Source organism: Stenotrophomonas sp., from assembly GCF_032099025.1.
In the GTDB taxonomy this organism is placed as follows: domain Bacteria; phylum Pseudomonadota; class Gammaproteobacteria; order Xanthomonadales; family Xanthomonadaceae; genus Stenotrophomonas.
Genome location: NZ_DAMCID010000019.1, coordinates 1 through 57,671, shown reverse-complemented (window position 1 = coordinate 57,671; position 57,671 = coordinate 1). Strand labels below are relative to the sequence as shown.

The following is a 57,671-nucleotide window of genomic DNA, read 5'->3' as shown; positions in this document are numbered from 1 at the left end:
CCGCGCACCGCCGCTTCGGCACCACCGCGTTGTTGCCCACCCTGATCAGCGACGACGTGCAGGTGATGCGCACGGCCATCGAGGCCACCCGCGTGGCGATCGGGCAGGGCGTGCCGGGCGTCATCGGCATCCACCTGGAAGGGCCCTACATCGCGCCCGCGCGGAAGGGCACGCACGACGCCAACAAGTTCCGCGTGCCCGATGCCGACGAGATCGCGATGGCGGCCTCGCTCGACAACGGCGTGACCCTGCTGACCCTGGCACCGGAACGGGTGCCACTGGACAGCATCCGCGCGCTGGTCGAGCGCGGCGTGATCGTGGCCGCCGGGCATACCGCGGCCACCTATGAAGAAGCACGCGCCGGGCTGGATGCCGGCATCCGTGGCTTCACCCATCTGTACAACGCGATGTCGCCGCTGACCGGCCGCGAGCCGGGCGCCGTGGGCGCCGCACTGGAAGACCGGGACAGCTGGATCGGCATCATCGCCGACGGCGTGCACGTGCATCCGGCCAGCCTGCGCGTGGCGCTGGCCGCCAAGCCGCGCGGCAAGGTCATGCTGGTGACCGATGCCATGCCGCCGGTGGGCGCGGACAGCCCCAGCTACGAACTGTATGGCGAAGTGATCACCGCCGTTGACGGGGTGGTGCGCAATGCCGCCGGTTCGCTGGCCGGCTCCGCGCTGGACATGGCCACCGCCGTGCGCAATGCGGTGCAGCTGCTGGGCCTGCCGCTGGACGAAGCGGCGCGCATGGCCGCGCGCTACCCGGCGCAGTTCCTCAACGTGGACGACCGCCTGGGCGAGATCGCGGAAGGGTACCAGGCCGACCTGGTGCTGCTGGACGACGCGCTGCAGGTCCGCAGCACCTGGATTGCCGGACAGCGCGAGGACGCATGACTACGTCCCTGTCGACGCGCATGGGCTCCATCGACGCCCTGCGCGGGCTCACCGTGGCCGCCATGCTGCTGGTCAACAATCCTGGCGACTGGAGCCATGTCTACGCGCCGCTGCTGCACGCGGAGTGGCACGGCTTTACCCCGACCGACCTGATCTTCCCGCTGTTCCTGTTCATTGCGGGTGTCTCGATGGCCTTCAGCCTGGCACCGCGCGCCGGCGATCCCACGGCGCGCCCGGTATTGAGCCGCACGCTGCTGCAGCGCGCGCTGCGCATCCTCATCGCCGGCGCATTGCTGCACGTATTGGCCTGGTGGCTGTTCGAGCTGCCGGCCTACAGGCTGTGGGGCGTGCTGCAGCGGATCGCGCTGTGCGTGGCGGTGGTGGGCCTGCTGGCCATCCACACGCGGCCGCGTACGCAGTGGCTGGTACTGGGCAGCCTGCTGCTGGGCTATGCGGCGCTGCTGCTCGGGGCCGATACGCTGGCGCCGTGGCACAACCCGGTGAGCCGGGTGGATACCGCGTTGTTCGCGCCGTTCCTGTACAAGTACGACGCCGTGACCCGGCTCGGCCATGATCCCGAAGGCCTGCTCAGCAGCGCCGGTGCCATCGCCACCACGCTGCTCGGGCTGATCGCCGGCCGCTGGCTGCGCGCGGGCCGCCTGGGCGCGCTCGGCGGACTGGGGCTGGTCCTGCTGGGCGGTGGTCTGCTGCTGGCGCCGGTGCTGCCGTTCAACAAGAACCTGTGGACACCCAGCTACGTGCTGTGGAGCGGCGGGTTGTCCATCGCCGCACTGCTGCTGGCGCACCTGCTGGTGGACCGCCTGCACTGGCCGGCCCTCGGGCGTCGCTTCGGGGTCAATGCCATTGCGGCGTATCTGGGCTCGTCGGTGATGGCGCTGGTGTTGATCGCCAGCGGTGCCTGGGCGGCCTGGTACGCGTTCCTCGCCTCGTTGCTGCCAGGCACGCCGCCGCTTGCCTCGCTGCTGTGTGCGGTGGGCTTCGTGCTGGTGTGGTGGGGTGTGGCCTGGGTGCTCGATCGCCGCCGCATCTACCTGAAAATTTGACCCGGCCGTCACGAGAGCGGAGAGAAAGTAGCGGCGCCGGCCCTACGGGGGGAACCAAAGGTCCGTTGCAGTACCCCACCTCACTCGATGAAAGGAAGGGTGTATGCAACACCATGCCTCCGTGCCCGCCCGCAATGGGTTGGCGTCTGCTGTAGCACGCTGCCTCGGCGTTGGCTGGCGTGGCGCTTTGGGTACCCTGCTGGTGGGTGTTGCGGTGCCGGCCTGGGCTGGCTGTGACACCCCGGCGCCCACCGCCGGACAGACCGTTACCTGCACCAGTGCCGCGCCGAACCCTGATGCGACTCCGATCGTCAGCCAGACGGGTGCTGCGAACATCACCATCACCCTGCAGAACGGCGCGCAGCTGGCGTTGACCAGCGGCGCGGCGATCGCGCTGGATGGCGGAGGTGGTCATCAGATCAACAACAGCGGCAGCATCGTCAACAGCGGCGGCTTCGCGATCCTCAGCAATGCCGGCACCACGCTGGTCAACCGCGGCGTCATCACCGGCAGCAGTGGCGCGATCTTGCTTGGCGCCGATGCCGACCGCGTGGACATGCTGGCCGGAAGCATCACCGGCGGCGTGCTCCAGGGTGCGGGGGCCGACACCTTGACGGTCCGTGACGGGGTGATCGACCGCATCGACCAGGGTGACGGCGAAGACCGCTTCGAAATCAGTGGCGGCACCGTCTCTGGTGAAGTCAACCAGAGCCGCGATCCCGATACGTTTGTGATGACGGGGGGCACGATCGGCTCGCTGGTGCAGGGCGACGGCTACGACAGCTTCCGCATGACCGCCGGTCACATTGTCGCTGGCTTCGACGATGGCGACTCCGCTGAAATGTCCGGCGGCCGCATCGGTCGGGTCAACATGAAGCTGGATGACAACGTCTTCCTGATGTCCGGCGGGAGCATCGATGCCAATCTTGTTACCGGACTGGGCAAGGACCGCGTGGAGCTTGCCGCGGGCGACATCGGCGGCAACATCAGCGTCAGCGGCGGCGATGACATCGTCAAAATCAGCGGTGGCACGGTCGGCGGCAGCGTACTGCTCAGCGTCGGCAATGACCGTCTCGAATGGAGTGGCGGCGGCGTGCTGCGCGGACCCGTGGAATTCGGGGAAGGCAACGACACGGCCAGCCTGGCCAACCTGACCCCGACCCAGCTGGGGGCGCTGCCGTCGTTCGATGCCGGTGCAGGCAACGATCGCCTGGACCTGGGCAACGTAAAAACCGGTGGCGTGGGGCGGTTCAGCGGCTGGGAGCAGGTAAGCGCCACCGGCGCCACCGAGCTGACAATGGACGGCACCCTCACCTTGGGTGACGCAGCGAGCGGCACCGGCAGCCTGTCCATCGACGCCAGCAGCGCGCTGCTGGCCGGTGCCGGCAATGGGCGCGTGGCGCCGTTCAACGCCGGCCAGCGCGTCACCGTCAGCAACGCCGGGCGTATCGACCTGAGCAGCGGTACGAGCACGCCAGGTGACAGCTTCACCATCGTTGGCGATTACGTCGGCAACGGTGGAGTGCTGCAGCTGCAGACGGTGCTGGGGGCAGATGCGTCGGCGTCGGACCGCCTGGTGATCGCCGGTGGCAGTGCCACCGGGAGCACGGTGATGAACATCCTCAACGTGGGCGGGACCGGCGCCAGCACCGTGGTCGATGGCATCCTGCTGGTGCAGGCGCTGGACGGGGCCACGACCAGCCCCACCGCCTTCGCGCTCGGTGGCTCGGTATCGGCCGGCGCCTACGACTACTACCTCTTCAAGGGGGGGGTGAGCGCAGGCACGGGTGAGAGCTGGTACCTGCGTTCCACCCTTGTTCCCGGTCCAGTACCCGCCCCGGTGGCGGTGGTGTCACCAGGTGAACCGTCTCCACCGGCCAACCCGCTGCTCGTACCGCCTACGCCGAATGCGCGGCCGTCGCCACTAGCCGTCGTGCCGATCTATCGCTTGGAAACCCCCCCGTATGCGGTCGTACCGCCGCTCGTGCGCGAAGCGAGCCTGGCCAGCCTGGGGACCTTCCACGAGCGACAGGGTGAACAGCGCCTGCTGCGCGGCGAGGGCGGTTTCCGCGCGGCGTGGGGTCGCATGATCGGCCAGAGCCACGAGCAGCAGTGGGCCGGCGATGCGCAGCCCGGCTTCGACGGCGATTTCGTCGGTGTGCAGGCCGGCGCCGATCTGTATGCCCATGCAGGGGACACCCGCGACCAGGTTGGCGTGTTCGTGGGCCGTACCCGCGCACGCGGCAACGTCACCGGCTTTGCGCTCGGCTGGGAGAATGTCGCAGCGGGTCGTGCCCGCCTGGACGACAAGCACGCCGGCCTGTACTGGACGCGCGTGGGTGCGGCGAACGGCTACCTGGACGCGGTGGTGATGCAGAGCCGCTACGACGGCGACAGCGTCTCCAGCCGGGGGCTTGGCGTGGATATGAAGGGCACTGGAACCACGGCGTCACTGGAAATCGGCAGGCCCCTGCTGCGCTTGGGCCAGTCACATTGGTGGCTGGAACCGCAGCTGCAGGTCATCTGGCAACGCGCCCGCATGGACGACAGCGCAGATGCGGTAGCCACCTTGCGGATCGACAGCGACAACGCGTGGACAGGCCGCGCGGGACTGCGCGTGGCGGGCGACTACGCGCTGGCCGACACCGGTTGGCAGCCTTACTTCAAGCTCAATTACTGGCAGGCGCTCAGCGGCGAAGACCGCGTCGACATCGGCGGTGACCCGCTGGTGAGCCAGCAGGCGTACCGAGCGCTGGAAGTCGGCGTTGGCGTCGTGGCGCGCTTCAATGCCAACGTCAGCGCGTTCGCGGTGGCCGACTACACCCGTGACCTGGAAAGCAGCCAGCAGAAGGAACGCAAAGTGGTGGAGGGCAACATCGGGCTGCGGTTCGACTTCTAGCGCAGCGGCCGTTGTGCACGCGGCTGCGCCTGCACAACGGGTCGACCGCTACGTGTCCGCAGCGGTAAGGTCGCATCCCGATCGACTGCCGCGGAAGGGTCACCGTTCGGTTGTTTTGGCCCCCCCCTACCGGCGGGCATCCGCGATTGCCTTGATCCTTGCCCGGGCCAGCGCATCGCCGATGGCGGGGCCTTTCAGGTGGGTCAGGTCCAGGTCGCGTGCCTGCACCGCCAGTGCGGCCTGGTGCAGGCGCTTGAGCGTTTCGCCCTGCGGGTAGGGACGGTCCTGGAAACCGAGGCGGCCGCGTGCATCCGCCTCGCAGCACAGCGCGATACGGGCGATGCGTTCTGGACGCCTGAATCCATCGAAGCGGCCCAGCAGCTCCAGCACCGTGGCGTCGCGCAGTTCATCGATGCGGTGCACGTTGAGATGATCGCGGCACACGGCCTCGGCCAGCTGGCGGTGTTCCAGCGGTACCTTCAGACGCTCGCACAACTTCAGCAACGGTTCGATGCCGCGCTGTTCGTGCATGAGGTGGCGCGGCCACTCCTCGCGCGGGGTGAGGCCCTTGCCCAGGTCGTGGGTGAGCGCGGCGAAGCCGACCAGGTCGTCGCCCGGTGCGAGCCGGGCGGCCATGTCGCTGACCATCTCCTGATGCACGCCGGTGTCCACTTCCGGATGGAACTCGGCGCGTTGCGGCACGCCGTACAGCGCCTCCAGCTCCGGCAACACGGCACCGAGCGCGCCGGCGTCGTGCAGCGTGCGCAGGAACGCCGATGGCTGCGCCGACGCCAGCACGCGGCGCAGTTCCTGCCACACCCGTTCGGGCACCAGCGCATCCAGTTCGCCGCTCTCGGCGATCTGCCGCATGAGCTGCAGTGTCTCCGGTGCCACGGTAAACCCCAGCGGTGCGAAGCGGGCCATGAAGCGCGCCGCACGCAGCACCCGCAGGGGATCTTCAACGAACGCCGGACCGACATGGCGCAGCACGCGCTGTTCGATGTCGCGCACGCCTTGGTACGGATCCACCAGCGTGCCGGTGGCCTCGTCGCAGGCGATGGCATTGATGGTGAAGTCGCGGCGCTGCAGGTCTTCTTCCAGCGTCACCGAGGGATCGGCATCCACCACGAAGCCGCGGTAGCCGCGCCCGGATTTGCGTTCGGTGCGCGCCAGTGCGTATTCCTCACCCGTGTCCGGGTGCAGGAACACCGGAAAGTCCTTGCCCACGGCCTTGTAACCCAGCGCTTCCATTTCCGGCTGGGTCGCACCGACCACCACCCAGTCATGGTCGCCGGGAGGACGCTGCAGCAGGCGGTCGCGCACGGCGCCGCCAACGAGATAGGTCTTCATGGGCGCAATGATGCCATGGCCGGGGTGTTCCGGCCGGCTGCGCAAGACGGGGCAGAGCCGACTGGGTAGAGCCGACTGGGTAGAGCCGACTGTTAGTCGGCTGCCGTTCGCGCGGCAACGCGGGTGCGCTCCGCGCTTAGCTGACTAACAGTCAGCTCTACCCAGTCGGCACAGTCAGCTCTACCAGCGCGCGACGGGATAGAGCCGACTGTTAGTCGGCTGCCGTTCGCGCGGCAACGCCGCTGCGCTGTGCGCTCAGCTGACTAACAGTCAGCTCTACCCAGTCGGCACAGTCAGCTCTACCAGCGCGCGACGGGATAGAGCCGACTGTTAGTCGGCTGCCGTTCGCGCGGCAACGCCGCTGCGCTGTGCGCTCAGCTGACTAACAGTCAGCTCTACCCAGTCGGCGCAACCCGGCCGGCGCAACCCAGTCAGCGCAACCCAGTCAGCGCAACCCACTCAGCCATACACGATCGGCGATGGTCAATCGCCGCCCTTGTCCGCATCCGTCGGGCAGGTGAAGGACTTCCGCTTCGCCTGCAGCCGGCCGTTCATACGGTCGGTCACCGGCAGCGCGTTGCCGTTCAAGCGCCAGTCGTAGATCACGCTGAAGGCCAGCACGCGCGCCACGTATTCGCGGGTTTCCTTGTAGCTGATGGTCTCGATCCAGATGTCCGGATCGAAGCCCGGCCGCTGCGACTGCCAGCGCGCGGTGGGTGTCGGGCCGGCGTTGTAGGCGGCGATGGTCACGTAGGGCAGGCCGCCGTACTTGTTCATCAGCTGGCGCAGGTACGCGGTGCCGATGGCGATGTTGGTGTCGGCGTCATACAGGCTGGCCGCACCGCCATAGTTGCTCAGCCCCACCGACTTGGCCACGCTCGCACCGGTGGCCGGCAGCACCTGCATCAGGCCCATCGCATTGGCGGGCGAACGCGCCTTCGGGTTGAAGATGCTCTCGGCGCGGATCTCCGCCGCCACCCAGGCCGGGTCGATGGCATTGCGTGCCGACTCACGTCGGATCGCGTCGTCGTGGTGCAGCGGGAACCGCAGGCCGTACAGGCGCTGCTCGTCCGGGGTCTTGCCCAGCGAGAACACCGCACGGTCGAACCAGCCATTGTCGCGCGCCACTTCCACCGCGATGCGGCGCTGGGTGGTATCGAAGCGGCTCAGCGCGTCGTTCCATTCCGCCACCGCCCAACCGGCGCGTTCGATCTTGAACAGTTCCATTGCACGCACGATGGCCGGGTCACGCGCAACGGCGGCCTGCGCCTGCTTGCTGTCGTTGGGCTCCCACGGGCACAGCGTGTACGTGCTCTGGCCGAGCTGATCGGCCGCCAGGAAGCCATGGAAGGTGGCTGCGCGCGCTGCCTCGCGGTACAGCGGCTGCGCCTCGGCGCGCTTGCCGGTCTTCTCCAGCATGCGGGCCTCGAAGTAGCGCCAGCGCGAATCGCTGCGCTGGGTCGGGCCCATCTTGCGGATCGCGGCCAGCGCGGCAGGCCAGTCGCCGCGTGACAGCGCCTCGCGCGCGCGCCATTCGTGCAGGCGTTCGTCATAGGCCGAATCGGGCACCGCATTGAGGCGGCGCGTGGAATCCGGGCCGTACGAGGCCACGGTCCACAGCGCGATCTGGTAGCGCACGTCGGCCTGCTGGGCCGCCGTGAGCTGCAGCGCGCTGGCGTACTGCGGCAACTGCTGTTCGGTGGCGCCCGGGTCGGCCTTGGCCAGCTTGGCCAACCCGTCGGTGGCGATGCGCCGGCTGCGGTCGTTGCGCGGCCAGTTCAAGGCGCTGGCATTGGGCGTGTCGACGAACGCCGCATAGGTGTTGGCCAAGGCAAGGTCGGCGGCCGGCAACCCGCGCGCGGCGCTGCGCATCACCGCCGGCTGCTGCGCATCGGCGGCGGCGTCGATGCGCGCCCAGCGTAGTTCCGCACTCAGCCCGCCCTTGGCGTCCAGCACAGCAAACACCGGATCGCAGGCATCGGGCAACGACTTGCCGGTGCTGCGCCAGATGGCCTGCGCATCGCTGACCCACTGCGCGTCGGCCTTGCCGGTGGCCTGGCGGGCGTTGAGCTGGGCGCAGCGCAGGCCGACGTTGTCGGTGGGGACCCAGTTGCCCAGCAGGGTGGGCCAGTCCTGGCGGCGCGCCACGGCGGGCAGCCACACGCTGCGGAAGCTGCTGGCCACGGCCTGGCCGTTGTAGCGGGCAAGGAAGTCCTGGGCCTGCGCGTTGCTGACCGTATCAATGTTTCGGCGCAGGTTGGCGTACTCCAGCCAGCCATACAGCGGGTGCTTGCCCAGCGCCGCGGCCTGGCCGGGATCGAACTGGCCGCGCTCGGCGTTCTCGATGGCGGCCTTCAACTGCGCGCGCTGTGCGTCCAGGCTCTGGGCGCCGGTGTCGGCCACCACGCCGGTGCAGGCGAGCAGGGTGGCGGAACTGAGGATGAGCAGGGGAAGTCGTTTCATGCCGAAAGGATAGCGGGCACGGGTGAACGCCGGTGAGGGCAAGCCGACTCGATCATGAACGGATCCCGTCGCCCCCCTGAACAGGGTGCCGGCACCGGCGTAATGTCGAAGACGCCGGCCCTGCGGCCGGCCCCCAACAGGCCGTGCCGGCCGCTGGCCGGCTCCTCAGGATTCCATCCAGAAGGACCCACACCATGGCATTCAGTGCAGCAGGCAACGCCGGACCACTGGCCGACATCAACGTGACCCCGTTGGTGGATGTGATGCTGGTGCTGTTGATCATCTTCATCGTGACCGCCCCGATGGTATCCATGCCCATCCCGGTCAATCTTCCGCAACGAACCACCGTTGTCCCGCCAGACGAACCGCCACCGCCGATCGAGTTGCGCGTGGACGCCAGCAACCAGGTCAGCTGGAACGGTCAGGTGGTTGCGGTGGCTTCGCTGCAGCAGCGCATGCAGGACGCCGCCCAGGCCAACACCGGCAACGTGCCGGAGCTGCGCATCGCCACCGACCCGAACGCCGAATACGACGTGATGGCCAAGGTGCTGGCCGCAGCCAACAACGCGCACCTGGAGAAGGTCGCGTTCGTGCAGCCGTAAACGAACGGCGGCCCGGCCGGGGGAGTCCCCCGGCCGTAGAGCCACGCCCTGCGTGGCTGTTTTTCGCCGGGGGAATCGCGCCGGGCCGTAGATCCACGCCCTGCGTGGCTGTTTTTCGCCGGACACCTCGCCAGCCACGCAGGGCGTGGCGCTACGCGGCGACCGCAAGATCTGACGGACGTTCCTTCCGTTTGTCGGCTGAATACGCCGCCGAATGTCGTTTCCGTTAAGCGCGCGTGAAATCGACGATTTCATCACGCCTTCATCTTTACAGGTTGTTTACAAAGGAGACGCTGCCGCGTTTCAAGGGGGAGACAAGGCAGTCCCAGCTAGCATTCCTTTGGAGAGAGAGCGAATGAACAACCTGCATTACCGCCCCTTGGCGGCTGCCGTAGCGCTGTGCCTGTTATCTGTCCCCGCGCTTGCCAGCGCCCAGGAGACTCCCCGCGGCACCACCGAACTCGACCGGGTCGAAGTGACCGGCACCCGCATCAAGCGGGCCGAGGTCGAAGGCCAAGTGCCGATCCAGACCCTGACCCGCAGCGAGATCGAACGCACCGGCCTGAACTCCATCGGCGAGGTGCTGCAGCAGCTCACCGGCTCCGGTTCGGCCCTCAACGCCAAATTCAATTCTTCCGGCAACTTCGGCTTCCCGCCCGACGGCAGCGGTGTGGGTGCCGGTTCGGCCCAGGTCGACCTGCGCCACCTCGGCGCCAAGCGCGTACTGGTACTGGTCGATGGCATCCGTTGGGTCAACGAGTCCTCCGCCTCCGGCGTGGGCGCGGCCACCGACCTCAACACCATTCCGCTGGCCATCGTCGAGCGCATCGAAGTGCTCGAAGACGGCGCGTCGTCACTGTACGGTTCGGACGCCATCGCCGGCGTGGTCAACATCATCACCCGCCGCGAATTCGATGGCGGCCAGGTCACCGTGAACTACGGTGAGTACAGCAAGGGCGACGGCACGCAGAAGAGCGTGGACCTGGCGTGGGGCACCAGCGGTGACCGCTACAGCCTGTTCCTCGGTGCGAGCTGGACCAAGCAGGATCCGGTGTATGCGAACACGCGCGAACAGTCGCGCTACCCGGTGCCGGGAACCGGGCTGTCATTCGGCAGCTCGGCCACGCCGACCGGCCGCTTCATGTTCACCGATCCCAATACCGGCATCGCCTACAACATCACGCCCAACAACGGCGCGACCGATCCCACCTTCAACGGCGTCGGCGGCTGCGCGCGTACGGACGACTACCACTGCTTCACCACGGCGGACCGCTTCAATTTCGCCGAATACAACCTGCTGCTGACCCCGTCCGAGCGCAAGGGCATCTTCGGCCAGTTCCGCTTCGACATCACCGACAACGTGCAGTGGTACATCAAGGCGCTGGGCAACCGTCGCGAGTCGACCAACCAGGCCGGGCCCGAGCCGCTGTTCTTCGGACCCGATGGTGCCACCGGCAATCCGCTGGCCGACAACATCGTCATCTCCGCACTCAACCCATACAACCCGTTCGGCTTTGACCTGGATTCGTCGAGCAACCTGAGCATGATCGGCCGCCGTCCGGTGGAAGGTGGGCCGCGCATCTTCGAGCAGGAAGTGAACACCACGTACTTCGCCACCGGTCTGGTGGGCCTGTTCCAGGCCGCCGACCGCAGCTGGTCGTGGGACGTCAACGGCATGTACAGCAAGAACAAGGCCGAGCAGACCAACTACGGCAGCTACAACATCTACAACGCCAACATCGCGCTGGGCGATCCGGCGATCTGCGCCGCCACCCCCGGCTGCGTGCCGCTGAACATCTTCGGTGGGCCCGGCACCATCACCCGGCCAATGCTGGACTGGATCCAGCCGGTGGTGCACGACCGCAGCCAGAACGAACTGACCCTGTTCACCGCCAACCTGAGCAGTGACCTGTTCACGCTGCCGGCCGGCCCGGTGTCGTTCGCCACCGGTTACGAGTACCGCAAGTATGAAGGCGAGTACCAGCCGGACCCGATCACGGTGCGCGGGCATTACAACGGCGTACCGTCGCTGCCGACCTCCGGTTCGTATGACGTCAACGAGGCCTACCTGGAACTGGCCATTCCGATCTTCGCCAAGAGCGCGCTCGGCGATCGGTTGGACCTGAGCCTGGCGGGACGCTATTCGGACTACTCCACCTTCGGTGGCGAGTTCACGCCCAAGTACGGCCTGCGCTGGCAGGTGACCGACGACTTCGTGCTGCGCACCAGCTATGCCGAAGGCTTCCGTGCCCCGTCCATCGGTGAACTGTACGGCTCGGCGGCGCGCGCCGACCTGCAGCTGTTCGATCCGTGCTCGGTGGGCCTGGGCGGTACGCCGCCGCGCGGCAATGCGGCCAACTGCGCCACGCTGGGCGTGCCGACCGGCTTCCAGCAGGCCAACTCGCAGATCTCGGTGACCACCGGCGGCAACGACCAGCTGGATCCGGAAACCTCGCGCAGCTTCAGCGCCGGCTTCGTATGGAGCCCGTGGTTCGGCAACAACGCCGCGTGGTCCGAGCGCTTCGACGTGGAGGTGACCTTCTACCGCCACAACATCGAAGGCGCCATCCAGGCCATCGACGCCCAGACCCAGCTCGACCTGTGCGTGGACACGCTGGACGCGCTGTACTGCGACGGCATCACCCGTGCCTCCACCGGTGCGGTCAGCGGCTTCAACAACCGCCTGACCAACCTGGGCTCGATCAAGACCGATGGCTGGGACGTGGACCTGTTCTGGACGCTGCCGCAGAGTGACATCGGCCAGTTCAAGCTTGGCTGGCAGAACACCTTCGTCGGCCGTTACGAGGCACTGGGTGCCGCAGGCCAGCGCCAGCCGCAGGAGCCCGGGGTGGAAGTGGTCAACAGCTCCATTCCCGAGTGGACCAGCAACGCCACCCTGGGCTGGAACCTGGCCAACTGGAATGCATCGTGGACAGTGCGGCACATCTCCGAGCTGACCGAGCAGTGCGGTGACGCGTCCAGCTTCCCGGTGTGCAGTGACCAGGCGGCCGGCACCAACAAGCTCGCTGCCGTCACCTACCACGACTTCCAGGTGGGCTATAAATTCGACTGGATGAAGGGCCTGCAGCTCAGCGCCGGCTTGAACAATGCGTTCGACAAGGATCCGCCGATCTGCCTGTCGTGCTCGTTGAACGGCTACGACGCGTCCACCTACGACATCCCGCGTGGGCGCTACTGGTACATGCGCGCGGACCTGCGTTTCTGATCCGCCGGTAGCGGCCGTGCACGAGGGCACCTTCGGGTGCCCTCATTGCATCCGGTCCTACCTTGGCATCATGGAGTCCATGACCTTGTCGATGCTGAAGCTGGCGGCGCGTGCGCGCGGTGGGAAGGTCTTGAAGCTTTCCATCCATTTGGCCAGCGCAGGCGGCGCGATGTAGAGCAGGAAGTTCTGCTCCAGGAACCAGTCGTTGTACTTGAAGCTCTCCTCGCCGCGTTCGAATGGATCGGCGCGCAGGTCGAAGAATTTGGGGATGCGCATCTGCGCGAGCGGCTCGCGCCAGCTTTCCAGCCCGCTGGCGCGCTGTTCGGAGAACACCACCTTCCAGCGGCCCAGGCGCACGGCCATGCACTCGCCATCGTCGCTCCAGTAGATGAAGGCCTCGCGCGGTGGCGTGTCGGTGGTGCCGGACAGGTACGGCAGCACGTTCACCCCGTCCAGGTGCACCCTGTAGGTCCTGCCCCCCATCTCGTAGCCCTGCTTCACCTTGTCCACCAGCGCCGGCTCGCCATTGGCGGCGGCGAACGTAGGGATGAAGTCCTGCAGCGAGGCGATGTCGTTGATCACCCGTCCCGGCGCGATCACGCCCGGCCAGCGCATCACGCACGGCACCCGCCAGCCACCCTCCCAGTTGGTGTCCTTCTCGCCGCGGAACGGCGTGGCACCGCCATCGGGCCAGGTACAGACCTCCGCGCCGTTGTCGGTGGTGAACACCACGATGGTGTTCTCCGCGATCTTCAGCTGGTCCAGTTTGTCCAGCAGCTGGCCCACGTAGCCGTCCAGTTCGACCATGCCGTCGGGATACACGCCCAGCCCGGTCTTGCCCTCGGATTCGGGCTTGAGGTGGGTGAACACATGCATGCGCGTGGGGTTGAAGTAGCAGAACCAGGGTTGTCCGGCGGCCGTCTTGCGGTCGATGAAATCCAGGGCGGAGGCGAGGAACTCCTCATCCACCGTTTCCATCCGCTTGCGGGTGAGCGGGCCGGTGTTTTCGATGACCTGCGCGCCGACCGTGCCGAACTGCGGGTCGTCGGTGTCGTCGGCGGTATCGGTGGCGGTGCACTTGAGCACGCCGCGCGGCCCGAAGCGTTTGCGGAACGCCGGGTCCTTGGGGTAGTTCGGGTACTCGGGTTCTTCTTCGGCATTGAGGTGGTAAAGGTTGCCGAAGAACTCGTCCATGCCGTGCACGGTGGGCAGGTGCTCGTTGCGGTCGCCCAGATGGTTCTTGCCGAACTGCCCGGTGGCGTAGCCGAAATGCTTCAGGAACTGGCCCACGGACGGGTCTTCGAAGCTCAGGCCAAGGGTGGCGCCCGGCATGCCCACCTTGGTCAGGCCGGTGCGGATGGGCGACTGGCCGGTGATGAAGGCCGCGCGCCCGGCGGTGCAGCTCTGCTGGCCGTAGAAGTCGGTGAAGTTGGCCCCTTCGCGCGCGATGCGGTCGATGTGCGGCGTGCGGTAGCCCATGATGCCGTTGTTGTTGCAGCTGATGTTGAACCAGCCGATGTCATCGGCCATGACGAACAGGATGTTCGGTGTGGAGGAGGTCATCGTTGCGTCCTCTGCCCGGGTGTGACCTGAAGGGTAGGTCCGGGGCAGGGGGCCGGCATCCGAAGTTCTGCTGCGCGGGCATCGGTAAGACTACTGAGGGGGCGGGGGCGGGGGCGGGTGAAGGTGAATGGGTGTCGTGGGCACCCGTGGCGTTGCCATCGTGGTTGCGGGCATCATGGCCGCCAGCCGGGCAGCGACCGGCGTTACCTTTCCGGCTTCGTCATGAACCTGCATACCTGGTGGATCTTCGCCGTTACCGTGTTCGTCCTGTGCGGCACACCCGGGCCAAACATGCTGCATGTGATGACCCGCAGCGTGCGCGTGGGCTTCCGCCGCAGCATCGCGGCGATGGCCGGCTGCCTGACCGCGCTGGTGCTGGCGCTGGCGATTTCCGCCGCCGGGCTGGGCGCGGTGCTGAAGGCCTCGCCGGTGGTGTTCGACGTGCTGCGCTATGCCGGCGTTGCGTACCTGGTCTACCTGGGCATCAAGGCTTGGCGCGGCGGCGATGCGCCGCTGGACGTGGGCAGTGCCGAGGGCGTGGTGACGCCCACCTTGCGCCGCGTGCTGTTCCGCGATGGCTTCATCATCGGCATCAGCAACCCCAAGCTGCTGCTGTTCGCGTCGGCGTTCCTGCCGCAGTTCGTCGATCTTTCCCGGCCGCAGCTGCCGCAGTTCGTGGTGCTGGTGGCCACCTTCGCGCTGATGGAGGTGTTCTGGTACGCGGTGTACGCCGCCGGCGGCCACGGCCTGGCCGGCTACCTGTCGCGGCCGGGACTGCGCAAGGTGTTCGACCGGGTGGTGGGCACGATCTTCATCGGGTTCGGCGTGTTGCTGCTGCGCGCGCGCGTGTAAAGGCGCTAGCGCGCATCGTGGTTGCTCGACGCAGCAGTGGGCGCCGCCTCCAGGTCCCCTTGCCGGGCTGCCGGGACGAAATGGATCTGCTGCAGGTAGTTGCTGCCTGCATTGAGCTTTGGATACTGACGTGCGTCCAGCACGTTGCTGGATCGCGTTGACCCGGGCGACTCCTCATAGGCGATCGCGTAGTGCGCGGCATCAAAGAATGCTCTGATGTGAAACCTGACCGCTTCCGAGCGGTGCTCGCTGCACACGACAACAAGTTGGATGAGGTCCAGTTGGTCGTTATCCCGGAACAGGTCAAGTGCGAAGATGTTGCTGCGGGTGGAGACGCCGTGGAAGACGTGCGTGTGACCTACGAAGGTGGGGACGCCGCTGAAGTAATCGTCGTACAGCCGCCTGACATCAATCTGCAGCCCGAGCGTGGCAATTACCGCGTCCAGCGATGGATGGGCGACGTAATCGTCATCGCCCTCTCCAAAATAGAGCACGAGGTCGGTCATGGAGACGCACAGGCAGAAAGTGTTGGGCTTGGGGTAAGACATGGCCGCATCCTACCCTTGATTCGTGGGGGCCGAGAAGGGCGTGGTACGTGTGCACCGCGGTGCCCTGGAACGCAGAAAGCCGGGCATTGCCCGGCTTTCTGGTGTTGGTGCGTGTTGCCGGGCAGAGCCCGGCGCCATGTCAGGGCGTGCGGTCGGTCAGAACTGCCAGGTGAAGGTGATCGAGCCGTTTCGGCCGTCGCCAAATGCGCCGTAGCCGTAGATCTGCGAGTAGTAGGTCTTGTCCAGAAGATTGTTCAGATTGACCTGAACACTGAACTGCGGCGCGAGGCGGTACCGGACGAAGGCGCTGACAAGCGCGTAAGCATCCTGCTCGACGCGGCCGTAGACCGGGTCGCTGGCGTAGATGCGGTTCTGCCAGTTCACGCCGCCGCCGAAGGTGAGATCGGTAAGGGTTTGCGGTGTGTAGCTCGTATAGGCCTTGATCGACGTCTGCGGCAGCTGGGAGTTGATGTCGCTGCCATCGGCCTCCTTGGCCACGTAGCGCGACGCGCCGAGGGTGGCGTTCCAGCCCGGGGACAGCTCGCCATTGAGCTCGAACTCGAAGCCACGGCTGACGGTGCCGCGTGCGGCCTCGTACGCGAACTCGCCGGGGCGGCCGAGGATCGGCTCGTTGGTGATCTGGGCCACGTTGTCCTGCTCGATGCGGAATACCGAGAGCGACGCGTTCAAACGGTCTTCAAACCACGCCCCCTTTACGCCCACTTCGTAGCTCTTGCCATCCACCGGATCCAGGTAGCGGTCGTTGCGATCACGGGCGGTCTGCGGCTGGAAGATCTCGGTGTAGCTGGCGTAGGTGGACCAAGTGTCGTTGAGGTCGAAGACCAGGCCGGCGTACGGCGTGGTGACCTTGTGCGCACGATCGGCGCCTTCGTCTTCGCTCTTCCAGTCGGTGTAGCGCGCGCCGATGATCAGCTTCAGCGCATCGGCCAGCGACAGTCGGGTCGCGGCGTAGCCGGCCTTCTGGGTGATGGTGCCGCGGCTGAATTCCTGCATCGGTGCCCAGACCGGTTCCGGGAAATCACCGGTCCAGCCCAGGTAGCTCGGCATCGGGCCGGGGAAATCAAACGCACCGTTGTTGATGAAGTCGCGCTGGTTGTAGCTCAGGCCAGCCATGAACTGGTGCTCGCGGCCGAACAGCTGGAACGGACCATCCACGTAGCCGTCCACTGCATCGACATTGCGCTCGGTCTGGTAGTAGCCCGAGTAGGGCACCACGCCGGCACCGCTGGTCTTGTCGAACCCGTAGATCGTGAAGTACGGGTAGAACAGCTTGTCGTCCGAGTCGGTCTTGTCATGCGACGCGCCGATCTTGAACTTCCAGCCATTGGCGAAGCCATGCTCGAGCGTTGCGAAGGCACGCTTCGTGGTCGTGTCCCAGTAGGTCCAGTTGGTGGCCGGATTGAAGGACTCGTCGTAGCTGGTACGGCTGCCGTCGGAATAGAACATCGGGAAGCCGCCCCAGGTCACGCCCGTGGCGCGCTTTTGCTGATAGTCGTACCCCACGCTAAGCTGGGTGTCCGGGGTCAGGTCGGCATCGATCACCGCGTAGCCCAGCGTCTTGCGCTGGTTGTAGCGGTCCATCTGCGCATCGGTGTCGAGGTAGCTGCCGATCACGCGCGCGCGCACCGAACCGCTGGCATTGAGCGGGGTGGTCACGTCCACGGTGCTGCGGGTGCGGCCCCAGCTGCCCACGTTGACCGAGACGCTGCCGGTGAGTTCGGCGCTGTCGGCGTGCTTGCGGATCAGGTTGACCGAGGCCGACGGATTGCCCGCGCCGGTGAGCAGGCCGGTGGCGCCACGCACCACTTCCACGCGGTCGTACAGGGCCAGGTCCAGGCCGGAATCGCCGTAGCTCCAGTTCTGCACCATGGTGGTGGGCAGGCCGTCGAACTGGTAGTTGTCGATATAGAAGCCGCGCGCATAGAACTCGGTGCGCTCGCTGTCGGACTGGGTGCTGGTGACGCCGGTGGTGTTGGCCAGCACGTCGATGATGTCGTCGAGGTTCTGGTCCTCGATGCGCTGGTGGCTGATGATGCTTACCGACTGCGGAATCTCGCGCGGGGCCAGGTCGAAGCGGGTGCCGGCGGAGGTGCGGCGGACCGAATAGCCTTCCGCGCGCTCGCCCTTGACCACGATCTTGTCCAGGGTGGTGGCGTCGACGGCGGCGTCCTGGGCGAAGGCGGGCGCGGCGGCGAGGGTGGCCAGCGCGATCAGCAGCGCCTGCGACAGGCGGCCGTGCGGCAAGGTGCGGGACAGCACAGCGGAAGTACGGGTCATCAGCGTTTCCTGGGCGGCGGCGCGCACCAGGCGACGATCCTCGGATGCCGGGCGCTGCGGACAAAGTGGGGGCAGTACGCGGCTGGCGGGTGCCGTAAAAGTCGGCACGGGCGTTGGCAACTGATCGCCGCTGCGCCTCCCTGGCGCGAACGGGATCTCATTATGGTAATGCGAATCAGTCCTATCCGCAATGTCTACCGGTCGCAAGTGGCCGGGTGCGTCATGGCCGAGCCTTGACCTACCCGCGCTTAACGTCAGCGGGCCTACGGTTGGCACACCCGGGCTGTGGCCCGATCCCAGGAAACGGTGATGATCGCCAAGAACACCCTGTGCCTCTGGTATGACGGCACCGCCGAAGAAGCGTCGGCCTTCTACGCCGCCACCTTCCCCGACAGTGCGGTGCAGGCCGTGCACCGCGCGCCCTCCGACTTTCCCGGCGGCAGCAAGGGCGATGTGCTCACCGTGGAATTCACCGTGGTGGGCATTCCCTGTATCGGGCTGAACGGCGGGCCGGCGTTCAAGCACAGCGAGGCGTTCTCCTTCCAGATCGCCACCGACGACCAGGCCGAAACCGACCGGCTGTGGGATGCCATCGTCGGCAACGGTGGCCAGGAGAGCGACTGCGGCTGGTGCAAGGACAAGTGGGGGCTGTCGTGGCAGATCACCCCGCGGGTGCTGACCGAGGCGTTCAACAGCAACGACCCAGCGGTGGCCAAACGCGCCTTCGAGGCGATGATGACCATGCGCAAAATCGACGTGGCGAAGATCGAGGCGGCGGTACGGGGATAACGACACACGCATGTCCCCGTGGCGACGCGCCACGTGCGCCCCACGTGGTCCCAGACGCCGCTTGGGACACGCATGGCGTGTCGCTACGGGTATCCTCGCGCGATGTCTCCTTCACGCCTCTCCTCGCTGTTCCCCGTCCTGGCCGTGCTCGGCTCGGTCACTTCGCTTGCCGTGGGCACCTCGTTCGCCAAGGATCTGTTCCCGGTGATCGGCGCGCAGGGCACCAGCGCGCTGCGCGTGGGCTTTTCGGCGCTGGTGCTGCTGGCCGTGTTCCGGCCGTGGCGCTGGACCACCACGCGGGCCGATGCCGGTGCGATCTTCCGCTACGGCATCACGCTGGGGGTGATGAACCTGCTGTTCTACATGGCGCTGCGCACGATCCCGTTCGGCATTGCGGTGGCGATCGAATTCTGCGGTCCGTTGGCGGTGGCGATGTGGTCATCGCGCCGTCCCATCGACTTTGTCTGGGTGGGATGTGCAGCGGCCGGGTTGCTGTTGCTGCTGCCGCTGGGGCACGGCGAGCCGCTGGATCTGGTGGGCGTGCTGTACGCGCTGGGTGCGGCAGTGTGCTGGGCGATGTACATCATTTTCGGCAAGCGCGCCGGGCACCTGCCGGCCGGGCATACGGTATCGCTGGGGATGTGCGCGGCGGCACTTGTTGTAGTGCCGGTGGGCGTGGCGCATGCGGGGGGGGCGCTGCTGGACCCGGCGATCCTGTTGTTCGGGCTGGGGGTGGCGGTGGTGTCCAGCGCGATCCCGATGTCGCTGGAGATGGCGGCGTTGAAGCGGCTGCCGAAGGAAACGTTCGGGATCCTGATCAGCATGGAACCGGCGGTGGCCGCGCTGCTGGCGATGGGGCTGCTGGCCGAGCACCTGACCCCGCTGCAGTGGGGCGCGATCGGGTGCACGGTGATTGCGTCGGTGGGGAGCACGGTGACGGCGAAGCGGCGTGCGCCGGTGGTGCCGGAGCCGACTGGGTAGAGCCGACTGTTAGTCGGCTGTTCGCGCGAAGCGCGAAGATCTGCTGTCACTGCCGTTAGAGCAGCCGACTAACAGTCGGCTCTACCCGGTCGGTTCAACCCAGCGGATCCCCCTGCGCCTTATCTACACGCGCCGCACCGGCGCATCCCCCGCGACGTAGTACGTCGCTTCGCTGCGCGGCAACGGCGCGCGCCCGCGGATGCGGTCGGCGATCTTCTCGGCGATCATGATCGTGGTGGCGTTGAGGTTGCCGGTGATGATGCGCGGCATGATCGAGGCGTCCACCACGCGCAGGTTCTGCATGCCGTGCACGCGGCCCTGGCCGTCCACCACGCTCATCGCATCGCTCCCCATCGCACACGAACAGGAGGGGTGGTAAGCCGTCTCCGCCCGGGCGCGCACGAACGCGTCCAGTTCCGCGTCGGTGCGGCAGTCGGCGCTCGGGCTGATTTCGCGCCCGCGGTATTCGTCCAGCGCAGGCTGGGCGATGATCTCCCGCGTGATCCGGATGGCATCGCGGAACTCCTGCCAGTCCTGGTCGGTGGACTGGTAGTTGAACAGGATCGACGGATGCGCATGCGGGTCCAGCGAACGTGCGTGCACCCGGCCGCGGCTGGGCGTGCGCATCGAACCCACATGTGCCTGGAAGCCATGTTCCTTCACCGCGTTGGTGCCGTTGTAATTGATCGCCACCGGCAGGAAGTGGTACTGGATGTTGGGCCACGCGAAGTCGTCGCGGGTGCGGATGAAGCCGCCGGCCTCGAACTGGTTGCTGGCACCGACGCCGGTACCGGCGAACAGCCATTCCGCGCCGATCGCCGGCTGGTTCCACCACTGCAGCGCCGGGTACAGCGACACCGGCTTGGTGCAGGCGTACTGCATGTACACCTCCAGGTGGTCCTGCAGGTTCTCGCCCACGCCGGGCAGGTCGTGCACCAGCGGCACGCCCAGGGCGGCCAACAGCGCCGGGGCGCCCACGCCGGAGCGCTGCAGGATCTGCGGCGATGCAATGGCGCCGGCGCACAGCAGCACCTCACGGCGTGCCTCGGCGTCGATGGGCGTCGCGCTGTTGCCTGTCAGGTAACGCACGCCCACCGCGCGCTTGCCGGCGAACAGGATGCGGTCGGTGGTGGCGTGGGTGACGATCTTCAGCCCCGGCCGGCCCTTGGCCATGTCCAGGTAACCGCGGGCGGTGCTGGAGCGGCGGCCGCGCGGGGTCACGGTGCGGTCCATCGGGCCGAAGCCTTCCTGCTGGTAGCCGTTGAGGTCGTCGGTGCGCGGGTAACCGGCCTGCACGCCGGCCTCGACCATGGCGTGGAAGAGCACGTTGTTGTCGTTCTTCGGGGTGGCCACGCTGACCGGGCCGTCGCCGCCGTGATAATCGTTGGGCCCGATGTCGCGCGTCTCGGCCTTGCGGAAGTACGGCAGCACATCGAGGTAGCTCCAGTCCTCCAGGCCATCGAACGTGGCCCACTGGTCGAAGTCCAGCGCGTTGCCGCGGATGTAGCACATGCCGTTGATCAGCGAGGAGCCGCCCAGGCCCTTGCCGCGCCCACACTCCATGCGCCGGTTGTCCATGTGCGGTTCCGGCTCGGTCTCATAGGCCCAGTTGTAGCGCCGGCCCTGCAGCGGGTAGGCCAGCGCCGCAGGCATCTGGGTGCGGAAGTCGAGCCGGTAGTCCGGCCCGCCGGCCTCCAGCAGCAGCACGCTGACGCCGGCGTCCTCGGTCAGGCGCGCGGCCAGTGTGTTGCCGGCCGAGCCGGCGCCGATGATGATGTAGTCGTACTCGCGCTTCATTGCGGGGTCTCCTGGTCAGGCCGGTTCAGAACACCGATGCGTAGCGGTCCAGCTCGATCTGGATGGACTTGGTGCGGGTGTAGGCGCGCAGCGTGGCAAGTCCGTTTTCGCGGCCCACACCGGACTGCTTGTAGCCACCCACCGGCATCGTCGCCGGCGACTCGCCCCAGCAGTTGACCCAGCAGATGCCGGCCTCCAGCTGGTGGATCAGGCGGTGCGCACGGCTGAGGTCGCGGGTCACCACGCCGGCGGCCAGGCCATACTCGGTCGCGTTCGCACGCTGCACCGCCTCGGCTTCGTCTTCATACGACAGCAGGCTGAGCACCGGCCCGAAGATCTCCTCGCGCACGATGCGCATGTCGTCGCGGCAGTCGCTGAAGATGGTCGGCGCCACGTAGCAGCCCTTGCCCAGTGCACCGTCGCCCAGGCGCGTGCCGCCGCAGACCAGCCGCGCGCCCTCGGTCTTGCCGCTGTCGATATGCTCCAGCACCCGGCGCATGTGCGCGGCGCTGACCAGCGGGCCGAAGTTGGTGTCCTCATCAAGCGGGTCGCCGATGCGGATGCGCGCCACGCGCTCGCTCAGCGCCTGCTCGACGTCCGCGAGCAGCCTGTGCGGGACGAATACGCGGGTGCCGTTGGTGCAGACCTGGCCGGCGCTGTAGAAGTTGGCCATCATCGCCACGTCGGCGGCCAGCCCGATGTCGGCGTCGGCACAGATGATCAGCGGCGACTTGCCGCCCAGCTCCATGGTGACCTCCTTGAGCGTGGAACTGGAGGCGCTGGCCATCACCTTGCGGCCGGTGCTGGTGCCACCGGTGAACGAGATCTTCTCGATGCCGGGGTGCTCGGTCAGCGCCGTTCCCACGCCTGCGCCGTCGCCGGGCAGCACGTTGAACACGCCATCGGGCAGGCCAGCCTCGGTGAAGAGCTCGGCCAGCTTCAGCGCCGTGAGCGGGGTGACTTCACTGGGCTTGAAGATCATCGCGTTGCCGGCGGCCAACGCGGGTGCGGCCTTCCACAGCGCGATCTGGATCGGGTAGTTCCACGCACCGATCGCACCCACCACGCCCAATGGCTCCTGCCGCGTGTAGAAGAAGCTGCCCTCGCGCAGCGGCACCTGGCTGCCTTCCAGCCCGTGCATCACCCCGGCGTAGTACTCCAGCACGTCGGCGCCGGTGACGATGTCCACCGTGCGCGTCTCGCTGAGCGGCTTGCCGGTGTTGAGGGTTTCCAGTTCGGCCAGCGCATCGTTGCGCTCGCGCAGCAGCGCCACCGCGCGCAGCAGGATGCGCGAGCGCTCCACCGTGGTCAGCGCGGCCCACACTTTCTGGCCGGCCTGGGCGGCTTCCACCGCGGCGTCGAGATCGTCGCTGTTGGCGCTGTGCACCTTGGCCAGCACCTCGCCGGTGGCCGGGTTGACCACCTCGAAGGTGCGGTTGCCCTGCGAGGGAACGTAGCGGCCGCCGATGTACAGCAGCTGGTCGGGAAGGGAGGACATGTCGATGACTCCTGTTGCGTCGGGAGACCAGCGGGTTCAACGGGTCAGATGCAGGAACTGCAGGTGGCGCTCGTACTGGTCGATGATGTCGTTGATGATCTGCTGGCGGCTGTAGCCGACCAGCTCGTAATCCTGCCCACCTTCATAGAGGTGGACCTCGGCGCGGTAGTAGCGCTGGTTGCGGAAGCGCTGCGCGGCGAAGGAGGGAGTGAGGTAGCCGCGCATCACCACCTGGTAGCGGAAGACCTGCTGTTCGCCGTGGTCCACCATCAGCTCCATCTGTCCCGGCTCGAAGTGGGTGTGCACGTCCAGGCCCTGTTCGCGCAGCTGCGTGGCCACCGCCTCGATCGCTGGGCGCACGTCGGTGTCCATGAAGCGGTACACCTCGTCGCGGACCGGGAAGTGCACGGCCTGGGTGATGCGCTGGCGCCAGCCGCGCTGGTGGCGCGACTGCCCGGCCAGCGGAACGGGCGAGTACTGCGACGCCTTCCTGCGTTGCGACTCCTCGCCCAGCGCTCGGGTCAGGCCCCACATCATCAGCAGCAACACCACCGAGAACGGCAAGGAGGCCAGCACCACGGCGGACTTCAGCGCGTCCATGCTGCCGGCGAGCAGCAGCCCCGCGGTAACCAGCGCGGTCATCACGCCCCAGAACACGCGCAGCCAGCGCGGGCCATCGTCCTCGGGCGCGCCGCCATGCGAGGACAGCGTTGAAAGCACCACGGTGCCGGAGTCGGCGGAGGTGACGAAGAAGATGAAGCTGACGATCACGGTGACGGTGATCAGCGTGCGGCTCCAGGGATAGCCGTCCAGCAGTGCGTACAGCACGGTGGGCGGGTTATCCACGGCCATCTGCGCCAGGTGTCCCTGGCCGTGGTGCAGGACCTGGTCCAGTGCGCTGTTGCCGAAGATCGACAGCCACGCCAGGGTGAAGCCGAGCGGGATCAGCAGCACGCCGAGCACGAACTCGCGAATGGTGCGGCCACGCGAGATGCGCGCGATGAACAGCCCCACGAACGGTGCCCAGCCGATCCACCAGGCCCAGTAGAACACCGTCCAGTTGCCCAGCCAGTCGGCACGGCCGCCGTAGGCGTACACGTCGAAACTCTTGCCGACCACGTTGCCCAAGTAGTCGCCGAGGTTCTGCATGAAGGTGCTCAGCAGGTACTGCGTCGGCCCGGCGAACAGCATGAACAGCAGCAGCGCGATGGCCAGCAGCATGTTGATGTCCGACATCCAGCGCACGCCTTTCTCCACGCCCGACACCGCCACGGTGATCGCCGCGCCCATCATCAGCACGATCAGCCCCACCTGCACCCACGCCGCGTGCGGCACCGGCAACAGGGTGTTCAAGCCGGCGTTGAGGTGCAGCACGCCAAAGCCCATGTCCGCACCCAGGCCGAACACGGTGGCCACGATGCCCAGCGCGTCCACGGTGTAGCCGATCGGGCCGTTGATGCGCTTGCCGATCAACGGGTACAGCGCCGAGCGCAATGCCAGCGGCAGGTTGTGGCGGTAGGCGAAGTAGGCCAGCGCCATGGCGGCCAGCGCGAACACGCCCCAGCCGTGCAGGCCCCAGTGCAGGAACAGCAGCTGCATGGCCTGGCGCGCGCTGGCCTCGCCACTGCCGACGCCGCCCTGTGGCGGCATGAGGTAGTGGGTGAGCGGCTCGGAGACGCAGAAGAAGAACAGCGTGATGCTGATCCCGGCAGCGAACAGCATGCCGGCCCACGAAAGGTAGCTGAATTCCGGCTCGTCATGGTCCGCACCGAGTTTCACCTGGCCATAGCCGGACAGCGCCACGCCCACCACGAACACCAGGTACAGGGTCATGGCCAGCAGGTAGTACCAGCCGACGTTGCGCGACGCCCACGTCTGCGCCTCCAGCAGCAGCACGCCGGACGGAACGGGAAATGCGGTGACCAGAATGGCAAATGCCGCCACGACGGTGGCGGCAAGCAGGAAGACGGGTCGAAGCGTGCGCACCTCGCTGGGAGGCGTCTCCACGATGCTCATGGATGAAGGGGCTCACAGTGCCGTTGCCGGCAGACGCCGAGCATTAGCGCATACGTACTGTGGACACCCTGTTTACACCCCTTACCGCAAGGCCTCGCTGGGCACGTCGATCGACATGGCCAGCGCCAGGTGATCGGAGAATGCGGCCGGCACCGCCTCGGCACTGCGTTGCTGCAGGCCGGTGCTGAGCAGGATGTGGTCGATGGCCCGATCCGGGCGCCAGCTGGGGAAGGTGGGCACCGCGCAGCCGGGCGGCTGCAGGGTGGTCTTCTGGTACAGCACCTGCATTTCCGGTCGCTCGGCCAGGCAGTTGAAGTCGCCCATCAGCACCGCGTTGGGATGGTCGGACAGCAGGTCGGCGATGAATGCCAATTGCGACATCCGCGAATTGGTGCCCAGCGACAGGTGCGCCACCGCCACCGCGAGGCCGCGGGTGCCGTCGCCGAACTTGGCCAGCAGCACGCCGCGCCCGCCGATCCGGCCGGGCAGGGCATGGTCCTGGACTTCCACCGGCTCCAGCCGGCTCAACAGGCCATTGGCACTGGAAGCCACCCCGCCCATGCGGCGGTTGGGTTGGTGGCTCCAGTAATTGAACCCGGCGCGCTCGGCCAGATAGTGGGTCTGGTTGGTGAAGCCCGAGCGCAGGCTGCCGGGGTCGGCCTCCTGCAGGCCCACGATGTCATGGCCGCGGGCGAGCTGGGCGATGGCATCCAGGCTGGTGCGCTTGCGTCCCGCCGGCAGCGCATGCGACCAGCTGCGGGTCACATAGTCGCTGTACCGGCGGGTGCTTGAGCCTGCCTGGATGTTGGCCGTCAGCAGGCGCAGCGTCCGCGTGTTGGGGGAAGTCACGGCGGTTGCGGGCTCTTGGGAACTCAGTGCGCCATGGCGGCGCGTTCGCGCGCGATCAGGTGATCGGCGATGCGCAGCATGTCGGGGAAGCTCTTGCCCTTGACCAGGTACTTGCCGTTGACGATCACCGACGGGGTGCCTTCGATCTTGCTGGCCAGCGCGAACTTCTTGGCGGCATTGGTCTTGGCGGTCACCGCGAAGCTGGACATGGTGGCGGCGAACTGCTTCGGATCCGCACCGTGCTTGGCGTAGAAGTTGGCGATGTCTTCGACCGAGTCACGGCCGCGCTCGCCCTTCAGGCTCTGGTCGGCGTGGATGGCGGTGTACAGCGCTTCATGGGTCTTGTCTTCCAGGCCCAGCGCCTGTGCGGCGTAGAACGCCTTGGCGTAGTTGTCCCAGGTGCCGCCGAACATGGCCGGCACGTACACGAAGTTCACGTCGCTCGGCAGGCCGGCTTTCCACGGCCCGATCAGCGGCTGGAACGCGGCGCAGGCCGGGCAGACGAAGCCGAAGACTTCCACCACTTCAATCTTGCCGGTGGCCGGCTGGAACGGCTTGCCGTCGGCGATCACCAGGTAATCGGTGCCTTCCACCGGGGCCGGACCGGTCGGCTGCGACGAAGCAGGTGCCGGTGCCGGGGTGGTGGCGTCGGCAGCGGCGGTCTCGGCAGCGGCGGTTTCGCCACTGGCGGCCGGAGCGGCGTCAGGCGTGGTCGGCGCAGTGCCGGCAGCCGGTGCGGCGCTCGGGGTGGTCGGTTCGGTCGGGGCCGCCGTGTTGGCGGTGCCGTCCTGGGCCTTGCACGCGGCCAGGATCGGCAGCAGTGCCATCAGAATGAGGGCGAAACGGGTCTTCATCGAAGCGTCTCCAGCAGGTGGACATGTTGGGGCCGGCGCGTCGGGCGCCAGCCAGGGGGGCATGATGACACGCGGTCACCGAGGCGCCGCGTGCAGGGTGCGTGATGGTTCAGCGAGCCTTCGCGGCGCGCTCGCGGGCGATCAGGGCGTCGGTGTTGCGCAGCATGTCCTCGAACGAGTCGCCCTTCACCAGGTACTTGCCGTTGACCACCAGCGCCGGGGTGCCCGGCACCTTGGTGCGGCGCGCGAAGTCCCGCGCCACGATGACCTTCTGCTCGACCGCCGGGCTCTTGAGGGCGGCGGTGTACTGCTCGGCGGTCACGCCGTAGTCCTTGTAGAAGCCCGCCAGTTCGTCGGGGGAGATGTTCTGCATCGGCAGCGTGCGCTTCTCATGCAGCGCGTCGAACATGGCCGCATGGCTGCGCTTGGCCACGCCCAGCTGGTCGGCCGCGTAATAGCCGCGTGCGAAGGAATCCCAGGGGCCACCGAACGCGGCCGGAACCGGCGTGAAGCGCACGTCCTTGGGCAGCTTCTTCGCCCATGCCTCCAGCTGCGGTTCGAAATGGGCGCAGTGCGGGCAGGTGTAGCCGAACATTTCCACCACTTCGATCTTGCCGGCCAGCGGCGCGAACGGACCCGGTGTGGCGATCACCTCGTAATCGTCGCCTTCCACCAGTGCGGCGGGGGCGGGCGCGGCCAGCGCGGACAGGGGGCTCAGGGCCAGCAGCAACAGCATCAGGCGGGGCATCAACGTCATCTACTTCCATCTCCATCGGAAAAAACAACGCCGGCCCAGTGCCGGCGTGGCGGTGAACATAACCCGCCGCCTGGGCGGGGCGCATCTGTCATCGGTCCCGGATCGGCACGCGTGGCCCTCAGGGCGCCGCCGGCCGCGCTGCTGCCGCCGCCGCCGCGACGTCGTCGGCGCGGTTGTGCAGGCCCTGCAGGTAGCTGCCGAGCGCCTGGATCTCCTGCTCGGTCAGCGACTTGGCAATGCTGGCCATGATCTGGAAGTGGGCCTTGTCGGTTTCCTGGGTGACCCCGGCCTGGTACTCCTGCAGCCGGCGCGACACATAGGAGGCGTGCTGGCCGCCGATGTGCGGGTAGGCCGGCCCCGGGTTGCCCGCGCCGGTCGGACCGTGGCAGGCCATGCACGCCGGAATGCCGCGCTGGGCATCGCCGCCGCGATAGAGCTGCTGGCCGATCTCGTAGAACTTCCTGTCCTTGTACGGCCCTTCGCTGACCACGCTGTCGTCGGCAAGCCCGGCGCTGGCCTTCTGCGTGGCGAAATACGCCCCGATGTCGCGCATGTCCTGCGGGGTGAGGTCCTGCACGAACGGCACCATCGCCGCCGAGGCGCCGGAAGTGCGCTGCCCGTTGGCGATCAGCGCGATCTGCTGGGCCACGTAGCGTTCGCTCTGCCCGGCGATGCTCGGGTACATCTCCACCGTGGCATTGCCGTCGGCCGAATGGCAGGCCGCGCACGCGGCTGCCTTGGTCTGGCCGGCCTTGGCATCGCCCCAGGTGGTCTTGCTGAAATCGACGTCGAGCGAGGCAGTCCTTATGGGCCCGTTGTCCGGCAGCGGGGTGATCGAGGTCTGGGCGACCGCAACGGCAGCCAGCAACGAGACAGCAACAGCGGAAACGGCAAGAACGCGAGCATGGCGCATGCGGAAGCTCCGTGTGGACCGGCCTGGCGGGTGCAGGCTGCACTCGCGGGGATCGGCCGATTATCCATGCCGTTTCACGCCGGGGTCAACGCGGCAGTGCGGCAAAACCCGCCGCCGACAGCACGCGGCCGCCCCGGACATGCGATCCTATGCCCATGTCATTGCTCCTCGAACGTGCCCATTACCTGCTCTCGGCCCACAATACCCGGCAATTGCCGGACGATGTGGGGGCCGAAGTGGCCTTTGCCGGCCGCTCCAACGCCGGCAAATCCAGTGCCCTCAACGCCCTGACCCGCCAGAACAGCCTGGCCCGGGTCTCCAAGACCCCCGGCCGCACCCAGCAGCTGGTGTTCTTCGAAGTCACCCCGGACGCCAAGCTGGTCGATCTGCCCGGCTACGGCTACGCCAAGGTGCCGCTGGACCTGCAGGCGCACTGGCAGGCCTTCATCGACCAGTACTTCCGCACCCGCGAGGCCCTGCGTGGGCTGGTGGTGGTGATGGACATCCGCCACCCGCTCAAGGATTACGACCGGCAGATGCTGGCCTATGCGGTGCAGCGCGGGCTTCCCGCGCACGCGCTGCTGACCAAGGCCGACAAGCTCGGCCGTGGCCAGCAGGGCATCGCCCTGCAGAAGGTGCGCAAGGAGCTGCAGTCCTCCTTCGGCGACACCGTGAGCGTGCAGACCTTCTCCGGCCCCGCCCGCCAGGGTGTCGACGAGGCCCGCGGGATCATCGGCGGGTGGTTGGGACTGAACCCGCCGGCGCCCGAGGCGCCGTAACCGGCCACCGAATCGGCCACCCGACCAACGGTCGGGTGTTACCGCGTCGGCAACGGCGCGTATTCGCCCGGCACCCACGCGAACGCATCGCCTTCGCGGCGCACATGGCCCAGCCCGGGGAACGGCAGGTGTGCGCCGGCCACCCACCAGTCCTGGTCGGCGGCCTGCGCCATCATCGTGCGGCGGCTGGCGATGGCGGCCGTGCGGTCGCTGTCGGCGTCGAACGCGGCCTGGGGCTGGGCGAACTGCACGGCATGGAAATGCACGATGTCGCCCCACACCAGCAGTGACTGCCCGTTGCCGCCGTCCAGCTTCCACGACACATGGCCCGGGGTATGGCCATGGCTGTCCAGCGCGGTCACCCCTTGCGGCAACGCCTGGCCGGGGCTGAAGCGGCGCAGCGAGCCCGACGCCACGTACGGCGCCACGGCCTTGCGGGCCAGCGCGAAGGCGAAGCGCACGCCCTGTGGCGCGCCCGCCTCGCTGGCCGGGTCCAGCCAGTAGGCGGCATCGGCCTCGGACAGCCATACCGTGGCATTGGGGTACGCGATCCGGTCCTGTGCATCGAGCAGGCCGCACAGGTGGTCCGGGTGCGCATGGGTCAACAGCACGTCGTCCACCTCGGCCGGGTCGTAGCCCGCCTTGCGCAGGTTGCCAAGCACCTGGCCCAGGCCGGGGCCGAAGCAGCCGGCGGTGCCGGTATCGACCAGGGTCAGGTGATCGCCGCGCTGGACCAGGTAGGCGTTGACCGCGGTCTGCAGGCCCTTGCCGTCTTCGGGCACATAGCGGTGGTCGAGCAGGCGGGTCACCGCGCCGGGCGCGATACCGACCAGTTCGGTACGGCCCAGTGCCACGGTGCCGTCGAACAGCGCGGTGACCTCCAGTTCGCCCACCTGCTGGTGGTAGACGCCGGGCACCTGCGCCTGCGGGTGATGCGTGGTGGTGGCAAGGGCAGGGCCAGCGGCCAGCAGCAGGGCGGCGGCAAGCAGGCGCATACGGGGGAAGGACATGGCAGTTTCCATACAGGCGGCAGCGCCGCGGTGTGCCCATGCTGCGCGCCGGCCGCGCCGCGTTCCGCTCAGAATGCGCCGCGATCCGCTCGCCGTGGTGTCAGCTGTTGCCGATCGCGGCGGGTTCCAGCCCGTAGCGCGCCGCGAAGCGCCGGCTGAAGCTGCCCAGCGAGCGGTAGCCGACACGCGCGGCCACGGTCTTCAGCGGCAGCTGCGTGGTGTAGAGCAGGTTCATTGCATGGGCCAACCGCGCGTCGGCGATCAGCTCGCGCACACTGGCCTGCTCATTGGCCAGCCGGCGGCGCAGCGTTGCGCCGCTCAGGCCGAGCTGCGCTTCGAAATCACGCGATTGCCAGTCGCGCTCCGGCTGCGCGGCGATCAGGTCGCGGATGCGCTCGCCCAGGCTGGGCTCGGGCGGCACCAGCAGGCTGCCGTGGCCGCGCCGGCAGAACGCCAGCACCAGCGCCGCCAAGGCCAGCCGCGCCTCGCTGTACTGCGCGTGTTCCAGTGCCTGCCGCCACTGGCGCAGCGTGTCGGCATGGTCGCCGAGCGGCAGTTTCGCCAGCGCGTCGCCGGCGTCGGGCAGGGGTTCGTTCCACAGCGTGCGTGCCGCCGAGAGTGCCTCGGCGCACAACGGCACAATCGCGCTGAGGTACAGGCCGGTCTGCGGATCGGGCGTGTTGACCACGTCGATGCGGCAACGCCGGGTGATGAGGAACAGGTCGCCGGGCATCAGGTGCAACGACTGATGCGCGGTGGACACCTGCTTGCGCCCCTGCAGCAGGATGGCGAACTGCGGCTGCGGAATCTCCACGGACTGCGCGCCGTGCTCGCGGCGCGCGGTGATGCAGGCGTAACCATCGGCGCGCTGGCAGTCGGCCAGGCTGGCCATCTCGGTCAACAGGGGATCGGGGTAGAGGGGCATGTCCATTACCGTGCAGTATCGAACAACTGGCCGGCCCGTGCCGGCGTGCCTGCGGGCACGCGCCGCCGGGTATCGGCAGCGTCAAGGGGTTCCCGGTAGGATGCAGAAAACCGTCACGGTGGCATGACGGCCGGAGCGGCCACCCTATACTGCGCCCTTGCGATGCGGGGTGTTGAGCCCCACATCCCCGTCCAGACCAGAATCCCTGCGAGCCCTCCCTTGTCGAGCCCCAGCCACGTCGCCGAGACGCCGATCACCGACCGAAACGAACTGGTCGCCACGTTGGCCTCCGGCGAAAAGCCCCAGGCGCAGTGGCGCATCGGCACCGAGCACGAGAAGTTCGGCTTCCGCCTGGACGACCTGCGTCCGCCCACGTTCGATGGCGAGCGCGGCATTGAAGCGCTGCTCACCGGGTTGACCCGGTTCGGCTGGGCGCCGGTGCAGGAGAACGGGCACACGATCGCGCTGCTGCGCGACAACGCGTCGGTCACGCTGGAACCGGCGGGGCAGCTGGAGCTGTCCGGCGCGGCGCTGGAAAGCATCCACGACACCTGCGTGGAGACGGGTACGCATCTCAATGAAGTGGCCCAGGTGGCGGCGGAGCTGCAGCTGGGCTTCCTCGGCATGGGCTTCCAGCCCAAGTGGACGCGCGAGGAGATGCCGTGGATGCCGAAGGGCCGCTACCGCATCATGCGCGACTACATGCCGAAGGTGGGCTCGCTGGGCCTGGACATGATGACCCGCACCTGCACGGTGCAGGTCAACCTGGATTACGCCACGGAAGCGGACATGGTGAAGAAGTTCCGTGTGTCGTTGGCGCTGCAGCCGATCGCCACGGCGCTGTTCGCCGATTCGCCGTTCACGGAAGGCAGGCCGAACGGTTTCCAGAGTTACCGTTCGCACATCTGGACGGACACCGACAACGACCGCACGGGCATGCTCGACTTCGTGTTCGAGGATGGCTTCGGGTATGAGCGCTACGTGGACTACCTGCTCGATGTGCCGATGTACTTCTCCTACCGCGACGGCACGTACCACGATGCGAGCGGGCAGAGCTTCCGCGATTTCATGGTGGGCAAGCTGCCGGTGCTGCCGGGCCAGTTGCCGACGCTGCGCGACTGGTCGGACCACATGACCACGGCGTTCCCGGAAGTACGGTTGAAGAAGTACCTGGAAATGCGCGGTGCCGATGCGGGGCCGTGGAGCCGGCTGTGTGCGCTGCCGGCGTTCTGGGTGGGGCTGTTGTATGACGATGCGGCGCTGGATGCGGCGTGGGACCTGGTCCGCGATTTCACTCTGGTGGAGCGCAATGTCCTGCGTGATGGCGTGCCGAAGCAGGGCTTGAAGTTGCCGTTCCGCAACGGCACCGTGCTGGACCTGTCGCGCGAAGCGTTGAAGATCGCGGTGGCCGGGTTGAAGCGCCGTGCGGCGCGCAATGCCGATGGCCAGGATGAAAGCAAGTTCCTGGAGGTGCTGCAGGAGATCGTCGATTCCGGTCTGACCCCGGCCGATCGCAAGCTGGCGCTGTACCACGGTGAGTGGAACCAGAGCGTGGACCCGGTGTTCAAGCAGTTTGCTTACTGATTCTTTGCAGTTGGTCGCTGAGAGCGGCGTTTCTATTTCTACGTGCCGGGGCGGCCGACGGGCAGCCCCCTCCGGGACACGCCGCAAGTACGTCCTTGTAGGCTGCTAGAAAACATCCATGTTTTCTAGCGTCCCTCCGGGGGCTACCCGTCGGCCGCCCCCCATGCATCTCGTTGGGCGGTGGGGAAGGGCAGCGACGCATGGCGTCGCTCTACGGGGTGGCACGCCGGACTGTGCGGGCGTCGTTATGCCGCCAACGTTGCCATGTCAATCACGAAGCGGTAGCGCACGTCGTTCTTGGCCATGCGGGCCCAGGCTTCGTTGACAGTCTTGATGTCGATCACTTCCACATCGCTGACGATGTTGTGTTCGGCACAGAAGTCCATCATTTCCTGGGTTTCAGCCATGCCGCCGATCGCCGAGCCGGTGACGTGCTTGCGGCCGAAGATCACGCTGCTGCCCATCAATGCGGGATCCAGGCCGGTGATCACGCCCACCAGGCACATGGTCGCGTCACGCTTGAGCAGCGACATGTACGGGTTGGTGTCGTGGCTGACCGGGATGGTGTTGAGCAGGAAGTCGAAGCTGTTGGCATGCGCCTTCATCTGCGCCGGATCACGCGACACCAGCACTTCGTCGGCGCCCAGGCGCTTGGCATCGGCACCCTTTTCCGGGGTGGTGGTGATCATCACCACGGTGGCGCCCATCGCCTTGGCGAACTTGACGCCCATGTGGCCCAGCCCGCCCAGGCCGATCACGCCGACCTTCTGGCCGGGGCCGACCTTCCAGTGGCGCAGCGGGGAGTAGGTGGTGATGCCGGCGCACAGCAGCGGCGCGGCGGCCTTCAGGTCCAGCGTGTCGGCTACCTTCACCACGAAGCGCTGCTCGACCACGATGTGGTCCGAATAGCCGCCGTAGGTCAGCTGGTCGCTGCCGCGTTCGGTGCTGTTGTAGGTGTAGGTGGGGCCGTTTTCGCAGTACTGCTCGAGGTCATGGTCGCAGGCATCGCAATGGCGGCAGGAATCGACCATGCAGCCGACGCCGGCGAAGTCGCCCACCTTGAAGCGGGTGACGTTGGCACCGACCTCGGTGACCCGGCCGATGATCTCGTGGCCCGGCACCATCGGGAACTGCGCGCCGCCCCAGTCGTCGCGGGCCTGGTGCAGGTCGGAGTGGCAGATGCCGCTGTAGAGGATCTGGATGCGGACGTCGTCGGGACCTGCGGCGCGGCGCTCGAAGGAGAACGGCACCAGCGGCGCGGTCTGGTCGTGCACGGCATAGCCATGGGCGAGGGACATGGGGTTATCCTGGGATTTGTGGAAAGGCGCTTTACAATACGCCCGCCACCCGCGCGTATACAGTCAATATATCGGCATGATTCATCAAGGCAGACTGCACAATCATGGCCACTGACAACCTTACCCACCTGGCCGCCTTTGCGGCCGTGGCCCGTCACCGCAGCTTCCGCCGTGCGGGCGCGGAGCTGGCCTTGTCCACCTCGGCGGTCAGCTATGCGATCCGCGCGCTGGAGGAACGGCTGGGCGTGGGTCTGTTCCACCGTACCACCCGCAGCGTGGCGCTCACCGAGGCCGGACAGCGTCTGCTCGAGCGCCTGCAGCCGGCGCTGGGCCAGGTGCATGACGCGCTGGAGGAGATGAATCACTTCCGTGCTGCGCCGGCCGGCCTGCTGCGCATCAACGCCACCCGCGCGGCGGTGCACACCCAGCTGGGTCCCCGCCTCGCCCGTTTCCTGCGCGCCCACCCGGACGTGCGGCTGGAGGTGGCGCAGGACGATGGCCTGGTGGATATCGTGGCCAAGGGATACGACGCCGGCGTACGCCTGCATGAGTTCGTGCCCGAGGACATGGTGGCGGTGCCGCTCGGCCCGCCGCTGCGCGGGCTGATCGTGGCGTCGCCTGCCTATCTGCATGAGCGGGCGGTGCCGCAGCATCCGCGCGAGCTGGCGCAGCACGAGTGCGTGCGCTTCCGCTTCGCCAGCGGGCATCTGTACAAGTGGCAGTTCGAGCGCGATGGCCAGGCGTTGGACATCGACGTGCCCGGGCGGCTCACCCTCGGCGACCAGCACACCATCCTGCAGGCAGTGCTCGACGGCCTCGGCCTGGCCTACGTGCTGGAAGATGCGGCGCGCCCGTATCTGGACGAGGGCCGGCTGGTGGCGGTGCTGGAGGACTGGAGCGAGCCGTTCGCCGGCTGGGTGCTGTACTACCCGCAGCAGCGGCAGATGTCGTCGGCCCTGCGTGCGTTCGTGGACATGCTGCGCGAAGGCGATTGAGCCCGGGGCAGGCGGCGTGATAGCGTCGCCCGCATTGCATGGGGACACGGACTGTCGATGAACCGCACCATCGTACTGCTGATGATTCTGGGACTGGCCGGCGGGCTGCTGCACGCCAAGCGCACGTTCTTTCCGTCGCGCGCGCAGTTGGCCCGCGACGCCGCAGCGATGCCGATCTCCGTGCCGCCGGCGCAGACCGTGCGCGGCCCGGCAGTGGATGTCTACGGCCGCGATGGCTGCGGTTTTACGCGGCGCATGCTGGCCGACCTGCAGGCCGCCAACGTGCCGGTGCGTTACCACGACATCGACCAACCCGCGGTGGAAGCCCAGTTCGATGCGCGCTTCAGGCATGAAGGCCTGCTGCGCAACGGCGCCTACGAGCTGCCCGTGGTGGCGGTGGCGGGGCAGTCGCTGGCGCGGCCCGCATCCGATTCGGTGATCTACCGCTTCAAGACGCGCTGACCCTTCGCCTTGATCAGTCGCCGCTGATGGCGTCGTAGCCGCGTCCGAGGAACTGCAGCAGGCAGAACCCGTGGCCGAACGGATCGGCAAGCAGGGCAATGCGTCCCCAGGCGTGCGTCACCGGTGCCTGCTCCACGCGTGCGCCCGCGGCCACGGCCCGTGCCAGTGCCGCATCCAGATCGTCCACCACCCAGTCCAGGTGCAGTGGCGTCCAATGCCGCCGGTAGTCGCGCCGGTCACGCACCTGCGGCGTGGCCGACGTGCCCGAGGGCTTGACCAGCAGGTAGATTGGCGCGGGCCCACCGAGCAGTTCCACCCCGTCGGCACCGAAGCGTCGCCCCGCACGCAGGCCGAAGGCGCGCGTGTAGAACGCCAGCGCGGTGTCGAGGTTGTCGACGTCGATGTTGACCAGAAAGTCCATGCGACAGCCAGCGGGCGACAGGAGCGGCCACTGTACCGCGCCACCGCAACCCGCCACGGCGGCGAACCGGTTGGCGGGCTGCACAACCCGTAGAGCCACCCCATGGCTGGCTGCACAGGCCAGTACATTTACTGACCCAAAGCGCGTTGAATCACCTTTCCAAAGCGTTGCCGCAGAGGGACCATGGAGCCCAGTTGGCGGACACCCTGACGTTCACCCTGAGCTCGGTCACCCTGGAGAACCAGCCATGTTGCTCTCCCTGCCGTTCCGCACCAACGTCCTCACCCTCGGCATCGCCACCGTGGCCCTGCTGGCCATCGCACCGCAGGCACGCGCGGTTGAGCCGCTGGATACCTTCAGTGCACGCATCAGCGGCTACGTCACCTCGTTCGACACCGAGCTCCGCGCAGATGGCGATGGCAGGCAGGGCACCGACATCAACCTGCACCGCGATCTGGGCCTGGGCAACGACAACGTGGTGGCCAACGTCGGTCTCACCTGGCGTCCGTGGGACGCCCATGAGTTCGCCATCTCCTATTACACGCAGAGCGCCGACGCCACCCGCGTGATCAACCGCGATATCGACTTCGATGGAACGCGCTACACAGCCTCAAGCACCGTACGCACCGACGTGGACATCGATGCCTACGAGGCCTCGTACACCTGGTGGGCGGCATCGCAGGAGCGCTGGGCGCTTGGCCCGCGGGTCGGCCTGGTCTGGTACCGCATGGAGCTGGGCATCGCGCTGGATGTGGATGCGGGTGGCATCCAGGGCGGCGGCGCGGTCAGCAGCAAGGTATCGGCCGATGTGCCGGCGCCGACCATTGGCGGCGCCTGGCGCTGGACCCCCGCCGAGCAATGGCGCGTGTCCGCCGACGCCGGCTACTTCTCGGCGGACGTGGATGACGTCGATGCCGACGTCTACTTCGGTCGCGCGGGCGTGGAGTGGTTCCCGTGGGAGCGCGCCGGCTTCCTGCTCGATTACACCTTCACCAGGATCGAGGCCGATGCGGTCAAGGACAGCTTCAGCGGCAACGTGGACTTCACCGACGCCGGCCTGCGATTGGGCTTCGTGTATCGCTTCTAGGCGGGCTGACGCCGCGTACGCAGCGCGGAGGTGCCGAAGATCAGCTGCTGCGCCATCGGCCGGCCGATGAAGCGGGCAGGGAAGATCGGGGCCGGCGCGCTGGCTTCGTCCAGGCGGGCCAGGTGCGCCGGACTGAGGTGGACGTCGAGCGCGCCCAGGTTGTCCTCCGCCTGGGCCAGCGTGCGCGCGCCGATGATCGGCGACACCACGGCCGGGTGGGTCAATGTCCACGCGATGGCCACCTGCGAACGCGATACGCCCAGTTCCTCCGCCACCGCGCCGACGACGTCGGCAATGGCCAGCGAACGCCGGTTGAGGTGCCCGGTGGAGGCGATCACGCCTTTGCGGCTGCTGGACACCTCGGCATCGTTGTCGTCCGACAGATCGGCAGCGCCGTACTTGCCGGTCAGGATGCCGCCCCCGAGCGGCGACCACGGCAGCACGCCCAGCCCCAGTGCCTCGGCCATGGGCAGCAGCTCATGTTCCACCGTGCGTTCAACCAGGCTGTACTCGATCTGCAGGGCCACCAGCGGTGACCAGCCACGCAGGTCGGCCAGGGTCTGCAGCTCGGCAACCTGCCAGGCCGGCGTGTTGCAGATGCCGAGGTACACCACCTTGCCGGCGCGTACCAGGTCGTCGAGCGCACGCATCACTTCGTCCGGGCGCGTGGTGAAGTCCCAGGCGTGGATATACATCAGGTCGATGCGGTCGGTGTCCAGCTGGGCCAGGCTGGTTTCCACCGAGCGCACCAGGTTGTAGCGGTGGTTGCCGCCGGAATTGATGTTGGACGGATCGCGCGCCATGGTGAACTTGGTGGCCAGCACCAGCCGGTCACGACGGGACTTCACCAGGCTGCCGAGCATCCGCTCGGAGGCGCCGTTGGTGTAGTTCACCGAGGTGTCGATGAAGTTGCCGCCGCGGTCCACATACGCATCGAAGATGCGTCGTGCCTCCACGTCGTCGGCGCCCCAGCCCCACTCGGAGCCGAAGGTCATGGTGCCCAGCGAAAGCGGCGAGACCCGCAGTCCCGAGCGCCCCAGCAGGCGGTAGTGGTCGAGCGAAGTGGCAGTGGTCATGCGCGCGTTCTCCTTGGCGGGAAGGGTCGGAGGCAAGGACGAGGTCGTCCCTGCAGTGGCCGCCATTGTTCCGGCGCGGTCGCTCCGGGCGGTAGCCGGCCTGTCCGGAATGCTTGCACGATCGTCCGAAGTCGTCCGATGATGACGGCCCCTGCACGCGTCGGAACGCTACGCCATGACCCAGCTTGCGCGGTTCCGCGACACGCTCGCACGGCATGCACCGCATGACGGCATGTTCGATGGCCTGCTCCCCGGGGTGACGCTGATCCGCTGTGCGACACCGACGTTGCCGATGCCGGTGATCTACGAACCCACCGTGTGCTTCGTTGCGCAGGGTCGCAAGCGTGCCACGCTGGGAAGTCGCGTGTTCCACTACGACCCGGCCAGCTACCTGGTGGCATCGGTTGGCTTGCCGGTGATGGGGGCGGTGATCGAGGCCAGTGTCGCCGCGCCTTACCTCAGCCTCCAGCTTGACCTGGACCCTGCGCTGCTCGGTGAGCTGGCGCTGCAGCATCCACGCGCCGACGCGCCGGCCGGCACGGCAGTGGGGCTCAGCCTCAACCGGATGACGCCCGCGCTTTTGGATGCGGTGACGCGGCTGGTGGGGCTGCTGGATGCACCCGGCGACGCGCCGGCGCTGGCGCCGCTGGCCATCCGCGAAATCCTGTACCGGCTGCTCACCGCCGACAACGGCGGCGATATCCATGCGATGACCCGCGCAGACAGCCGCCAGGCGCAGATCGCACGGGCCATCCTGTGGATCCGCTCGAACTTCCGGGACGGGTGCCGCATCGAGGACGTGGCCACCATTGCAGGGATGAGCCGTTCGACATTCCACGCGCATTTCAAGGCGGTCACCGCCATGAGTCCGCTCGAATTCCGTACCCAGCTGCGCATGCAGGAGGCGCGCCGGTTGATGGTCAGCACCGGCTTGGAAGCGGCCAACGCCGGATATGCCGTGGGCTATGAAAGCCCTTCGCAGTTCAGCCGGGACTATTCGCGCCTGTTCGGTGCCCCGCCGGCCACCGATGCCAGCCGCCTGCGTGGCGACGACTGATCCGGCGACACGCCTCCGTGCGCAACGCATGCCGATGGCGAAATCTGGATAGTGCGGGCAAGTAGATTTACCGCCGCCGCGACAGTGGAAGTACCGATACGCGGGTACGGCGAAACGCCCACCATGTCAGGTGCGCGCGAGGGTAATGACTGCCCGCGGCAGTTACGTCGACAACGCGATTGCATCGCGTACAACGTCCCTGATTTTCTGGCCTCTGCATGGGTCCGTCTACGTAAATTCCGCCAAAAAAAAATGTTGATCCCAAGCCTCTTGCAGGCGTGATGGAGGCGCTATGCTCGCCGCCCGCACGCCTTCCCCTTCGAGGTTACGTCCACCAAGATGGCGATCCTGACGTTCAACGATTTTGAAGCGTACGCAGACTCCGTGGCGGGCGTGGATGGCCAGATGCGCGTCACCGGACGCGGGCATGGCGACTGGACGCTGGAGGTAGTCGATGCAGGGGATGTGATCGCCATGCTGGGTGTGGATGGCGCGCCCATGATGTACCGGGGCTTGAGCCATGCAGGCCGCTACCACGCATACATCACGTTGCCTGGCAGCGAGGCCTACATGCAGGGGCACCATGCGACCGACGAGCTGTTCATCTGGTTTGCGCCCGGCACCGAGGTGCACGGGGTAACGCGCGTCACGTCGCGCTTCATCGCGCTGGACCTGGCCGCCGGTGCCGTGCAGGCGCGCGCCAGCGAGGTATCCGGTCTGGTCGATGGGCGCCTGGATCGCACCCACGCGGTGCTGGTGGGCCGCGAAGAAATCAGCCAGCTCATCGCGCTGGTGGTGCGCGCGCTCAAGATACACCGGCGCCGCCCGCACCTGTTCGAGGCGCCGATGGTGCGGCGCGCCTTCAGCGCGCAGGTCATCCATGCACTGCTGCGCTGTATCGCGCTGGGCAGCTCCGACGCCGCGCGCCGCTCCCGGGGGCGGCCGATCGTGTCGCGCAACGAGATCATCAGCCGCAGCGTGCAGCATATCCAGCGCAGTATTCGTGGCGAGGCGACCATCGGCGAACTCACGCTGAGCGCGCGGACCTCGCAGCGTTCCCTGAATCGCGCGTTCGACGAGATCTTCGGCATGGGGCCGCAGCAGTACTACATGATCGAACGGCTGCACGTGATCCGGCGCGCGCTGCGCGAGGCACGGCCCGGCGACACCGTGACCCTGATCTGCTCGCGCTTCGGCGTGTGGGACCTGTGTCGTTTTGCCGGCATGTATCGAAAGATATTCGGCATCCATCCTTCGGTTGAGCTGGCGGCCGCACTCGAGGCGGGCCGCAGCCGCGGCGCGCTTCGGCGCAGCCGCTGATATCGCCGCGATGAGGTGCCGTGCAGCCCCCACCGCGCCGGCACCTCATCACGGGGACCGCGCATTCTTGCGACACCGGTAGTACAGGAGCTACGTAAACTCGGCCACAAAAGGTAGCCATAAGTCATGCTCAAGCTTGTGCGCTCCACGCCGCTACAATGAGCGCAGTCGTACCTGTTGTACCCCACGCAAGCGACGTCGCCCCGCTGACGACCTTCGTGAGTCCCCAAGCCAATCGAGCACTCCCACCGGGCCTCCAGCCCGGCGTAGCCCTTTCAGCTTGTCGGACCCGAGGATCGAATGATGCCCATTACCGCCGCCGTCACGCGCTCGCCGCTGCATCGCCTCATCGCCGTTCTGCTTCCCTTCCGCACTGCCCGCCTCGCCGCGCGGTCGGCCGCGTTGCGCCACCAGACCGACCTCGACGCGCAGGTTGCCGCGCTGCACCGGGTGCAGGCGGTCATCGAGTTCGACCTGGACGGCACCATCCTGGCGGCCAACCCGAACTTCCTGCAGACCGTGGGCTACACGCTGGAGGAGGTCCGCGGCCGGCACCATTCGATGTTCGTCGAGCCCGACCAGGTCCGCAGCCCGGAATACCGTGCATTCTGGGCGAAGCTGGCGCGCGGCGAGTTCGATGCCGGCCAGTACCGGCGGGTGGGCAAGGGCGGGCGCGAGGTCTGGATCCAGGCCTCTTACAACCCGGTGTTCGACAGCAACGGGCACCCCTGCAAGGTCGTGAAGTTCGCCACCGACATCACCGCCGAGAAGCGCCAGGCCGCCGACTTCGCCGGGCAGCTCGCCGCCATCGATCTGTCCCAGGCGGTGATCGAGTTCGGCCTGGACGGACGCATCCTGCGCGCCAACGAGAATTTCCTGGCCGCAGTGGGCTATACGCTGGAAGAGGTGCAGGGCCAGCACCACGGCATGTTCGCCGAGCCGGCGTACCGCCAGAGCGCGGAGTACCGCGCGTTCTGGGAGAAACTCGGCCGGGGCGAGTACGACGCCGGCCAGTACCGGCGGCTGGGCAAGGACGGCCGCGAGGTGTGGATCCAGGCGTCCTACAATCCGATCCGCGACATGAACGGCCGGCCGTTCAAGGTGGTCAAGTACGCCACCGACATCACCGCACAGGTCCGCGATGCACAGGCCCTGCAGCGTGCGGTGGAACAGACGCGCGCGGTGGTGGCGTCCGCGCAGGCGGGTGACCTCACCGGCCGCATCGCGACGGCCGGCATGCACGGCGAGATCGCCGAGCTGTGCAACGGCATCAATGCGCTGGTGGAGTCCATGGCGTCCATCATTGCCCGCATCAAGCGCGTGGCCGACAACGTGGCGCTCGGCGCGGGCGAGATCGCCGAGGGCAACAATGACCTGTCGCGGCGTACCGAACAGCAGGCTGCGTCGCTGGAGGAAACCGCGGTATCGCTGCAGGGGCTCACCGACCACGTGCGGCAGACCGCCGACAACGCGCGCCAGGCCAGCCAGCTGGCGGGTGGGGCGGTGGACGTGGCGGCGCAGGGCGGGCAGGCGGTGCAGGAGGTGGTCTCGACCATGTCACTGATCGCCGCGTCGTCGCATCGCATCGTCGACATCATCGGGGTGATCGACGGCATCGCGTTCCAGACCAACATCCTGGCCCTCAATGCGGCGGTGGAGGCCGCCCGTGCGGGCGAACATGGGCGGGGGTTCGCGGTGGTGGCCTCGGAGATCCGCTCGCTCTCGCAGCGCTCGTCCACGGCGGCGCGGGAGATCAAGCAGCTGATCGGCGACTCGGTGGACAAGGTGGCCACCGGCAGCCGGCTGGCCGAAGGGGCGGGGCGGACCATGGACGAGATCGTGCTGGGCGTGAAGCGGGTCAGCGCGCTGATGTCGGGCATCAGCGCGGCGGCGCAGCAGCAGAGCGACAGCATCGTCCAGATCAACCAGGCCGTGGACCATATCGACGAGAGCACGCAGCAGAACGCCGCCCTGGTGGAGGAGGCCTCGGCGGCGGCGCGCAGCATGGAAGAGCAGGCCACCCAGCTGCTGGGCACGGTGGCCGCGTTCCGCACCGACGCGGGCGAAGCCTCCGCGGCGCGTGCGGTTCAGGCGCTGCTCGGCGGCCGCGGCATGGCGAACGCGGCGAGGCCGGTGCGCTGACGCGCGCCGGTCCCCGGCGACACACAAACGGCACCGGCAAGGGATGCAGTACGGAGAAGGAGGACGATGGACGTGGAATTGAAGGAGATGCTCAAGTTCCTGGCGGCGGGCATTCTGTTTGCGGCCGGGATCTACGGCTACATGTGCTACCCGCATGCCGACGGTCGCTGGGCGGACAGCCCGGGCACCATGTATCTGCTTGCGCTCCCCGGTGGGGCGGTGCTGGCCGGTCTGTTCCGCTCCAGCGCCGACCCCCACCGCCGGGTCCGCACGTTCAGTGCGGAGCGGCAAGCGCCGCCCGCCGGGCGTTGAACACTTCCGGTGTCTGCGGCTTGATGAACAGGGCGACCAGTTCGGGGTACTCGCCTTTCACCGCCCGTTCGATGCGGGTGATGCAGGCCTCGATCTGCGGCGTGGTGCGGTCGTCCTCGAACTCGGCGCTCAGCATCGCCACCACCTGGTCGGGGCCCATCTGCATGGTGGTGACCCCGTTGGCGGTGCGCAGGTCGGGGTCGGTGTTGGCCACGGCCAGGATGCGCTGGGCCACCGCCGGATGGGCGGGCTCGCCAACCAGCAGCCCCTTGGTCTCGCGCGCCAGCAGGAAGGCGGTGACCGCCAGCACCCCGGCGATGCACAGCGAGGCCACGCCATCCAGGACCGGCATGTCCAGCAGCTGGGCGGCGGCCAGGCCCATCGCCGCGAAGCCCAGCCCAAGCAGCGCGGCGCTGTCTTCCAGCAGCACGGTGAAGGTGGACGGGTCCTTGCTGCGCCGGAACGCCTCGAAGTACCCCAGGCTGCCCTTGGTGGCGCGGAACTCGCGCAGCGCTATCCACCACGAGCCGCCTTCGAACAGGAAGGAGATGCCCAGCACCGCATAGCTCAGCAGGTGGTTGGTGGCCGGTTCTGGATGGCGGATGTGCTGGATGCCTTCGTAGGCGGACACCCCGGCGCCGGCGGCGAACACCAGCAGGGCCACGATGAAGCTCCAGAAGTACAGCTCCCGGCCGTAGCCGAACGGGTGGGCGGTGTCCGGCTTCTTGTCCGCGCGGTGCAGCCCGTACAGCAGCAGGACTTCGTTGGTGGTGTCGACCAGCGAGTGCACGCCCTCGCTCAGCATCGCCGAACTGCCGGAGATGCCGGCGGCGACGAACTTGGCGATGGCGATGCACAGGTTGCCGACCAGCGCGGCATAGACGACGAGACGGGAGCCGGACGGTGTGGCCATGGTGTTCGCAGGGGCGGGGGGAGGCCCATGATCCGGCTGCCGCCGTACCGGTGGCGTGCACAGCGGGGGGCGCCGACCACCGGTGCGCCTGCCCGCCCGGGATGTGCCATGCTGGCGCCCTACCAACCGCGAGCGTACGACCATGGCCAAGGGTATGGACAGCAAGAAAGAGCAGAAGAAGAAACCTGCAAAGACGGCCAAGGAAAAGAAGGCCGAAAAGAACGAGAAGAAGACCACCCGCGGCTTCGCGCCGACCTGATCGGCCCGCGTCGTGGCGCAGGGCAGGCTTCACTCCGCCGGGGTGCGGCCTGCCGCTGCAGCGACCCCGGTGCGGACACCGATGTCCGCGCGGTCGAAGACTTACTGAGACGGTTTAAGTAGAAACACGCTGGCCGCCAGCAGCGTGAGCGTTGACCATCTGGGCTTCACGCCCCTTGGAGAAACGCATGGCCAGCACATCTGGAAAGCCCAACATACTGGTGATCTGGGGGGATGACATCGGCATCTCCAACCTCAGCTGCTATACGCATGGGCTGATGGGCTACCAGACGCCGAATATCGACCGCCTCGCCAACGAGGGCGTGCGGTTCACCGACTCCTACGGCGAGCAGTCCTGCACGGCAGGCCGCTCCTCGTTCATCACCGGGCAGAGCGTGCTGCGCACCGGTCTCTCCAAGGTGGGCATTCCCGGCGCACCGGTGGGCATGAACGAGAAGATCGTCACCATCGCCGCGCTGCTGAAGAACGAAGGCTACACGACCGGCCAGTTCGGCAAGAACCACCTGGGCGATCTCAACCACATGCTGCCCACCAATCACGGCTTCGATGAGTTCTACGGCAATCTGTACCACCTCAATGCCGAGGAAGAGCCGGAGATGTACGACTACTTCCCCGAGGAAGAGTTCGGCGATTTCATCGAAACCGTCAAGCCGCGCGGGGTGATCCACAGCTTCGCCACCGACACCGACGACAGCACCGAGCAGAAGCGCTGGGGCCGCGTGGGGAAGCAGAAGATCGAAGACACCGGTCCGCTGAACCGCACGCGGATGCTGACCTGCGACGACGAGTTCGCCGAACGTGCGAAGGACTTCATCAAGAAGGCCACCGACGACGACACCCCGTTCTTCGTCTGGGTGAACTTCACCCACATGCACCTGTACACCCATACCAAGGAAGAGAGCCTGGGACAGGCCGGGCGCTGGCAGTCGCCTTACCACGACACCATGATCGACCATGACCGCAACGTCGGCTCGCTGCTCGACTACCTGGATGAGCTGGGCATCGCCGACGACACCCTGGTGGTGTACTCCACCGACAACGGCCCGCACCGCAACTCGTGGCCGGATGGCGGCACCACGCCGTTCCGCAGCGAGAAGGACACCAACTGGGAAGGCGCGTTCCGCATTCCGCTGGTCGCGCGCTACCCCGGCAAGATCAAGCCGGGCACGGTCTCCAACGAGATCATCCAGCACCACGACTGGCTGCCGACGTTCCTGGAGCTGGCGGGCAACACGACCGTGGTGGAGGACCTCAAAAAAGGCGTCAAGGCGATCGGGCGCACCTACAGGAACCATATCGACGGGGTGAGCCTGCTGCCGCTGCTGACCGGCGCAGTGGAGAAATCGCCGCGCAAGCTGTTCGTCTACATCTCCGATGATGGCGACATCCTCGGCATCCGCTACGACAACTGGAAGGTCACGTTCATCGAACAGCGCTGCAGGGGCACGATGCAGATCTGGGGCGAACCGTTCACGCCCATGCGCATTCCGAAGATCTACAACCTGCGCACCGACCCCTACGAGTTCGCAGACGTCACCTCGAACACCTACTGGGACTGGTATCTCAACCATGTGTACATCGTGTACGGCGCGATCGCGCTGCTCACGAAGTTCAACGAGACGTTCGTGGAGTTCCCGAAACTGCAGAAGCCGAACACCTTCACCGCCGACCAGGCGATCGAGAAGCTGCAGGACGCGGTGGCGGGCAAGTAGGGCCGCGCCCGCAAGCCCTTGGGTGGCGCCTTGTCGCGCCACCCAGCGGTGCGGCAGGGTGACCCCGGCGGGCGGGTGTGTATACTATCCCCCAGTATAGTTCTCTGGGCCTGCCTGGCATGCCGCATTCCCCCGACGAAAAGAAGAAGGTCCTGGCCCGCGTGCGCCGCATCCGCGGCCAGTGCGATGCGCTGGACCGCGCGCTGGAGGCCGGGGCCGAGTGTGGGCCGGTACTGCAGCAGATCGCCGCGATCCGCGGCGCCGTCAACGGACTGATGTCCGAAGTGATGGAAGCGCACCTGCGCGAAGAATTCGGCCAGCCGGCGCAGTCCGACGCACAGCGCGCCGAGCGCGTGCGCGACATGAGCGCGCTGATCCGTTCCTACCTGAAGTAAGCGTGCGGGCGACCGCGCGCTGTCCTGTCCTGTTCCTTGTCCTGGAGTATTCCCCATGAAGTCCCGTGCTGCTGTTGCCTTCGCCGCTGGCGAGCCGCTGAAGATCGTCGAGATCGACGTCGCCCCGCCGCAGAAGGGTGAGGTGCTGGTCCGGATCACCCACACCGGTGTCTGTCATACCGACGCGTTCACCCTGTCCGGCGATGACCCCGAAGGCCTGTTCCCGGCGGTGCTGGGCCACGAAGGTGCGGGCATCGTGGTGGAAGTGGGCGAGGGCGTGACCAGCGTCAAGCCGGGCGACCATGTGATTCCGCTGTACACCGCCGAGTGTGGCGAGTGCCTGTTCTGCAAGAGCGGCAAGACCAACCTGTGCGTGGCCGTGCGCGCCACCCAGGGCAAGGGCGTGATGCCCGATGGCACCACCCGCTTCAGCTACAACGGCGAGCCGATCTACCACTACATGGGCTGCTCCACCTTCAGCGAGTACACCGTGGTGGCGGAGGTCTCGTTGGCGAAGATCCACCCGGAGGCCAACCCGGAGCATGTCTGCCTGCTGGGCTGCGGCGTCACCACCGGCATCGGCGCGGTGCACAACACCGCCAAGGTGCAGGAAGGGGATTCGGTGGCGGTGTTCGGGCTGGGTGGGATCGGCCTGGCGGTGATCCAGGGTGCGCGCCAGGCCAAGGCCGGCCGCATCTTCGCCATCGACACCAACCCGTCCAAGTTCGAACTGGCCAAGCAGTTCGGTGCCACCGACTGCATCAACCCGAAGGACTTCGACAAGCCCATCCAGCAGGTCATCGTCGAGATGACCACCTGGGGCGTGGACCACACCTTCGAGTGCATCGGCAACGTCAACGTGATGCGTGCCGCGCTGGAATGCGCGCACCGTGGCTGGGGCCAGTCGGTGGTCATCGGCGTGGCCGGGTCGGGCCAGGAAATCTCCACGCGTCCGTTCCAGCTGGTCACCGGCCGGTCCTGGAAGGGCACCGCGTTCGGCGGCGTGAAGGGCCGCAGCCAGCTGCCGGGCATGGTCGAGGACGCGATGAAGGGCGAGATCGAGCTGGCGCCGTTCGTCACCCACACCATGGACCTGGAACAGATCAACGACGCCTTCGAGCTGATGCACGAAGGCAAGTCGATCCGCTCCGTCGTCCACTACTGATCAGGCCCGAGCCCATGGAACGCATCGAACATCGCGCCGCCTGTGGCGGTTGGCAGGACGTCTACCAGCACCGTTCACAGGTGCTGGGCTGTGACATGAAGGTGGCGGTCTACCTGCCGCCGCAGGCGGCCACGCAGAAGCTGCCGGTGCTGTACTGGCTGAGCGGGTTGACCTGCACCGAGCAGAACTTCATCACCAAGGCCGGTGCGCAGCGCTATGCCGCCGACCACGGGGTGATCCTGGTGGCGCCCGACACCAGCCCGCGCGGCGACGACGTTGCAGACGCCGAGGGCTATGACCTCGGCAAGGGCGCCGGGTTCTACCTCAACGCCACCGAGCAGCCGTGGGCGAAGCACTACCGCATGTACGACTACATCGTGCAGGAGCTGCCGGCGCTGATCGAGGCCCACCTGCCGGCCAACGACGCGCGCGGTATCAGCGGGCATTCGATGGGCGGGCACGGCGCGCTGGTGATCGCGCTGCGCAACCCGGGCCGTTACCGCAGCGTGTCGGCGTTTTCGCCGATCGTGGCACCGACGCGGGTGCCGTGGGGGCAGAAGGCGTTTGCCGCGTATCTGGGCGAAGATCGTGCAACGTGGGCCGCCTGGGATGCCAGCGAGCTGGTGGCAACGGCAACGGAGAAGCTGCCGTTGCTGGTAGACCAGGGCGGTGGCGACGAGTTCCTCGATACCCAACTGCAGCCGCAGTGGCTGCAGGCGGCGTGCACCGCGGCGGGGCATCCGCTGCAGTTGCGCCTGCAGCCGGGGTACGACCACAGCTACTACTTCATTGCCAGCTTCATCGGTGAGCACATCGCGCATCACGCCAAGGCGCTGAAGGCGTAACGGCGTAGAGCCACGCTCTGCGTGGCTGCGCTTCGATCGGCACCGCGCAGCCACGCAGGGCGTGGCTCTACCGCCGGGTCGGCACCACGTAGGGACACGCCATGCGTGTCCAGCGGATCATCCATCGCACGGACACGCCATGCGTGTCCTGCGGCAGATCAATCGTCGTCTTCTTCCGCGGCCTCGCGGCCCTGCTGGCGGATCAGCGCCTCTTCGCGCGCATCGTTGATGGCGTGGCGCACGCTGTCCAGGTCGATGGTGGACGCGTCGTGCACGAAGGTGCCGGTGAGCGGGCTGTCGGGCAGCAGCTCGCCGGCCTCGAACATCGCCCACATCTCTTCGCCGTACCAGGTGTCCAGCAGCTCCGGCGCCGAACGCCCCAGGTAGGCGGTGAGGTTGTTGACGTCGCGCAGCAGCATGCTGCGTGCGGCGTTGTTGCCGCCGGCGCTGACCACCTGCGGGAAGTCGATCACCACCGGGCCATCCGGACCGACCAGCACGTTGTACGGCGACAGGTCGCCGTGGATCAGGCCGCAGCACAGCATCAGCACCACCTGGCGCACCAGCACCTGGTGGAACTCACGGGCCTGGTCGGCCTCCAGTTCCACTTCGCCCAGGCGGGCGGCGGAGAACCCTTCGGCGTCGGTGACCAGTTCCATCACCAGCACGCCATGGAAGTATCCATGCGGCTCGGGCACGCGCACGCCGGCGTCGCGCAGCTGGTACAGCGCATCGACCTCGGTGTTCTTCCAGGCGGTTTCCTGCTGCTTGCGGCCGTAGTTGCTGGCCTTGCCGACCGCACGGGCCTCGCGGCTGCCGCGCACCTTGCGGCCTTCCTGGTACTGCACGCGCTGCTTGAAGCTGCGCTGTGCCATGTCCTTGTAGACCTTGGCGCAGCGCACGTCGTCGCCGCTGCGTACCACATACACGGCTGCTTCCTTGCCGCTCTTCAGCGGACGCAGTACTTCGTCGATCACGCCGTCTTCGATCAGCGCCTGCAGGCTTTCGGGGGTCTTCACGTAGGCTCGGGTAAGGGGCGGGCGGCGGTGCGCCGGCCTGCAAGGGAGGGTCGGGGATTCTCGCACCTTCGGGACGACGGGGCCAATCCGGCGGGCCTCCCGGTTCAGCTCACCGCGCCCGGGACCCGGTCAGGGCAGGGCCTGCTCGCCGCGCAGCACCGGGTAGGGGTTGAGAGACTCGCCCTTCCACCACTGCTTTTCCGCGCCCAGCCGGTGGATCTCGAAGTGCAGGTGCGGGGCATCGGGGCTGGCGTTGCCGGTGCTGCCGACATAGCCGATCACGTCGCCGCGCTTGACCACCTGCTTCTCGGCCAGGCCGTCCGCATACCGCTGCAGGTGCGCGTAGTAGTAGCAGTAGGTGCCACCGGGCTCGAACTGGTACACCGTCAGCCCGCCGCGCTCGCTGTTGAACAGTTTTTCGATGGTGCCGTCGGCCACTGCCAGCACCGGGGTGCCATCCGGCGCCAGGATGTCGATCGCATCGTGCACCCGCCCTTCGCTGCGCGCGTCGGTGAAGGTGTCCTGCAGCTGCGAAGGGGTGATCCCCTGCACAGGCAGCAGCAGCCCGGAAGGAGCTGCGGTAGCGCCCGCCGTCAGCCGGCCCTCGGCAACCATGGCTCCCCCGGCAGCACCGGCCGTCGGTTGGCCTTCGGAAACCCTGGCAACGCCCGCCGTCGACGATCCCGTGGCGCCAGGCCCTGCTTGGCTGCCCTCGGCGGTAGCGTTCAGGCGCCCGGTGGTGCCGGCCGCTGGCCGGCTCTGCACCACCCCGGACGCAGCAGGCGCCGCCGCGGCACCCTCAGCATCCCCATCCGGCGCCAGCAACCACCAGCCAGCAACGCCCACCACCACACCCAGCGCCAGCAGTCGCGTCAGCATCATCGTATTACTCCTGCATCACCACAGGCACCGAGGCGTCTACCGCGTCGGCCACCTGCAGTGCGTCCCAGTTGGTCATGCGCACGCAGCCGTGCGATTCGGTCTTGCCCACATGGCCCGGCTCGGGCGTGCCGTGCAGGCCGTAATGCGGCTTGGAGATGTCGATCCAGACCTTCCCGACCGGATTGTTCGGGCCCGGCGGCAGGGTGGCCTTGCGGTCACCGGCCTTGGCATCCCAGAACAGCTTGGGGTTGTAGTGGAACGGCGGATCGCGCGAGATCCCCAGGATCTTCCATTCCCCGATCGGCAGCGGATCATGCTTGCTGCCCGACGACACCGGGAACTGCGCGTAGACCTTGCCCGCCGCGTCGTACAGGCGCAGCGTGGAATCGGACTTGTCGATTACCAGCTTGGCGGCCTTCGGCAATGCCGCCGGTGCGATGTTGGGGACCTGGATCGCGCTGCCGGCCTTGCCCAGGTCCACGCCGGGGTTCAATGCCTGCAGCAGTTTCGGATCGGCATGGAAGCGCTCGCCGAGCGCCTCGCCGACCGAGCTGAAGCCCAGCGTCTTGAGCTTGGCCTGGTCGGCGGGCTTCTTTGGAATGGGCTGGAACGGTCCGGCCACGTCGTCGGCGGTGAGCGTGTAGCTCACCAGCGGCGGCGCGCTGTCCGGCTGCAGTGCCTGCCAGGTGGCATCGTCCAGCTCACCGGTCACCTTCAACCCACGCGCGGCCTGGAAACCGGCCACGGCGCGCTTCTGGTTGGAGCCCAGCAGGCCGTCGATCTGGCCCGGCGAGAAGTGTGCCCGGTCCAGCAATACCTGCGCATGCAGATCCGAACGCGGTCCGGTGGCCAGCGTGCTGCCTTCGGCGATCGGGGCCGGCAGTGCAGCGGGTGCCTGCGCCATCGCGGGGACCGCGGCAGCCAATGCCAGGGCGAGGAGGGAAGCAGAAGCAGGCAATCGCAGTCGCATCGGGTACTCCAGGGCAGGTTCAACCTCACCATGCCGGAGCGCCCTGCACGAGCCCTGTGAAATGCCTGACGGGAAGCTGACCGCCAGTCAGCGCACGTCGCGCAGTTCCCAATGGTGGCCGGCGAGCAGGCGCAGGCGTTCCTTGAACACATCGCTGTTGAGCGTGGTGGTCGCCACCAGGTTGATGCGCAGGTCTTTCTGTTCCCCGGTGACGGTGGCCGCCGGATCGGTCACGCCCCACTGCGCGTCGACCGCGTCCGGGTCGGGCTGCTTGGCGCGCCAGCGGTCGAACAGCGAGGTGGTGCGCAGCGCGTCCTGCAGCTCCTCGGCGAAGCCGGCCGCGCTCTGCGAGTGGAAGGAAAGATCGGAATCGTTGCCACGGGCCTTGGACGGGTCCGGCAGGCTGATGAAGTACTGCGACATGGTTGCCTCCATTGAATGCGGCAAGGTTGGCAGACGCGCGGTGGAATCGGTGTGCAGGAACGGCCGGGTGGCTGGACCGCCATGATGGCGGCCCAGCGTGCGGGCTCAGGCGGCGAACGTATGCGGTTCGTCGGCGAACCCGATGGTGACCGCACCCTTGCCGACGTTGACCATGCCGGTCAGGCTCATCACCGATTCGTACAGGTCCACGCCATGTGCCTTGCAGGTATCCCGCAGGCTGGCGTAGCCCGGCAGCGCCTGCAGGTCGGCCAGTTCGCCACCGTAGCTGACGCACACGGTGGGGGTCATCAGTCCGCCCTTGACCCGCTGGCCGACGAAGTCGAACAGCTTCTGCACCGCATTGTCGAAGCCCTTGATCTTGGCCACCGGACCGGTGGTGCCGCGGTACCCGTGCAGCACCGGCTTGATGTCCAGCGCACTGCCCAGCGCGGCACTGATCAGGCCCACGCTGCGGTCGCCCTTGTGGCGGGCGCGGGCGCGCATGTAGTACAGATCGCGGGTGACCATGTAGCCGTGCACGTTCAACGCCAGCTGTTCCAGCCGTTCGCGGATCTGCTGCACGCCGGCGCCGCTGTCGCGCAGCCGCACGGCTTCCACGGCGGTGATGCCCTGCGCGGCGAACAGGTTCTGGGTGTCCAGTACCCGCAGCGCGAACGGCGAATTGAAGCCTGCCGCCTGGCGCACCGGCTTGTAGTCGTTGAGGATCGCGAAGCTGGCCTGCATCGCGTTGTCGTAGATCGGGCTGCGGGTCTTGGTGATCGTCATGCAGAACACATGGTCGTAATCGATCACCAGCTTGCCCAGGAACAGATCGCGGATCTGCACCACGCTGAAGGGAATGGTTTCCGCCTCGGCGCCGTTCTCGGCGACATGGGCATGCAGGAAACTCAAGGTCGCCTGTTCGTCGCGGTGGTCGGCCAGCACGGCCTCGCCGATCCGCACGGTAATGGGCAGCAGCACGATGTTGTGCTGCTGGATGAAGTCCTGCGGTAGATCACAGGCAGAGTCGACCACGATTCCGATGCGCATCCTGTTTGCCCCCTCCAGGCAGGGTGTCGGTTCGAAAGTGTGAAAGCTATCTCAAAAACGGTCCCGTTGCCTGACCAGGCCGGTCAGCTTGGGCGGCTGCGCTCCACCGCGACCGGCAGGTCCAGCACCCGTTGCCATTCCGGCTGCAGCAGCAGGCCCGGATCGGCCAGCACCGTCTCGATCAGCGGGTGGGCCTCGTTGCCCCAGAACAGCTCGCCGTCGATGGCCAGGGTGGGGACCCCGAACACGCCGGCGGCGATGGCTGCCTCGGTGTTCTGGCGCAGCTGTTCCTTCACCGAGAGCGCCGCCACCGCCGCTGCGACGTTGGCGATGTCCAGCATCGCCCCGGGCAGGGCCAGCGCCTGCGGGGTATCGGCGGCGCGACCGTCGCGCCAGATCCAGTTGAACAGGATGTCCACTGCCGCCGGCGTCGCCCCTGCGGCCAGGCACAGGCGCAGTGCGGGCAGCGGGTTGAACGGATGGCCCGGTGGAAAGCGCAGGATGGCGCCCTGCTGCTGCGCCTGCCACAGCACCTGCCGGTAGGCGAAGCGGCGTTTGGCCGGGATCTCGGCCGGGCCGAGGTTGCCCAGGTGGTGCAGGACCGCGCCGAAGGCGATCGGCACCGGGGTGATCCGCTCGAACTGCGGCAGGGTCTTGAGCTGCTGCCAGTGCAGGTAGGCGAACGGCGAGACGAAATCGAAGTACCAACGCAGGTTCATGGATTTCCTTGGCGGCGGGCGTCAGCCAGGCAGGGCTTGGCGCTACGGATCTCAGCCAGGCAGGGCCTGGCTCTACGGATCTCAGCCAGGCAGGGCCTGGCGCTACGGATCTCAGCCAGGCAGGGCCTGGCTCTACGGGGGGCTGCCGGGCCGGGCCCGGTTCCCGTCCTCAGCGCGAGTATGCGCGCGGCTCGGTGCCAGCCGGTGCGGCGTAGCGGTCGCGCAGCTCGGTCTGGCGCGAACGCATCGGCATCGCCCGCCCGCCCAGCCAGACCTGCTCGGCGTAGTGGGCCACATCCAGCGGATCGCCGTCCCACAACACCAGGTCGGCCAGCTTGCCCGGCTCGATGCTGCCCAGCCGGTCGCCCACGCCCAGCACCTGCGCCGGCACCCGGGTCAGGCCCGCCAGGCCGGCCTGCCAGGGCAGACCGTTGGCCACTGCGTTGCCGGCCAGTTGGCGCATCTTGCGCGCGTTGTGCGAGGCGTCGTCGCGCTGGGCGAAGCTGACCTGTACGCCGGCGGCCTGCAGGCGTGCCGCGTTTTCCAGCGTTGCGCCCAACTGGTCGAAGCTGGCGGGCAGGTTGCCCAGCGCATCCACGAACACCGGCACGTTCGCCTGGGCCAGCAACGGCGCCACCCGCCACGCCTCGGCACCGCCGGCAATGGCGATGCTGACGTTCTCGCGTGCGGCCCAGCGCAGCAGCTGGCGGATGTCCGCCGCGCGGTCCACCTCCACCACCAGCCGGCCCTGGCCCGCCAGGTAGCGCGCCAACGTGGCGCGGCCGGCGGGGGTGAGCAGGGCATGTGGTGAATCGACCGGCACCCGGTTGCGGGCTTCGCTCACCATCTGCTCCAGCAGCATCCACTGCGCCGCGCGCGAGCTGCCGGTGAGTTCGGCGCCGGACGAACCGAGCCGGATGAACAACGCCCGTGGGCCGATCGGATCGGCGCTGCCGTCCAGCCGCATCACCCCGCCCTGGCCGGCGATGAAACTGCCGTCGGTGTTGGCCCCCAATGCAGTGAAGCCGATGCCGTCCAGCCGCGCGACCGGAATCAGCACCGAGGCCGGGTTGTAGGCCAGGGTGACGTCGAACTCCGGGCGCATGGGCTGGTCCTGAAGCTTCAGCCCACTGTCCACGGTGGTCGACTCGCCGGACACCTCGTCGATGCCGATATCGGTGATGCCGCCGAAGAACGCCGGTGTCAGCGGGCGGCCGTTGGCCTCCACCACCGTGGCGCCGGCCGGTGCGGCCAGGCCGGTGCCCACGGCGCGGATCACCCCACCCTGGACCAGCACGTCGCTGTGCTCCAGGCTGCCGCGCGCGCTGGCAGTGTGCACGGTAGCGTTGCGGATCAGCAGGTCCTGCGCCCAGCTGGAGGGCGCGGCGCCCAGCAAGGCCAGCAGGGCGAGCTGGGCCAACAGCACCGGGCTGCGCTGCAGGGTGCGGGCGCTGCGCGCGCGTCGATCATGGGAACGAACGGTCACGGGCGTGCCTCCTGGCCAAGCATGAAGTCCGACAGCGGCTGGCGGCGCACGTCATTGCGGTCATAGACCTGGTGGCCGTCGATGTAGACCTTTTCGGCCAGTGCGTAGGAGCTGAAGGGGCTGCCATTCCAGACCACCACGTCGCCCATCTTGCCCACCTCCAGGCTGCCGGTCTGCTTCTCCACGCCGAGCGAGCGCGCGGCGTTGTACGTCAGCCAGCCGATCGCGCGTTCCGGGGCAATCTGCATGCCGGCACGGCGCGCGTTGGCGATCACCTTGGCAGCCTCCTGGTTGAGCCGCTGGATGCCTTCGGGCGAATCGGAATGGACGATCGCGCAGCTGTTGGCCGGGCGGTCGACCAGTGCGATGTTCTCCTGGATGCCATCGAATGCCTCCATCTTGAAGCCCCACCAATCGGCCCACAGCGCGCCGCACACGCCCTCGGCGGCCAGCCGGTCGGCGAGCTTGTAGGCCTCCACGCCGTGGTGGAAGGCGGCGATCTTGAAGCCGAATTCCTTGGACAGGTCCAGCATGGTCGCCATTTCATCGGCGCGGTAGCAGTGGATGTGCACGCGGATGTCGCCGTCGATGGCGCCGGCCAGCGTATCCAGCTTCAGGTCGCGCTTGCCGCCGGTGTCCCCGGCGCTGTCGCCCTTGTCACTGCCGCCGAACCAGCGCTTGCGCTTGACCTTCTTCGGTGCGTTCTTGGCCAGGTACTCGCTGGCATCGATGAAGGCGGCGCGGTAACCGGCCACGTTGCCCATGCGGGTGCCCGGTGCCACGCCCTTGCCGCCGCCGTACACGCGCTTGGGGTTCTCGCCGCACGCCATCTTCAGGCCCCACGGCGCACCGGGAAACTTCATGGCCTGGTAGGTGGTGGCCGGAACGTTCTTCAGCGTCACGCCGCGTCCGCCCACCAGGTTGGCCGAGCCGGGCAGCACCTGCATCGAGGTCACGCCGCCGGCCAGTGCCGCGGCAAACCCGGGGTCCTGCGGCCATACCGAATGCTCGGCCCAGACATTGGCGGTGACCGGTGCGGTCATCTCGTTGCCATCGCTGTGCGCGCTGACGCCGGGGCTGGGGTACACGCCCAGGTGCGAATGCACGTCGATGATGCCCGGGGTGACCCACTTGCCGCTGCCATCGACCTGCACCGCATCGGCGGGAACGGCCAGCGCCGTACCAACCGCGGCAATGCGGCCGTCGCGCAGCAGCACGTCGGCCTGCTCCAACCGCGTGCCGGTGCCGGTCAGCACGGTGGCATTGCGGATCAGCACCGGTGCTGATGCGATGGGCGCATAGGTGCTCGGATACGGATCCTGCGTGAACCGCGAGGCGGCCGGCGCGGACGGTGCGGCCAGTGTGAACAGCGCCAGGCCGAGCCCAGCGGTCAATCGAGTGCGCATGTTTTCCCCGGTGTGGCATGAACGAACCCGTTGACGCTATCCGCTGGCCGCGGCCTTGCCAAGTGGCGAACCGCCTGCGCGGTGCCGGCCGCTGCGTGGTTGGCTTGCTTATTCGTGCAACTGCACCAGAATTGCCGCACTGAACGACCTGCATGACGGAAGCGCGATGAAGAACAAACAGGAAATCGTGGAAAACTGGCTGCCGCGCTACACCGGCGTGCCGCTGGACCAGTTCGGCCAGCACGTGCTGCTGACCAACTTCGGTGGCTACCTGCACACCTTCTCCCAGCTCACCGGCGCGCCCATCCAGGGCATGGACCGGCCGATGGCCAGCGTGACCAGCGACGACATCACCCTGATCAACTTCGGCATGGGCAGTCCCAACGCGGCCATCGTGATGGACCTGCTGTCGGCGGTGATGCCGAAGGCGGTGCTGTTCCTGGGCAAATGCGGCGGGCTCAAGCGCAAGAACCAGCTGGGCGACATGATCCTGCCGATCGCCGCGATCCGTGGCGAGGGCACTTCGTCGGACTACCTGCCGCCGGAAGTACCGGCGCTGCCGGCCTTCGCGCTGCAGCGTGCGGTGTCGACCACCATCCGCGACCTGGGCCACGACTACTGGACCGGCACGGTCTACACCACCAACCGGCGGGTGTGGGAGCACGACGAGGCGTTCAAGGAGAAGCTGCGGCTGATGCGCTGCATGGCCATCGACATGGAGACGGCCACGCTGTTCGCGGCGGGCTTTGCGAACCACATTCCGATCGGTGCGCTGCTGCTGGTGTCCGACCAGCCGATGATCCCCGACGGGGTCAAGACCGAGGCCTCCGACGCCAAGGTGAGCTCCCAGTTCGTCGAAAACCATATCCAGATCGGTATCGAGGCGCTTAAGCTTATACGGCGCAACGGCAAGTCGGTCCGCCACCTGCGCTTTGACGAGTGATGGTAATGGCTTGGGTGGGCGCCCTGGGGGCGCGCCGCCCGCAGGGGTATTGAATGGACGTGGCGGCACAGGTAGTGGAATTCTGGCGCAACGCGGGGCCACAGAAGTGGTTCGCGCGCGATGACGCGTTCGATGCGCGTTTCCGCGAGGCATTCCTCGACGAACACTACGCGGCCGCGCGGCGTGCGCGCGAGCATTGGCTGGAATCGGCCGATGGCGCGCTGGCGTTGATGATCCTGCTCGACCAGTTCCCGCGCAATTGTTTCCGCGACACGGCCCATTCCTATGCCACCGACGGCCTGGCCCGCCACTACGCGATGCGCGCGGTGGAAGAGGGGCTGGACCTGCAGCTGGTGCCCAAGCTGCGCGCCTTCATCTACCTGCCGTTCGAGCACTCGGAAGATCCGCAGGACCAGGAACGCTCGGTGGCGATGTTCGACGTGCTGGGCGACAAGGAATACCTGCAGTTCGCCGAACTGCACCGCGACATCATCCGCCGCTTCGGGCGCTTCCCGCACCGCAATGCGGTGCTGGGGCGGATGCCGACGCCCGAAGAGTTGGATTATCTCGCCGAGGGCGGGTTTGCTGGCTGAAAAAGGGTCTTCTCCAATCTGACGGACGTGCACGGTGAATCTGGCGCGGCTGCCGGTGGAGCGAGCGCGGGGCCGCCATACCCTTGCCTGCGAATGTCCCCCGGCGTCGGCCTGCGGCCGCCCCCTCCTCCTTTACTTCGCCGCAAGGGCATGGCGGCCCCGCACTCGCCCCACCGGCGTTGGCACCG

49 protein-coding genes (1 of these 49 running past the window's edge) are annotated in these 57,671 nt (G+C 67.5%); 23 read left to right on the top strand and 26 right to left on the bottom strand.

Going from position 1 to position 57,671, the window contains the following annotated elements; genetic code table 11:
• From nagA to RT456_RS13985, 3 genes are all read left to right on the top strand, one after another.
• A protein-coding gene (gene nagA / locus RT456_RS13995; RefSeq protein WP_313347646.1) for an N-acetylglucosamine-6-phosphate deacetylase crosses the window boundary here: on the top strand, positions 1-896 show its 3' portion. It extends 253 nt beyond the left edge of the window; only the last 896 of its 1,149 coding nucleotides appear in the window; its start codon lies off the left edge, out of view; the stop codon is at positions 894-896.
• Complete coding sequence (locus RT456_RS13990; RefSeq protein ID WP_313347645.1) at positions 893-1,960, top strand: heparan-alpha-glucosaminide N-acetyltransferase domain-containing protein; 1,068 nt, start codon at positions 893-895, stop codon at positions 1,958-1,960. The genes nagA and RT456_RS13990 overlap by 4 nt, the downstream gene beginning before the upstream one ends.
• Positions 1,961-2,147: 187 nt before the next feature.
• A complete protein-coding gene (locus RT456_RS13985; RefSeq protein ID WP_313347644.1) occupies positions 2,148-4,859 on the top strand; it encodes an autotransporter outer membrane beta-barrel domain-containing protein in 2,712 nt (903 codons plus the stop codon).
• Between the two features lie 126 nt (positions 4,860-4,985).
• On the opposite strand, the gene RT456_RS13980 is transcribed toward RT456_RS13985, so the two are convergent.
• Positions 4,986-6,209 carry a multifunctional CCA addition/repair protein gene (locus RT456_RS13980; protein ID WP_313347643.1) on the bottom strand — a complete coding sequence of 408 codons (1,224 nt, stop codon included), beginning with the start codon at positions 6,207-6,209 and terminating at the stop codon, positions 4,986-4,988.
• A 483-nt stretch (positions 6,210-6,692) separates the two neighbouring features.
• Entirely contained in the window at positions 6,693-8,672 is a 1,980-nt protein-coding gene (locus RT456_RS13975; protein WP_313347642.1) for a transglycosylase SLT domain-containing protein, read from the bottom strand.
• Positions 8,673-8,866: 194 nt separating this feature from the next.
• Here RT456_RS13975 and RT456_RS13970 point away from each other — a divergent pair, with 194 nt between their 5' ends.
• Positions 8,867-9,274: a biopolymer transporter ExbD gene (locus RT456_RS13970; protein ID WP_313347641.1), complete on the top strand. Its 408-nt coding sequence runs from the start codon at positions 8,867-8,869 to the stop codon at positions 9,272-9,274.
• Between the two features lie 355 nt (positions 9,275-9,629).
• Positions 9,630-12,500: a TonB-dependent receptor gene (locus RT456_RS13965; protein ID WP_313347639.1), complete on the top strand. Its 2,871-nt coding sequence runs from the start codon at positions 9,630-9,632 to the stop codon at positions 12,498-12,500.
• 57 nt (positions 12,501-12,557) lie between these two features.
• Here the strand turns inward: RT456_RS13965 and RT456_RS13960 are convergent, their stop codons facing one another.
• On the bottom strand, positions 12,558-14,063 hold the full coding sequence (locus tag RT456_RS13960; protein ID WP_313347638.1) for an arylsulfatase: 1,506 nt from the start codon (positions 14,061-14,063) through the stop codon (positions 12,558-12,560).
• A gap of 222 nt (positions 14,064-14,285) precedes the next feature.
• Between RT456_RS13960 and RT456_RS13955 the strand changes: the two genes are divergently transcribed.
• Positions 14,286-14,915 carry a LysE family translocator gene (locus RT456_RS13955; RefSeq protein WP_313347636.1) on the top strand — a complete coding sequence of 210 codons (630 nt, stop codon included), beginning with the start codon at positions 14,286-14,288 and terminating at the stop codon, positions 14,913-14,915.
• Between the two features lie 5 nt (positions 14,916-14,920).
• Here RT456_RS13955 and RT456_RS13950 read toward each other — a convergent pair whose 3' ends face one another.
• A complete protein-coding gene (locus RT456_RS13950; RefSeq protein ID WP_313347635.1) occupies positions 14,921-15,463 on the bottom strand; it encodes a hypothetical protein in 543 nt (180 codons plus the stop codon).
• Between the two features lie 156 nt (positions 15,464-15,619).
• On the bottom strand, positions 15,620-17,761 hold the full coding sequence (gene fhuE / locus RT456_RS13945) for a ferric-rhodotorulic acid/ferric-coprogen receptor FhuE (RefSeq protein ID WP_313347634.1): 2,142 nt from the start codon (positions 17,759-17,761) through the stop codon (positions 15,620-15,622).
• Positions 17,762-18,070: 309 nt separating this feature from the next.
• Here fhuE and RT456_RS13940 point away from each other — a divergent pair, with 309 nt between their 5' ends.
• The gene (locus RT456_RS13940; RefSeq protein WP_313347632.1) at positions 18,071-18,550 is read left to right on the top strand and encodes a VOC family protein; all 480 of its coding nucleotides are present in this window, start codon (positions 18,071-18,073) and stop codon (positions 18,548-18,550) included.
• A 102-nt stretch (positions 18,551-18,652) separates the two neighbouring features.
• Positions 18,653-19,531, top strand: coding sequence for an EamA family transporter (locus RT456_RS13935; RefSeq protein WP_313347630.1), 879 nt, complete (start codon positions 18,653-18,655; stop codon positions 19,529-19,531).
• A 123-nt stretch (positions 19,532-19,654) separates the two neighbouring features.
• On the opposite strand, the gene betA is transcribed toward RT456_RS13935, so the two are convergent.
• The 7 genes from betA to RT456_RS13900 all read right to left on the bottom strand — a co-directional run bounded on the left by betA (position 19,655) and on the right by RT456_RS13900 (position 28,215).
• On the bottom strand, positions 19,655-21,328 hold the full coding sequence (gene betA / locus RT456_RS13930; protein WP_313347628.1) for a choline dehydrogenase: 1,674 nt from the start codon (positions 21,326-21,328) through the stop codon (positions 19,655-19,657).
• 25 nt (positions 21,329-21,353) lie between these two features.
• Entirely contained in the window at positions 21,354-22,826 is a 1,473-nt protein-coding gene (gene betB / locus RT456_RS13925; protein WP_313347626.1) for a betaine-aldehyde dehydrogenase, read from the bottom strand.
• A 36-nt stretch (positions 22,827-22,862) separates the two neighbouring features.
• Positions 22,863-24,842, bottom strand: a complete 1,980-nt coding sequence (betT, locus tag RT456_RS13920) for a choline BCCT transporter BetT (protein WP_313347624.1) — start codon at positions 24,840-24,842, stop codon at positions 22,863-22,865.
• Positions 24,843-24,923: 81 nt separating this feature from the next.
• Complete coding sequence (locus RT456_RS13915; protein WP_313347667.1) at positions 24,924-25,661, bottom strand: endonuclease/exonuclease/phosphatase family protein; 738 nt, start codon at positions 25,659-25,661, stop codon at positions 24,924-24,926.
• A 53-nt stretch (positions 25,662-25,714) separates the two neighbouring features.
• Entirely contained in the window at positions 25,715-26,545 is an 831-nt protein-coding gene (locus RT456_RS13910) for a thiol:disulfide interchange protein DsbA/DsbL (RefSeq protein ID WP_313347622.1), read from the bottom strand.
• Between the two features lie 109 nt (positions 26,546-26,654).
• The gene (locus RT456_RS13905) at positions 26,655-27,302 is read right to left on the bottom strand and encodes a thiol:disulfide interchange protein DsbA/DsbL (RefSeq protein ID WP_313347620.1); all 648 of its coding nucleotides are present in this window, start codon (positions 27,300-27,302) and stop codon (positions 26,655-26,657) included.
• Between the two features lie 118 nt (positions 27,303-27,420).
• The gene (locus tag RT456_RS13900) at positions 27,421-28,215 is read right to left on the bottom strand and encodes a c-type cytochrome (protein ID WP_313347619.1); all 795 of its coding nucleotides are present in this window, start codon (positions 28,213-28,215) and stop codon (positions 27,421-27,423) included.
• Between the two features lie 155 nt (positions 28,216-28,370).
• Here RT456_RS13900 and yihA point away from each other — a divergent pair, with 155 nt between their 5' ends.
• Positions 28,371-28,994, top strand: coding sequence for a ribosome biogenesis GTP-binding protein YihA/YsxC (gene yihA, locus RT456_RS13895; protein WP_313347618.1), 624 nt, complete (start codon positions 28,371-28,373; stop codon positions 28,992-28,994).
• Positions 28,995-29,032: 38 nt separating this feature from the next.
• On the opposite strand, the gene RT456_RS13890 is transcribed toward yihA, so the two are convergent.
• Together RT456_RS13890 and RT456_RS13885 are read right to left on the bottom strand one after the other, a co-directional pair.
• A complete protein-coding gene (locus RT456_RS13890) occupies positions 29,033-30,004 on the bottom strand; it encodes an MBL fold metallo-hydrolase (protein WP_313347617.1) in 972 nt (323 codons plus the stop codon).
• A gap of 100 nt (positions 30,005-30,104) precedes the next feature.
• Complete coding sequence (locus RT456_RS13885; RefSeq protein ID WP_313347615.1) at positions 30,105-30,929, bottom strand: helix-turn-helix transcriptional regulator; 825 nt, start codon at positions 30,927-30,929, stop codon at positions 30,105-30,107.
• 219 nt (positions 30,930-31,148) lie between these two features.
• On the opposite strand from RT456_RS13885, the gene RT456_RS13880 reads away from it, so the two are divergent.
• Entirely contained in the window at positions 31,149-32,513 is a 1,365-nt protein-coding gene (locus RT456_RS13880) for a glutamate--cysteine ligase (RefSeq protein WP_313347613.1), read from the top strand.
• 245 nt (positions 32,514-32,758) lie between these two features.
• Here the strand turns inward: RT456_RS13880 and RT456_RS13875 are convergent, their stop codons facing one another.
• Complete coding sequence (locus tag RT456_RS13875) at positions 32,759-33,811, bottom strand: NAD(P)-dependent alcohol dehydrogenase (protein WP_313347611.1); 1,053 nt, start codon at positions 33,809-33,811, stop codon at positions 32,759-32,761.
• 104 nt (positions 33,812-33,915) lie between these two features.
• On the opposite strand from RT456_RS13875, the gene RT456_RS13870 reads away from it, so the two are divergent.
• Together RT456_RS13870 and RT456_RS13865 are read left to right on the top strand one after the other, a co-directional pair.
• Entirely contained in the window at positions 33,916-34,806 is an 891-nt protein-coding gene (locus tag RT456_RS13870; protein WP_313347610.1) for a LysR family transcriptional regulator, read from the top strand.
• A gap of 57 nt (positions 34,807-34,863) precedes the next feature.
• Positions 34,864-35,268: a hypothetical protein gene (locus RT456_RS13865; RefSeq protein ID WP_313347608.1), complete on the top strand. Its 405-nt coding sequence runs from the start codon at positions 34,864-34,866 to the stop codon at positions 35,266-35,268.
• A gap of 13 nt (positions 35,269-35,281) precedes the next feature.
• Here the strand turns inward: RT456_RS13865 and RT456_RS13860 are convergent, their stop codons facing one another.
• Positions 35,282-35,689, bottom strand: coding sequence for a VOC family protein (locus tag RT456_RS13860; protein ID WP_313347606.1), 408 nt, complete (start codon positions 35,687-35,689; stop codon positions 35,282-35,284).
• Between the two features lie 247 nt (positions 35,690-35,936).
• On the opposite strand from RT456_RS13860, the gene RT456_RS13855 reads away from it, so the two are divergent.
• Positions 35,937-36,776, top strand: coding sequence for a hypothetical protein (locus RT456_RS13855; protein ID WP_313347604.1), 840 nt, complete (start codon positions 35,937-35,939; stop codon positions 36,774-36,776).
• On the opposite strand, the gene RT456_RS13850 is transcribed toward RT456_RS13855, so the two are convergent.
• Entirely contained in the window at positions 36,773-37,852 is a 1,080-nt protein-coding gene (locus tag RT456_RS13850; RefSeq protein WP_313347602.1) for an aldo/keto reductase, read from the bottom strand. The genes RT456_RS13855 and RT456_RS13850 overlap by 4 nt on opposite strands.
• A gap of 175 nt (positions 37,853-38,027) precedes the next feature.
• Between RT456_RS13850 and RT456_RS13845 the strand changes: the two genes are divergently transcribed.
• The 4 genes from RT456_RS13845 (at position 38,028) to RT456_RS13830 (ending at position 42,683) form a co-directional block, all read left to right on the top strand.
• Positions 38,028-38,909 (top strand): AraC family transcriptional regulator, encoded by an 882-nt coding sequence (locus RT456_RS13845; protein WP_313347600.1) that lies wholly within the window; start codon positions 38,028-38,030, stop codon positions 38,907-38,909.
• A gap of 339 nt (positions 38,910-39,248) precedes the next feature.
• Positions 39,249-40,229, top strand: a complete 981-nt coding sequence (locus tag RT456_RS13840; RefSeq protein ID WP_313347598.1) for a helix-turn-helix domain-containing protein — start codon at positions 39,249-39,251, stop codon at positions 40,227-40,229.
• Positions 40,230-40,532: 303 nt separating this feature from the next.
• Positions 40,533-42,371 (top strand): methyl-accepting chemotaxis protein, encoded by a 1,839-nt coding sequence (locus RT456_RS13835; protein ID WP_313347596.1) that lies wholly within the window; start codon positions 40,533-40,535, stop codon positions 42,369-42,371.
• Positions 42,372-42,437: 66 nt separating this feature from the next.
• Positions 42,438-42,683 (top strand): hypothetical protein, encoded by a 246-nt coding sequence (locus RT456_RS13830; RefSeq protein ID WP_313347594.1) that lies wholly within the window; start codon positions 42,438-42,440, stop codon positions 42,681-42,683.
• Here RT456_RS13830 and RT456_RS13825 read toward each other — a convergent pair.
• Positions 42,646-43,596: a cation diffusion facilitator family transporter gene (locus RT456_RS13825; protein ID WP_313347592.1), complete on the bottom strand. Its 951-nt coding sequence runs from the start codon at positions 43,594-43,596 to the stop codon at positions 42,646-42,648. The two genes, RT456_RS13830 and RT456_RS13825, sit on opposite strands and share 38 nt — an antisense overlap.
• A 446-nt stretch (positions 43,597-44,042) precedes the next feature.
• Between RT456_RS13825 and RT456_RS13820 the strand changes: the two genes are divergently transcribed.
• The 4 genes from RT456_RS13820 (at position 44,043) to fghA (ending at position 47,992) form a co-directional block, all read left to right on the top strand.
• Complete coding sequence (locus RT456_RS13820) at positions 44,043-45,587, top strand: arylsulfatase (protein ID WP_313347590.1); 1,545 nt, start codon at positions 44,043-44,045, stop codon at positions 45,585-45,587.
• Positions 45,588-45,706: 119 nt separating this feature from the next.
• Positions 45,707-45,982, top strand: a complete 276-nt coding sequence (locus RT456_RS13815) for a metal/formaldehyde-sensitive transcriptional repressor (RefSeq protein WP_313347588.1) — start codon at positions 45,707-45,709, stop codon at positions 45,980-45,982.
• A 55-nt stretch (positions 45,983-46,037) separates the two neighbouring features.
• Positions 46,038-47,147: an S-(hydroxymethyl)glutathione dehydrogenase/class III alcohol dehydrogenase gene (locus RT456_RS13810; RefSeq protein WP_313347587.1), complete on the top strand. Its 1,110-nt coding sequence runs from the start codon at positions 46,038-46,040 to the stop codon at positions 47,145-47,147.
• Positions 47,148-47,161: 14 nt separating this feature from the next.
• Complete coding sequence (fghA, locus tag RT456_RS13805; RefSeq protein ID WP_313347585.1) at positions 47,162-47,992, top strand: S-formylglutathione hydrolase; 831 nt, start codon at positions 47,162-47,164, stop codon at positions 47,990-47,992.
• 158 nt (positions 47,993-48,150) lie between these two features.
• Here fghA and RT456_RS13800 read toward each other — a convergent pair whose 3' ends face one another.
• From RT456_RS13800 to RT456_RS13765, 8 genes are all read right to left on the bottom strand, one after another.
• Positions 48,151-49,011 carry a PA4780 family RIO1-like protein kinase gene (locus RT456_RS13800; RefSeq protein ID WP_313347583.1) on the bottom strand — a complete coding sequence of 287 codons (861 nt, stop codon included), beginning with the start codon at positions 49,009-49,011 and terminating at the stop codon, positions 48,151-48,153.
• Positions 49,012-49,140: 129 nt separating this feature from the next.
• Positions 49,141-49,893 (bottom strand): M23 family metallopeptidase, encoded by a 753-nt coding sequence (locus tag RT456_RS13795; RefSeq protein WP_313347581.1) that lies wholly within the window; start codon positions 49,891-49,893, stop codon positions 49,141-49,143.
• 4 nt (positions 49,894-49,897) lie between these two features.
• Entirely contained in the window at positions 49,898-50,863 is a 966-nt protein-coding gene (locus RT456_RS13790) for a L,D-transpeptidase (protein ID WP_313347579.1), read from the bottom strand.
• 87 nt (positions 50,864-50,950) lie between these two features.
• Positions 50,951-51,298, bottom strand: coding sequence for a hypothetical protein (locus RT456_RS13785; RefSeq protein WP_313347578.1), 348 nt, complete (start codon positions 51,296-51,298; stop codon positions 50,951-50,953).
• A 93-nt stretch (positions 51,299-51,391) separates the two neighbouring features.
• A complete protein-coding gene (locus RT456_RS13780) occupies positions 51,392-52,336 on the bottom strand; it encodes a DegV family protein (protein ID WP_313347577.1) in 945 nt (314 codons plus the stop codon).
• Positions 52,337-52,419: 83 nt separating this feature from the next.
• On the bottom strand, positions 52,420-53,055 hold the full coding sequence (locus RT456_RS13775; protein ID WP_313347575.1) for a DsbA family protein: 636 nt from the start codon (positions 53,053-53,055) through the stop codon (positions 52,420-52,422).
• A gap of 169 nt (positions 53,056-53,224) precedes the next feature.
• Positions 53,225-54,481 (bottom strand): amidohydrolase family protein, encoded by a 1,257-nt coding sequence (locus RT456_RS13770; protein WP_313347666.1) that lies wholly within the window; start codon positions 54,479-54,481, stop codon positions 53,225-53,227.
• Positions 54,482-54,537: 56 nt separating this feature from the next.
• Positions 54,538-55,947, bottom strand: a complete 1,410-nt coding sequence (locus RT456_RS13765) for an amidohydrolase (RefSeq protein WP_313347574.1) — start codon at positions 55,945-55,947, stop codon at positions 54,538-54,540.
• Positions 55,948-56,113: 166 nt separating this feature from the next.
• Between RT456_RS13765 and RT456_RS13760 the strand changes: the two genes are divergently transcribed.
• Together RT456_RS13760 and RT456_RS13755 are read left to right on the top strand one after the other, a co-directional pair.
• The gene (locus RT456_RS13760; RefSeq protein WP_313347572.1) at positions 56,114-56,890 is read left to right on the top strand and encodes an AMP nucleosidase; all 777 of its coding nucleotides are present in this window, start codon (positions 56,114-56,116) and stop codon (positions 56,888-56,890) included.
• Positions 56,891-56,943: 53 nt separating this feature from the next.
• A complete protein-coding gene (locus RT456_RS13755) occupies positions 56,944-57,483 on the top strand; it encodes a DUF924 family protein (RefSeq protein ID WP_313347570.1) in 540 nt (179 codons plus the stop codon).
• Positions 57,484-57,671 lie beyond the last annotated feature (188 nt).

Coding starts and splice junctions, on each gene's coding strand:
- betA (WP_313347628.1), bottom strand. CDS start 21,328: ATGAAGCGCGAGTACGACTACATCATCATCGGCGCCGGCTCGGCCGGC.
- RT456_RS13990 (WP_313347645.1), top strand. CDS start 893: ATGACTACGTCCCTGTCGACGCGCATGGGCTCCATCGACGCCCTGCGC.
- RT456_RS13790 (WP_313347579.1), bottom strand. CDS start 50,863: ATGCGACTGCGATTGCCTGCTTCTGCTTCCCTCCTCGCCCTGGCATTG.
- RT456_RS13775 (WP_313347575.1), bottom strand. CDS start 53,055: ATGAACCTGCGTTGGTACTTCGATTTCGTCTCGCCGTTCGCCTACCTG.
- RT456_RS13910 (WP_313347622.1), bottom strand. CDS start 26,545: ATGAAGACCCGTTTCGCCCTCATTCTGATGGCACTGCTGCCGATCCTG.
- RT456_RS13855 (WP_313347604.1), top strand. CDS start 35,937: ATGTTGCTCTCCCTGCCGTTCCGCACCAACGTCCTCACCCTCGGCATC.
- fghA (WP_313347585.1), top strand. CDS start 47,162: ATGGAACGCATCGAACATCGCGCCGCCTGTGGCGGTTGGCAGGACGTC.
- RT456_RS13940 (WP_313347632.1), top strand. CDS start 18,071: ATGATCGCCAAGAACACCCTGTGCCTCTGGTATGACGGCACCGCCGAA.
- RT456_RS13885 (WP_313347615.1), bottom strand. CDS start 30,929: ATGCCCCTCTACCCCGATCCCCTGTTGACCGAGATGGCCAGCCTGGCC.
- RT456_RS13820 (WP_313347590.1), top strand. CDS start 44,043: ATGGCCAGCACATCTGGAAAGCCCAACATACTGGTGATCTGGGGGGAT.
- RT456_RS13960 (WP_313347638.1), bottom strand. CDS start 14,063: ATGACCTCCTCCACACCGAACATCCTGTTCGTCATGGCCGATGACATC.
- RT456_RS13890 (WP_313347617.1), bottom strand. CDS start 30,004: ATGTCCTTCCCCCGTATGCGCCTGCTTGCCGCCGCCCTGCTGCTGGCC.
- RT456_RS13795 (WP_313347581.1), bottom strand. CDS start 49,893: ATGATGCTGACGCGACTGCTGGCGCTGGGTGTGGTGGTGGGCGTTGCT.
- RT456_RS13955 (WP_313347636.1), top strand. CDS start 14,286: ATGAACCTGCATACCTGGTGGATCTTCGCCGTTACCGTGTTCGTCCTG.
- RT456_RS13825 (WP_313347592.1), bottom strand. CDS start 43,596: ATGGCCACACCGTCCGGCTCCCGTCTCGTCGTCTATGCCGCGCTGGTC.
- RT456_RS13970 (WP_313347641.1), top strand. CDS start 8,867: ATGGCATTCAGTGCAGCAGGCAACGCCGGACCACTGGCCGACATCAAC.
- RT456_RS13815 (WP_313347588.1), top strand. CDS start 45,707: ATGCCGCATTCCCCCGACGAAAAGAAGAAGGTCCTGGCCCGCGTGCGC.
- RT456_RS13780 (WP_313347577.1), bottom strand. CDS start 52,336: ATGCGCATCGGAATCGTGGTCGACTCTGCCTGTGATCTACCGCAGGAC.
- RT456_RS13935 (WP_313347630.1), top strand. CDS start 18,653: ATGTCTCCTTCACGCCTCTCCTCGCTGTTCCCCGTCCTGGCCGTGCTC.
- RT456_RS13870 (WP_313347610.1), top strand. CDS start 33,916: ATGGCCACTGACAACCTTACCCACCTGGCCGCCTTTGCGGCCGTGGCC.
- RT456_RS13950 (WP_313347635.1), bottom strand. CDS start 15,463: ATGTCTTACCCCAAGCCCAACACTTTCTGCCTGTGCGTCTCCATGACC.
- RT456_RS13760 (WP_313347572.1), top strand. CDS start 56,114: ATGAAGAACAAACAGGAAATCGTGGAAAACTGGCTGCCGCGCTACACC.
- RT456_RS13965 (WP_313347639.1), top strand. CDS start 9,630: ATGAACAACCTGCATTACCGCCCCTTGGCGGCTGCCGTAGCGCTGTGC.
- RT456_RS13860 (WP_313347606.1), bottom strand. CDS start 35,689: ATGGACTTTCTGGTCAACATCGACGTCGACAACCTCGACACCGCGCTG.
- RT456_RS13840 (WP_313347598.1), top strand. CDS start 39,249: ATGGCGATCCTGACGTTCAACGATTTTGAAGCGTACGCAGACTCCGTG.
- RT456_RS13865 (WP_313347608.1), top strand. CDS start 34,864: ATGAACCGCACCATCGTACTGCTGATGATTCTGGGACTGGCCGGCGGG.
- betT (WP_313347624.1), bottom strand. CDS start 24,842: ATGAGCATCGTGGAGACGCCTCCCAGCGAGGTGCGCACGCTTCGACCC.
- yihA (WP_313347618.1), top strand. CDS start 28,371: ATGTCATTGCTCCTCGAACGTGCCCATTACCTGCTCTCGGCCCACAAT.
- RT456_RS13785 (WP_313347578.1), bottom strand. CDS start 51,298: ATGGAGGCAACCATGTCGCAGTACTTCATCAGCCTGCCGGACCCGTCC.
- RT456_RS13900 (WP_313347619.1), bottom strand. CDS start 28,215: ATGCGCCATGCTCGCGTTCTTGCCGTTTCCGCTGTTGCTGTCTCGTTG.
- RT456_RS13835 (WP_313347596.1), top strand. CDS start 40,533: ATGCCCATTACCGCCGCCGTCACGCGCTCGCCGCTGCATCGCCTCATC.
- RT456_RS13980 (WP_313347643.1), bottom strand. CDS start 6,209: ATGAAGACCTATCTCGTTGGCGGCGCCGTGCGCGACCGCCTGCTGCAG.
- RT456_RS13850 (WP_313347602.1), bottom strand. CDS start 37,852: ATGACCACTGCCACTTCGCTCGACCACTACCGCCTGCTGGGGCGCTCG.
- RT456_RS13875 (WP_313347611.1), bottom strand. CDS start 33,811: ATGTCCCTCGCCCATGGCTATGCCGTGCACGACCAGACCGCGCCGCTG.
- RT456_RS13765 (WP_313347574.1), bottom strand. CDS start 55,947: ATGCGCACTCGATTGACCGCTGGGCTCGGCCTGGCGCTGTTCACACTG.
- RT456_RS13845 (WP_313347600.1), top strand. CDS start 38,028: ATGACCCAGCTTGCGCGGTTCCGCGACACGCTCGCACGGCATGCACCG.
- fhuE (WP_313347634.1), bottom strand. CDS start 17,761: ATGACCCGTACTTCCGCTGTGCTGTCCCGCACCTTGCCGCACGGCCGC.
- RT456_RS13810 (WP_313347587.1), top strand. CDS start 46,038: ATGAAGTCCCGTGCTGCTGTTGCCTTCGCCGCTGGCGAGCCGCTGAAG.
- RT456_RS13905 (WP_313347620.1), bottom strand. CDS start 27,302: ATGACGTTGATGCCCCGCCTGATGCTGTTGCTGCTGGCCCTGAGCCCC.
- RT456_RS13830 (WP_313347594.1), top strand. CDS start 42,438: ATGGACGTGGAATTGAAGGAGATGCTCAAGTTCCTGGCGGCGGGCATT.
- betB (WP_313347626.1), bottom strand. CDS start 22,826: ATGTCCTCCCTTCCCGACCAGCTGCTGTACATCGGCGGCCGCTACGTT.
- RT456_RS13975 (WP_313347642.1), bottom strand. CDS start 8,672: ATGAAACGACTTCCCCTGCTCATCCTCAGTTCCGCCACCCTGCTCGCC.
- RT456_RS13755 (WP_313347570.1), top strand. CDS start 56,944: ATGGACGTGGCGGCACAGGTAGTGGAATTCTGGCGCAACGCGGGGCCA.